Annotated in this window: 51 protein-coding genes (1 of these 51 only partly in view); 17 read left to right on the forward strand and 34 right to left on the reverse strand. The window is 69.6% G+C overall.

Features of this window, described 5'->3' with window-relative positions; genetic code table 11:
• Positions 1-207 precede the first annotated feature (207 nt).
• The 8 genes from VMD91_16820 to VMD91_16855 all read right to left on the reverse strand — a co-directional run bounded on the left by VMD91_16820 (position 208) and on the right by VMD91_16855 (position 6,889).
• Positions 208-438, reverse strand: a complete 231-nt coding sequence (locus tag VMD91_16820) for a type II toxin-antitoxin system HicB family antitoxin (GenBank protein ID HTW85735.1) — start codon at positions 436-438, stop codon at positions 208-210.
• Between the two features lie 71 nt (positions 439-509).
• Positions 510-1,505, reverse strand: coding sequence for a branched-chain amino acid ABC transporter permease (locus VMD91_16825; GenBank protein ID HTW85736.1), 996 nt, complete (start codon positions 1,503-1,505; stop codon positions 510-512).
• 4 nt (positions 1,506-1,509) lie between these two features.
• Positions 1,510-2,382: a branched-chain amino acid ABC transporter permease gene (locus tag VMD91_16830; GenBank protein HTW85737.1), complete on the reverse strand. Its 873-nt coding sequence runs from the start codon at positions 2,380-2,382 to the stop codon at positions 1,510-1,512.
• A 10-nt stretch (positions 2,383-2,392) separates the two neighbouring features.
• On the reverse strand, positions 2,393-3,097 hold the full coding sequence (locus VMD91_16835; protein HTW85738.1) for an ABC transporter ATP-binding protein: 705 nt from the start codon (positions 3,095-3,097) through the stop codon (positions 2,393-2,395).
• A complete protein-coding gene (locus tag VMD91_16840; protein ID HTW85739.1) occupies positions 3,090-3,797 on the reverse strand; it encodes an ABC transporter ATP-binding protein in 708 nt (235 codons plus the stop codon). The genes VMD91_16835 and VMD91_16840 overlap by 8 nt, the downstream gene beginning before the upstream one ends.
• A 19-nt stretch (positions 3,798-3,816) precedes the next feature.
• On the reverse strand, positions 3,817-5,091 hold the full coding sequence (locus VMD91_16845) for an ABC transporter substrate-binding protein (GenBank protein ID HTW85740.1): 1,275 nt from the start codon (positions 5,089-5,091) through the stop codon (positions 3,817-3,819).
• A gap of 99 nt (positions 5,092-5,190) precedes the next feature.
• Positions 5,191-5,922 carry an SDR family oxidoreductase gene (locus VMD91_16850; protein HTW85741.1) on the reverse strand — a complete coding sequence of 244 codons (732 nt, stop codon included), beginning with the start codon at positions 5,920-5,922 and terminating at the stop codon, positions 5,191-5,193.
• A 118-nt stretch (positions 5,923-6,040) separates the two neighbouring features.
• On the reverse strand, positions 6,041-6,889 hold the full coding sequence (locus VMD91_16855) for a GntR family transcriptional regulator (protein HTW85742.1): 849 nt from the start codon (positions 6,887-6,889) through the stop codon (positions 6,041-6,043).
• Between VMD91_16855 and VMD91_16860 the strand changes: the two genes are divergently transcribed.
• Both VMD91_16860 and VMD91_16865 read left to right on the forward strand, forming a co-directional pair.
• Complete coding sequence (locus tag VMD91_16860) at positions 6,879-7,526, forward strand: PIG-L family deacetylase (protein HTW85743.1); 648 nt, start codon at positions 6,879-6,881, stop codon at positions 7,524-7,526. The genes VMD91_16855 and VMD91_16860 overlap by 11 nt on opposite strands.
• Positions 7,523-8,176, forward strand: coding sequence for a 4-carboxy-4-hydroxy-2-oxoadipate aldolase/oxaloacetate decarboxylase (locus tag VMD91_16865; protein ID HTW85744.1), 654 nt, complete (start codon positions 7,523-7,525; stop codon positions 8,174-8,176). The genes VMD91_16860 and VMD91_16865 overlap by 4 nt, the downstream gene beginning before the upstream one ends.
• A 409-nt stretch (positions 8,177-8,585) precedes the next feature.
• Here VMD91_16865 and VMD91_16870 read toward each other — a convergent pair whose 3' ends face one another.
• The 3 genes from VMD91_16870 to VMD91_16880 form a co-directional block, all read right to left on the reverse strand.
• Positions 8,586-10,031, reverse strand: coding sequence for a LuxR C-terminal-related transcriptional regulator (locus VMD91_16870; protein HTW85745.1), 1,446 nt, complete (start codon positions 10,029-10,031; stop codon positions 8,586-8,588).
• 762 nt (positions 10,032-10,793) lie between these two features.
• Complete coding sequence (locus tag VMD91_16875) at positions 10,794-11,579, reverse strand: HD-GYP domain-containing protein (GenBank protein ID HTW85746.1); 786 nt, start codon at positions 11,577-11,579, stop codon at positions 10,794-10,796.
• Positions 11,580-12,408: 829 nt separating this feature from the next.
• Complete coding sequence (locus tag VMD91_16880; protein HTW85747.1) at positions 12,409-13,740, reverse strand: LuxR C-terminal-related transcriptional regulator; 1,332 nt, start codon at positions 13,738-13,740, stop codon at positions 12,409-12,411.
• Between the two features lie 251 nt (positions 13,741-13,991).
• Between VMD91_16880 and VMD91_16885 the strand changes: the two genes are divergently transcribed.
• A complete protein-coding gene (locus VMD91_16885) occupies positions 13,992-15,179 on the forward strand; it encodes a M48 family metalloprotease (GenBank protein ID HTW85748.1) in 1,188 nt (395 codons plus the stop codon).
• 88 nt (positions 15,180-15,267) lie between these two features.
• A complete protein-coding gene (locus VMD91_16890) occupies positions 15,268-16,506 on the forward strand; it encodes an HD-GYP domain-containing protein (protein HTW85749.1) in 1,239 nt (412 codons plus the stop codon).
• Here the strand turns inward: VMD91_16890 and VMD91_16895 are convergent.
• The 15 genes from VMD91_16895 to VMD91_16965 form a co-directional block, all read right to left on the reverse strand.
• Complete coding sequence (locus VMD91_16895) at positions 16,503-17,015, reverse strand: hypothetical protein (protein HTW85750.1); 513 nt, start codon at positions 17,013-17,015, stop codon at positions 16,503-16,505. The genes VMD91_16890 and VMD91_16895 overlap by 4 nt on opposite strands.
• Positions 17,012-17,743 carry a DUF2461 domain-containing protein gene (locus VMD91_16900; GenBank protein HTW85751.1) on the reverse strand — a complete coding sequence of 244 codons (732 nt, stop codon included), beginning with the start codon at positions 17,741-17,743 and terminating at the stop codon, positions 17,012-17,014. Before VMD91_16900 ends, VMD91_16895 begins: the two co-directional genes overlap by 4 nt.
• On the reverse strand, positions 17,724-18,782 hold the full coding sequence (locus tag VMD91_16905; GenBank protein HTW85752.1) for a glycosyltransferase: 1,059 nt from the start codon (positions 18,780-18,782) through the stop codon (positions 17,724-17,726). The genes VMD91_16900 and VMD91_16905 overlap by 20 nt, the downstream gene beginning before the upstream one ends.
• Positions 18,779-20,098, reverse strand: coding sequence for a family 1 glycosylhydrolase (locus VMD91_16910; protein ID HTW85753.1), 1,320 nt, complete (start codon positions 20,096-20,098; stop codon positions 18,779-18,781). The genes VMD91_16905 and VMD91_16910 overlap by 4 nt, the downstream gene beginning before the upstream one ends.
• 3 nt (positions 20,099-20,101) lie before the next feature.
• The gene (mptA, locus tag VMD91_16915) at positions 20,102-21,583 is read right to left on the reverse strand and encodes a GTP cyclohydrolase MptA (GenBank protein ID HTW85754.1); all 1,482 of its coding nucleotides are present in this window, start codon (positions 21,581-21,583) and stop codon (positions 20,102-20,104) included.
• Between the two features lie 2 nt (positions 21,584-21,585).
• The gene (gene folP, locus VMD91_16920; GenBank protein HTW85755.1) at positions 21,586-22,800 is read right to left on the reverse strand and encodes a dihydropteroate synthase; all 1,215 of its coding nucleotides are present in this window, start codon (positions 22,798-22,800) and stop codon (positions 21,586-21,588) included.
• Between the two features lie 5 nt (positions 22,801-22,805).
• Entirely contained in the window at positions 22,806-25,574 is a 2,769-nt protein-coding gene (locus tag VMD91_16925) for a zinc-dependent metalloprotease (GenBank protein ID HTW85756.1), read from the reverse strand.
• A 121-nt stretch (positions 25,575-25,695) separates the two neighbouring features.
• On the reverse strand, positions 25,696-27,276 hold the full coding sequence (locus tag VMD91_16930; GenBank protein HTW85757.1) for an ABC transporter substrate-binding protein: 1,581 nt from the start codon (positions 27,274-27,276) through the stop codon (positions 25,696-25,698).
• 2 nt (positions 27,277-27,278) lie between these two features.
• On the reverse strand, positions 27,279-30,173 hold the full coding sequence (locus VMD91_16935; protein ID HTW85758.1) for a prolyl oligopeptidase family serine peptidase: 2,895 nt from the start codon (positions 30,171-30,173) through the stop codon (positions 27,279-27,281).
• A gap of 25 nt (positions 30,174-30,198) precedes the next feature.
• Positions 30,199-31,119: a branched-chain amino acid transaminase gene (locus tag VMD91_16940; protein HTW85759.1), complete on the reverse strand. Its 921-nt coding sequence runs from the start codon at positions 31,117-31,119 to the stop codon at positions 30,199-30,201.
• Between the two features lie 205 nt (positions 31,120-31,324).
• Positions 31,325-32,194 carry a fumarylacetoacetate hydrolase family protein gene (locus VMD91_16945; protein ID HTW85760.1) on the reverse strand — a complete coding sequence of 290 codons (870 nt, stop codon included), beginning with the start codon at positions 32,192-32,194 and terminating at the stop codon, positions 31,325-31,327.
• A 147-nt stretch (positions 32,195-32,341) separates the two neighbouring features.
• Positions 32,342-32,983, reverse strand: coding sequence for an ATP-binding cassette domain-containing protein (locus VMD91_16950; GenBank protein ID HTW85761.1), 642 nt, complete (start codon positions 32,981-32,983; stop codon positions 32,342-32,344).
• Entirely contained in the window at positions 32,980-33,753 is a 774-nt protein-coding gene (locus tag VMD91_16955) for an ABC transporter permease (protein HTW85762.1), read from the reverse strand. The genes VMD91_16950 and VMD91_16955 overlap by 4 nt, the downstream gene beginning before the upstream one ends.
• 12 nt (positions 33,754-33,765) lie before the next feature.
• On the reverse strand, positions 33,766-36,612 hold the full coding sequence (locus tag VMD91_16960) for a SpoIIE family protein phosphatase (protein HTW85763.1): 2,847 nt from the start codon (positions 36,610-36,612) through the stop codon (positions 33,766-33,768).
• Between the two features lie 113 nt (positions 36,613-36,725).
• On the reverse strand, positions 36,726-37,328 hold the full coding sequence (locus VMD91_16965) for an HU family DNA-binding protein (protein HTW85764.1): 603 nt from the start codon (positions 37,326-37,328) through the stop codon (positions 36,726-36,728).
• Here VMD91_16965 and VMD91_16970 point away from each other — a divergent pair.
• From VMD91_16970 to VMD91_16980, 3 genes are all read left to right on the forward strand, one after another.
• Entirely contained in the window at positions 37,282-38,958 is a 1,677-nt protein-coding gene (locus VMD91_16970) for an alpha/beta hydrolase-fold protein (GenBank protein HTW85765.1), read from the forward strand. The genes VMD91_16965 and VMD91_16970 overlap by 47 nt on opposite strands.
• 183 nt (positions 38,959-39,141) lie before the next feature.
• On the forward strand, positions 39,142-40,800 hold the full coding sequence (locus VMD91_16975) for an NADPH-dependent assimilatory sulfite reductase hemoprotein subunit (protein HTW85766.1): 1,659 nt from the start codon (positions 39,142-39,144) through the stop codon (positions 40,798-40,800).
• Positions 40,797-41,507, forward strand: a complete 711-nt coding sequence (locus VMD91_16980) for a phosphoadenylyl-sulfate reductase (protein HTW85767.1) — start codon at positions 40,797-40,799, stop codon at positions 41,505-41,507. Before VMD91_16975 ends, VMD91_16980 begins: the two co-directional genes overlap by 4 nt.
• Here VMD91_16980 and VMD91_16985 read toward each other — a convergent pair.
• Complete coding sequence (locus VMD91_16985) at positions 41,476-42,093, reverse strand: hypothetical protein (GenBank protein HTW85768.1); 618 nt, start codon at positions 42,091-42,093, stop codon at positions 41,476-41,478. The two genes, VMD91_16980 and VMD91_16985, sit on opposite strands and share 32 nt — an antisense overlap.
• A gap of 36 nt (positions 42,094-42,129) precedes the next feature.
• Between VMD91_16985 and VMD91_16990 the strand changes: the two genes are divergently transcribed.
• The 10 genes from VMD91_16990 (at position 42,130) to VMD91_17035 (ending at position 52,334) form a co-directional block, all read left to right on the forward strand.
• Positions 42,130-43,233, forward strand: a complete 1,104-nt coding sequence (locus tag VMD91_16990; protein ID HTW85769.1) for an NADH:flavin oxidoreductase/NADH oxidase — start codon at positions 42,130-42,132, stop codon at positions 43,231-43,233.
• 14 nt (positions 43,234-43,247) lie between these two features.
• On the forward strand, positions 43,248-43,922 hold the full coding sequence (locus tag VMD91_16995) for a response regulator transcription factor (GenBank protein ID HTW85770.1): 675 nt from the start codon (positions 43,248-43,250) through the stop codon (positions 43,920-43,922).
• Positions 43,919-45,187 carry a HAMP domain-containing sensor histidine kinase gene (locus VMD91_17000; protein ID HTW85771.1) on the forward strand — a complete coding sequence of 423 codons (1,269 nt, stop codon included), beginning with the start codon at positions 43,919-43,921 and terminating at the stop codon, positions 45,185-45,187. The genes VMD91_16995 and VMD91_17000 overlap by 4 nt, the downstream gene beginning before the upstream one ends.
• Positions 45,188-45,222: 35 nt before the next feature.
• Entirely contained in the window at positions 45,223-45,408 is a 186-nt protein-coding gene (locus tag VMD91_17005) for a hypothetical protein (protein HTW85772.1), read from the forward strand.
• A 136-nt stretch (positions 45,409-45,544) separates the two neighbouring features.
• Complete coding sequence (locus VMD91_17010; protein HTW85773.1) at positions 45,545-46,426, forward strand: FAD binding domain-containing protein; 882 nt, start codon at positions 45,545-45,547, stop codon at positions 46,424-46,426.
• Complete coding sequence (locus VMD91_17015) at positions 46,423-46,905, forward strand: (2Fe-2S)-binding protein (GenBank protein ID HTW85774.1); 483 nt, start codon at positions 46,423-46,425, stop codon at positions 46,903-46,905. Before VMD91_17010 ends, VMD91_17015 begins: the two co-directional genes overlap by 4 nt.
• Before the next feature lie 10 nt (positions 46,906-46,915).
• Positions 46,916-49,270: an aerobic carbon-monoxide dehydrogenase large subunit gene (locus VMD91_17020; GenBank protein HTW85775.1), complete on the forward strand. Its 2,355-nt coding sequence runs from the start codon at positions 46,916-46,918 to the stop codon at positions 49,268-49,270.
• An 18-nt stretch (positions 49,271-49,288) separates the two neighbouring features.
• Positions 49,289-50,284 (forward strand): XdhC family protein, encoded by a 996-nt coding sequence (locus VMD91_17025; protein ID HTW85776.1) that lies wholly within the window; start codon positions 49,289-49,291, stop codon positions 50,282-50,284.
• Positions 50,281-51,216 carry a MoxR family ATPase gene (locus VMD91_17030; GenBank protein ID HTW85777.1) on the forward strand — a complete coding sequence of 312 codons (936 nt, stop codon included), beginning with the start codon at positions 50,281-50,283 and terminating at the stop codon, positions 51,214-51,216. Before VMD91_17025 ends, VMD91_17030 begins: the two co-directional genes overlap by 4 nt.
• On the forward strand, positions 51,213-52,334 hold the full coding sequence (locus VMD91_17035; GenBank protein HTW85778.1) for a VWA domain-containing protein: 1,122 nt from the start codon (positions 51,213-51,215) through the stop codon (positions 52,332-52,334). The genes VMD91_17030 and VMD91_17035 overlap by 4 nt, the downstream gene beginning before the upstream one ends.
• A 7-nt stretch (positions 52,335-52,341) precedes the next feature.
• On the opposite strand, the gene pcaB is transcribed toward VMD91_17035, so the two are convergent.
• The 7 genes in view from pcaB to VMD91_17070 are tightly spaced (at most 5 nt apart) and all read right to left on the reverse strand, a layout consistent with a single transcriptional unit that may run on beyond the window.
• Entirely contained in the window at positions 52,342-53,676 is a 1,335-nt protein-coding gene (gene pcaB / locus VMD91_17040) for a 3-carboxy-cis,cis-muconate cycloisomerase (protein ID HTW85779.1), read from the reverse strand.
• A 5-nt stretch (positions 53,677-53,681) separates the two neighbouring features.
• On the reverse strand, positions 53,682-54,260 hold the full coding sequence (pcaG, locus tag VMD91_17045; GenBank protein HTW85780.1) for a protocatechuate 3,4-dioxygenase subunit alpha: 579 nt from the start codon (positions 54,258-54,260) through the stop codon (positions 53,682-53,684).
• A complete protein-coding gene (pcaH, locus tag VMD91_17050) occupies positions 54,260-54,979 on the reverse strand; it encodes a protocatechuate 3,4-dioxygenase subunit beta (protein ID HTW85781.1) in 720 nt (239 codons plus the stop codon). Before pcaH ends, pcaG begins: the two co-directional genes overlap by 1 nt.
• Complete coding sequence (gene pcaC, locus VMD91_17055; GenBank protein ID HTW85782.1) at positions 54,976-55,368, reverse strand: 4-carboxymuconolactone decarboxylase; 393 nt, start codon at positions 55,366-55,368, stop codon at positions 54,976-54,978. The genes pcaH and pcaC overlap by 4 nt, the downstream gene beginning before the upstream one ends.
• Positions 55,365-56,180 (reverse strand): 3-oxoadipate enol-lactonase, encoded by an 816-nt coding sequence (gene pcaD, locus VMD91_17060; GenBank protein HTW85783.1) that lies wholly within the window; start codon positions 56,178-56,180, stop codon positions 55,365-55,367. The genes pcaC and pcaD overlap by 4 nt, the downstream gene beginning before the upstream one ends.
• A complete protein-coding gene (locus VMD91_17065; GenBank protein ID HTW85784.1) occupies positions 56,153-56,884 on the reverse strand; it encodes a GntR family transcriptional regulator in 732 nt (243 codons plus the stop codon). Before VMD91_17065 ends, pcaD begins: the two co-directional genes overlap by 28 nt.
• Positions 56,881-57,671: the 3' portion of an AMP-binding protein gene (locus VMD91_17070; GenBank protein HTW85785.1), read on the reverse strand. The gene runs 718 nt beyond the window's last position; the window shows 791 of its 1,509 coding nt (coding positions 719-1,509); its start codon lies off the right edge, out of view — the gene reads right to left on this strand; the stop codon is at positions 56,881-56,883. Before VMD91_17070 ends, VMD91_17065 begins: the two co-directional genes overlap by 4 nt.

Below are 57,671 nucleotides of genomic sequence, written 5' to 3' on the forward strand. Positions count from 1 at the left end.
GCCGGCACGAGCGAGGATGGCTCGTAGGGTTCCGACCGCAAGGTCACGTCCTGAGTGGACCGGAACGCTTGCGAACCGACCATCAGGGTGTTCGAGAATGACGTGCGAGCCAGTCTGCCGATCGACGCAGAAGCCAGCTCGTTCCAGCGCTCGGACGAGTTCCTTTCCGCGCACTGACGGCAGCTTGGAACTCACCGTGGGGGTCGCTCAGGCCGCGATCGTGATGACCTCGAGCCGCGCGCCTTCAGCGTCGGATATGGGGACGTCGAGTCCCTTCGAGCGACGATACTCGACCGAGAGCGCGATGGCGTCGGCCGCCATTCGCAGCGCCTCTTCGCGGTTCGCGCCGAACGTCGCAATTTCGGGAAACGCGGGCACGATGACCCGCACGGTGTCCTCGTCGGGCTCGAGCACGACGGCGTAACGAAGCTCGGCCATGACGACCTGCTTCGACTCATGCATCATTCACTCCGCCGACCATCTGCGCGCCTTCGGCCTGGCGGCAAGGGCTAACGCGGCGGGCGGTGCGAGACGGGGATCAGGTCGTCGGGGATGACGCGGCGGAGGAGGCCCCACAGGCCGCGCGGTTCGATCAGGATGACGGCGATCGAGACGATGCCGAGCACGATGAAGTGCCAGACGCCCCAGCTCTGCAAGTACTCGCGGATCACGTAGAAGACCAGCGTCCCGATGATCGGGCCCTCGAAGCTGCCGACGCCGCCGATGACGACGATGAAGATGACGTAGACGGTCCAGTCGGTGATGCTGAACGAGGCGGCAGGCGCGATGCGCAGGCTCTGCAGCGTGATCAGCGCACCGGCCAGGCCGAGGAACGGCGCGGTCCACAAGAAGCTGATGATGCGGGCGCGCAGCACGTCGACGCCGGCGGTCGAGGCGCCCTCTTCGTCGTCGCGCATGGCGGTCAGGCCGATGCCGACGCGCGAGCGCATCAGCAGCCAGGTCGCGACGAAGGCCAGCGCCGCCAGCGCGAGCGAGAGCCAGTAGGTCGTCGTCGCGCGCGCGGTCGGCGAGTCGCCGAACGCCTCGGCGACCGAAACCGGCAGACTCGAGCCCAGCCCGGCACCGAAGGCCTCGAGCTTGCCGGCCGCGAGCATCAGCACTTCCGCCAACACCCAGGTGCCGACCGACAGGTATGCCGCCCGCAGGCGGAACACGATCGCCATGCTCGGCACGGCGACGACCAGCGCGATCGCACCGGCCAGCGGGATCGCCAGATACGGGTTGACGTTCTGCAGCACGGCGAAGCCGTAGAACGCGTAGGCGCCGATCCCGACGAACGCCTGTTGACCGATGCTCACGATGTCGGCGTAACCGGCGAGCAGATTCCACATCACGGCCAGCACGAACATCGTCAAGAGGCCGCCGACGATCTGCATCCCGTTGGCGTCGGTGATCCACGGGGTCGCGAGCAGCACGATCGCGCCGAGGATCAGGATCGCGCGTCCGATCAGGACGCTGCGCGGAGTCGAGCCCAGCGATCGCACCGCCTCAGTACCTCGGGAAGAGGCCTTGCGGCCGGATCAGGAAGATGGCGAGAAACACCAGATGGCCGGCGAGCTGCTGCCACTCCGAGCCCAGCAGCTGCGCGCCGAGCAGCTGTGCGACGCCGATGATGATGCCGCCGATCAGCGTTCCCCACAGGCTGCCCAGGCCGCCGAGGACGACCGCTTCGAACGCGGTCAACAAGCGGTCGGGGCCGCTGGTCGGATCGAAGTTGGCGAACACCGACATGAAGGCGGCCGAGATACAGACCGTGACGCCGACCACCCCCATCGCGATCGCGTAGATGCGCGGCGAGGAGAGCCCGACCAGGTTGGCGGTGTCGACGTCGTCGGAGACGGCGCGAATGTGCGCGCCGACGCGCGTCGTGTAGAGCAGCCGGTCGAGCGCGAAGATCAGCAGCACCGCGGCCGCGAAGATCGTCAGCGGCAGGTAGCCCACCCCGATTCCGTTCGTCAGCGGAATGGACGCCGATTCGAAGCCGCTCCCCGAGAGCCGGCGCGTGTCGGCGCCGAAGGTGCCCTGCAAGAAGTTCTGCACGATGATCGAGATGCCGAACGTCACCAGGACGATCTGCAGGATGCCCTTGCCCAGCACCCGCTGCAAGAGGAACCGCTGCAAGACATAGCCGCCCGCGAACGAGATCGGCAGCGAGATCGCGACCGCCAAGAGCAGCGGGACGTGGAAGTACGCCGTCAGCGTGAAGAGCAGGAACGAGACGAGCACGATGAGATCGCCGTGCGCGATGTTGACGAAGCGCATGACGCCGACCGAGATCGAGAGCCCCGAGGCGAACAGCGCGTAGAGCCCGCCCAGCAGGACGCCTTGCAAGATCTGGTTGGCGATGGCGAGCGGGTTCATCGGTGGCGTCTCATAGTCCGAAGTAGTGGCGCATCACGGTCTCGCGGCTGACCTCCGCCGGCCGGCCGGTCAGCGTGACCTTGCCTTCCAGCAGACAGTAGAAACGATCGGCGACGGCCAGCGAACGGGTGATGTCCTGCTCGACGACGAGCACGCCGATGCCGCGCCGGGCCAGCGCCGGAATGATCTCGTAGAGCGAGTTGACGATCACCGGCGCCAACCCCAGGCTGATCTCGTCGCACAGCAGCAGGCGCGGGTTGGTGAGCAGTGCGCGCCCGAGCGCGACCATCTGCTGCTGGCCGCCGGAGAGCTCGCGCGCCAACTGGCGGCGCTTGTCGGCGAGGGCGGGAAAGTACTCGTAGATCGTTGCGAGCGTGATCTCGCCGGGGCGTCCGACGCTGCTGCCGATCTGCAAATTCTCTTCGACCGTCAGCGAGGGGAAGAGCCGCCGGCCTTCGGGGACCAGCGCGATCCCAGCCTTGACGATCTGCGCCGTCGTCTTGCCGGCCAGATCGCTGCCCTCGAAGCAGATCGAGCCCGACGCCAGCCGCGCGTTGCCGACGATCGCCTTGAGCAGCGAGGACTTGCCGGCGCCGTTGGCGCCGATGACCGACACGATCTCGCCCGCGTCGACCGCGAGATCGATGTCGTGCGTGGCGCGGAACTGATCGTAGACGACCGTCAACGCGTCGACGGTGAGCAGCGCCTCAGGCACCGAGGTACACTTCCTGGACGCGCTGGTCGGCCAGCACCTGTTCCGGCGTGCCGCTGACCAGGATACGACCACCGTACAGGACGTCGATGCGCGTCGCCAACCGCCGCAGCGCCAGCACGACGTGCTCGATCCACACAATCGTCGTCCCGGCCGCGTGCTCCCCCCCGACGATCGCGAGCAGCTCCTCGCACTCCGCCTCGGAAAGGCCGCCGGCGATCTCGTCGAGCAGCAGCAGCTTGGGCGCTTGCGCCAACGCCTTGGCCAGCTCGAGCCGCTTGAGGTCGAGCAGCGTGAGTTGTCCGGCTTGCACCGTGCTGCGATGCGCGAGACCGGTGCGTTCGAGCACCTCGGCGGCGCGCGGCGTCGCCTTCGCGACCGACAGCTTCCCGCCGTGCACGGCGGCGGCGAGCACGTTTTCGAACACGCTCATGTGCATGAACGGTTTGGGAATCTGGAAGGTGCGCCCGATGCCCATGCGCGCGCGGTCCCACACGCGCATCCGCGTGATGTCGCGGCCTTCGTAGACGACGTGACCGGCATTGGGCGCGAGGTTGCCGCCGATCAGGTTGAAGAGGGTGCTTTTGCCTGCCCCGTTGGGGCCCAGGATACCGACGATCTCGCCCTGCTGTACGCGCAGCGCGAGATCGTCGATCACCGTGAGGCCCCCGAAGCGGCGGGAGAGTCCCGTCAGTTCGAGCATGGGGCGAGGTTGGACATCCTCAGGTGTAGTGGATCAACTCCGGCTTGTGGTTCGTCGGCACTTGCGGCGTGGTCGAGTTGTCGACGATGAACAGCTCGTAGGGATACTTCGAACCCTTGAACCACTGGCTCACGACCAGCGGCGTCTCGGCGCAGTTCGGGAACGGCCCCTTGTTGAAGTCGATGGGGCCGACGATCGACTCGTAGTGCGTCGACTTCGCCGCGTCGCGAATCGAAGCGGCCTTGTCGATGTCGTGCGTGCGCTTGAGCACATCGAAGACGACTTCCCACAGCGCGTGACGGAACCCCAGCGCCATCGAGTACTGCCGCTTCTCGGCGCTCTCCCAATCGTCGGCCAGTTGGCGCGAGGTCATCGGGAACAAGTGCGAGCTGAACGGGTGGAACTTCGACCACCACGTCTCGGCCGTCAGACCCACGCACCGGTCGTGCAGGACGTACATCGCTTCGGGGAATTCGCACGCCTTCCCGACGTAGACCGACTTGGGCTTGTACCCCTGCTGCGCGGCGCCGTTCCAGAAGGCGGTGAAGTCCGGCGGCGGCAGCACGCCCTGGATGATCTCGGCGTGACCGCTCTGGAAGGCCGCGATCTGGGCGTTGTAGCTCGAGGCCGGCATGTCGAAGCGACCGGGGTCGACGACCTTGTAACCCGACTTGGTGAACTCCTCGGCGAAGACTTTCGACTGCGCGATGCCGTCACCGTCGTTGCCCCACAGGCCGCCCAAGACTTTGTTCGTCGGCAGCTTGTTCCAGTACGCCAGCATCGCTTTCGAGAGCGTTCCGGCGCTGAAGAAGAAGTGGTAGGTCCACTCGAAGCCCTTCTTGGGATCGCCCTTGCGACCGAAGAAATAGGGCTCGAGCGGCGCGTCGTTCGAGATGCACGGCACGCCGTTGAGCTCGCACTGATCGGAGACCGGGTTGACGGTTTCCGGCGTTGCGTAGACGGCCATGATGTCGATCTTGTCTTGCAGGATCAGCTCGCGCGCGACGTCGGAGGCGCGGTTCGGGCTCGACTGGCTGTCCCGGATGATGATCTCGTAGGGGTACTTGGTCCCGCCGATGTTGATCGTGGTGCCGAACCGCGACTTGATCTGCGAGAGCACGAAGGGCATGTGCTCGGTGAAGAACGCGAGCGGGCCGGTGACGGGCTGGACGAGTCCGATCTTGATCGTGCGCGGGGCGGCGGCGAAGGCCACCTGCGGCAGTGCTGCGGCGGCCGCCCCGGCGGCGGCCGCCCCTTTGAGGAAATCAGCGCGATCGATACGGCGGTTGGTCATCGAGGCGACCTCCTGAAGAACGCGAGATGATTGCTCCGTATACGGAATACCTGTATCCCGAATCCGGGTTTGGCAGAATGTTCCACCGCCCCTTCCGGCTCACGCGCTCATCCCGCCGTCGACCATCAGCAGGCTACCGGTGGTGAAGCTGCTCTGCTCCGAGGCCAGGTACAGGGCCGAGCGCGCGATCTCGACCGGGCGGGCGTGGCGTCCCAGCGGGATGATCTCGTCGAAGAACTCGGTCGCGTTGCGGCCCAGGATCGGCGTCAGGCTGGACTCGACGCCACGCTGGAAGCTGTTCTCGACCGGGCCAGGGTGTAGGGTGTTGACCCGGATCCCACGCGGGGCCATCTCCTTGGCCAGGCACCGCATCAGCCCGACCTGGGCGTGCTTGGCGGTGATGTAGCCGTAGACGCCGGCGTCGCCGCGCACGCCCGCGACGCTCGAGGTGATGATCATGCTCCCGCCGTCGCGCATCCGCGGCAGGCCGTACTTCGCGCACAGGAACGCGCCGCGCACGTGCACCGCCAGCGTGTCGTCGAACGCCTCGAGCGGGTACTCGGCGATCGGCGCCATCACGCCCATCGTGCCGGCGTTGCTGAACAGCACGTCGATCGGTCCATAGGTGCGCACCGTCGATTCCATCACCCGCTCGACGTCGCGCGGCTTGCTCACGTCGGCGACTTCCCACGCCGCGAACGCCTCGCCCAACTCGCCGACGACCTCGCGCAAGCGCGCTTCGGCGACGTCGACCAGCATCACGCGTGCGCCTTCGTCGACGAACAGTCGCGCGCTGGCCGCGCCGATGCTCCCGGCGCCGCCGGTGATCACGCAAACCTTTCCCTCGAGTAACCTCATCACGGTCCCCTTTCGGGGGCGGCGATTGGCGTTGGGGGCGCGCGTTCCCGCTCCGGTGCGGCGCGTTCGGGGGTGAAGAGGGGGCCGCTGCTCAGGTCGGCAGTCGCATCAACACAATCGCGCGCACCGCCTCGATGACGCCTGCGACATGCCTGCGCGCCGCGGTTTCGGCCGCTTGCGGGTCGCGCGCGATCAGCGCCTCGAGGATCGCGGCGTGCTCGGCGAGCGATTCGCTCGAGCGGCCGGGCTTGAGCACGGTGCGGAACTGGTAGCGGACGGCCTGCGACTGCAGCAGCGTGAGCAGCTTCTCGCTGGCGGTGTGGCCCGCGATGCCGCGGATCGTGCGGTGAAACCGGGCGTTGAGCTCGGAGTACTCGAGGAGCTCGCCGCTCTTTTGTTTGGCCCGCATCTGAGCGATGAGAGCGGTGAGCGACTCGGCCTGCTCGCCGGTGATTCGCTCCGCCGCACGCCGAGCCACGACGCCCTCGAGCGCCTGACGCGCCTCGAGGATCTCGATCGCTTCCTCCGGGCTGATCGCCCGCACCCGCGCGCCGCGATTGCGCTCGCGGACGACCAGGCCTTCCTGGGTGAGGACGGCCAGCGCGCCGCGGACGACGGCGCGATTCGTCCCGAGGCCGCGGGCCAGCTCTTCCTCGACCAAACGCTCATTGGGCTGGTAGCCGCCTCTGGTGATCGCGTCGCGCAGCGCCGAGACGATCTCGTCGACCGAGCGCCGAGCGGGGGAAGGAGCCCTGTCCGGGTCGGGAAACGATGGCGCCATCATTGGCAGCAATCTTGGCGCCAGAGATGTCCCCAGTCCTTGCCACCCCACGTGAAGAGAGGAGCGCTCCTTGCCCGCTAAGGCAAATCGCACGGTTCTGGCGCTGGTCGCGCACTGCTCGGACTTCGTCTGGCGCGCGACCGGCGCGTTGGCGATCACCAGCGCGGCCGGCGGGCGCGCCATCGTCCTCGCCCTCTCGTACGGCGAGCGCGGCGAGTCCGGTGAACTGTGGAAACAGCCCAACCAGACCGTCGAGAACGTCAAGGCGATCCGGCACGCCGAAGCCTCGCGCGCGGCGCAAGCCGTCGGCGCGGAGTTCACCTGCCTGGACTATAGCGACTATCCGCTGATCATGGACCAGTCGCGGATGGAGCACGTCGTCGAGCTGGTTCGCGAGATCGCGCCGGACGTGCTGATCACGCAAACCGAGCAGGACCCGTTCAATCCCGACCACCCGGTCGCGAACGCCGTGGCGCTGACCGCGCGGCAATTGACGTCGGGCGCCGGCGTGGCCGCCGCCTTCACGATCAACAAGCCGCCCGCAATCTACTATTGCGAGCCGCACCAGACCGAACTGAGCGGCTTCGTCCCCAACTGCTTTCTCGACATCACCGCCGTTGCCGACAAGAAGCGCGAGGCGATGCGGTCGATGGCCTCACAAGAGTACCTGCAGCGCTACTACGCGGAGCGTATGGAGCACCGTGCGAACCACGCGCGGCGCGTGAGCGGCGATCAGTCGGTGAAGTTCGCCGAAGCGTACCACCGCGTGTTCCCCGATCTGGTGCGCGCGCTGTGACGACCAACGAAGAGCTGGCGCGGCTGGGCGTGGCGACGGTCTACGAGGCGGCGGGGCGGCAAGGGCTGATCGACGTCGAGTGGCTGCAGCTGCTCCCGGGCAGCCGCGTCGCCGGCCCGGCGCGCAACGCGCTGTGCGGCCAAGACGACAACCTGATGGTCCATGCGATCGTCGAGCACGTGCAGCCTGGCGAGATCGTCGTGCTGGCGATGCCCGAGCCGCGGCCGGTCGCGCTCATCGGCGAGCTGCTGGTGACGCAGCTGCGCAAACGCGGCGCAGCAGGGATCCTCTGCGACGCATCGGTACGCGACGTCGAGGAGTTGCGCGAAATGGGGCTGCCCATTTGGACTCGCTACGTGCGCGTGCGCGGCGCCACTAAAACGATTCCGGGCTCGCTCAACGTGTCGGTCTCAGTCGGCGGCGCGACGATTCGTCCCGGCGATACGGTCGTGCTCGACGCCGACGGCGCGTGCGTCGTCCCAGCCGAGCGGGTCGGCGAGGTGCTCACCGCTTCGCGTAGCCGGGCCGAGAAAGAACGCGGTTCGCGCGAGCGCTACGAGCGTGGCGAGCTCTCGCTCGACATCAACAACCTGCGCGAAGCGGCGAACGCGACACCACCCGCGCCATCCGACGCCGAGATTCGCACCTAACCGGCGGTGGGGTCGCCGGCAGCCTTCGAGTCGATCCGTCCGTCTCGGCGTAGGCCGAGCGCAAGCGGAGCGGAGGCTGCCGACGACGCACCGTCGTCCCACGGCTACGCAGCGCACAGGTCGGGTGGGCGAACCTGCACGCCCCGAGAGCCTGAGACGACACCCGTGATTCGCCCGCCAGCCGCCCGGTGTGCCTCGGACGGCCTCTGAATCACCGCCAGGTCAACGGAACACCGCCCCCGGCCTAAACTACCTCGCGTCCCATCACCCGAAAGACTTGGAGGCGTTCCCGGCCGAGCCGACCTGGTGTCAAAATCATAAAACAGGCAGCCTAGCCTGCCATCATTCGAATGAATGATATCCGAAGAAAACCCTTGGCGCTCTAAGCAAAGACCGCCAAGAAAAGTTTTTAGGGCATAAGGCCCAGTTCTCTAGCCCGGGTGATGGCTTGGGTACGGTTCGAGGCTCTCAGCTTGCCATAGATCGACGCGACGTGACGCGCCACGGTCGAACGTGACCGATCAAGCTCAACGGCGATTCTAGCGAGGGATGCCCCCTCGGGCAGCATGTGGAGAATCCGAACTTCCGCTGGCGTCAGCGCAAGTGGCAAGCGTCGGCTATGCAGCACCTCGCGGACCGTGTTAATGGCACGAGCATAGCCACGCAACCGAGGGGGTGCGCTATGCTCGTCCAGCGCGCGCGCCGAGAGCTCAACAAAATAACTTCCGGGATCGAATGCGCTAGAAAGAGCCCGTCGTCCGCGCGTAACCTCGCCTACCAAAATACAAGTACATGCGGCGAGTATTCGTGCAAACGTGCGCAAGGTGCGCTGGACAACGGTCTCTGCCGAATCATAACGAGCTGTTCTTCCAATAATAATGTGCGCGATCTTCTTCGCCACTTCTGTATCTCCCGATCCAGCGTAGCAAAGGGCAATTATCGCACTGCAAAGAGAACGCTCGGCTTCGGACAGACGGGGATCATCGGCCAAAGGTAGTACGACTTTGCGAGCAACATCAAAACGCCGCCACCAGATATGTCCTATGGCATCGCTGACAGCGTAGTTAAGTCGCTCCCGATACTGTTCTTTGAGTGGAGTAGCCAGCAGCTGCGCTCGTAGCGAGGCGAATCGTTGCTCATCGGCGTTCTCTGTAATAAGGCCGAGCTGATATATCAAGGCGCAATGTTCTAACGCAATGTCTCCCGATCGATTGGCGCTGCTTGCCATCGACTCCGCATAATGCAGAGCAAGATCCGAATCGTAGAGCCAATCGTGGGCTAGCGCGTAAAGAAGAGAGTAGCCGACAGCGGCATTTCGAGGCGATCCGAGTTGTTCATGAGTCGTTACGGCTTGCAACGCCAATTGGTAGGCGTCGTCAAAGGCTCGCTGATAAAACGCTGCGAGCGCAACGCGATGAAGGACGCGTCCGAGGATTCGAGTGTGGCGTGGTCCCTGAACCTCGCTTAGAGATTGGCTTGCGAGCGCTTTGCTTTTCTCGAAATCACCGCGAAGGGCGGCGATAACGGCCTGGCTGGCGGATAGGGCTGGCCATTGGCTGTCGGCGCGAGTAGGCTCGTTGCTTAAAAGTCTCTCAGCACCGTCAATATCGCCGGCCGTGACCATCAGAGGCACCGCGAGATCGACAAAATAGCGGCGCTCATCTGTAGGCGCGCACAAGATCGCCCTTTCGAGACATGATATGCCGCGTGCCACGTTGCCGCTCAAAGCGACCTGCATACCACGCAAAGCTAACCTGCATGGCGTACGCTCGGGCATGTGGGCTGCCGTGCGCTCGAGTTCAAGGTCGATTTCTGATCGCTGCGCCCGAACACAGATGGCGTATGTGTCCTTCACTGAAATTGCGTTCTTAACGCCCGTACCCGCCAACGTCATACTAGTCAATCAGGCCAAGTGCGCGAGCGCGTTCAATAGCCTGGAGACGATTTGCCACGTCAAGTTTAGCTGCGTCAGAGAAGCGCCCGGCTGTAAACATTAGCGGGACGGCGAGGTCTATGTAGTACCTGGCCTCAGCTCTCGACGCCAGCAAGGCTGCGCGTTGCAGCAGCGAAATCCCCTGCGATATCTCGCCGGTCATAGCATCACGGAGTCCTCTAAGAACAAGGACCTTAGGGCTTTGACTTGGGAGATAATTGGACGCCTGAGGGAGGACGGACTCCAGTTCTAAGAGCTGCGCTCGAACTGCGACGTCGTAGAGGCGGTCCAATGAAGGCGCTTCCGCTGCGCAGATCATCGTTCACCCCGAAAACGGATCGGCTAGCCGATAGGATGGACAGGCGAACTACACTTACCGCAGGCTCGGCAAACTCCTGTCGAAACTGTGCCAGAATGCCTCAAGGGGCGAGCACGAGTACAAATGTGCTGCGATGGAAGGCGTGTGGAGGGGCGGGACCCGCATCGACGGCGCTGCGGTATGCAGCAGCGATATCGATCATGGTCTCTACACTGCCCACGTCCCGTGTGCGCGGGAGCCGAATCGGAACGTCCGCATCTACGCGCGTATGCAAATGCTCTGTAGGCCGAAAGGACGTCGAGTTACGCCGATGCGGTCATGATGCGCACGCACGACGGGACAGCTGGTCCCAGCAAATATCGCTGTTAGCCGGCCAGCGAGCTTGAGGAAGTCCGCAAGGTCCCCTCGTCTCCTGGTACGGGGGCTAATGCAAGGTCAGCGTCGACAGCGCGGCTGCGGTGTACTGCCGCGACGCAGACCATCACATCAACCACGTCCGCATCCCACTGCATTCCTGCACCAGCACGAAGCGTTTCCATAGCCTGACCGACTGTCATCGCTTTCCGATAAGGTCGATCGCTGATCATAGCATGGAAGCCGTCCGCCACCGCTACAACCCGTGCTTCGATGCAGATCTCCTCACCCTGAAGCCCATATGGGTAACCCGTTCCGTCTATTCGCTCGTGGTGTGCTCGCACCACAGGAGCGTACGGAGCGAGCGAGGGAATCTCGCAGAGGATATCGGCGCCGAAGCTCGCGTGGCGCTGCATAATGGACCAGGCAGTCGCGTCGAGTGGCCCTTCTCGCATTAGGATCGAGTCTGGGACGCTGATTTTTCCAACGTCGTGCAGAATTGCGGACTTCGAGATCCGATCGATCGTTGTTGCCGGCAAGTGCATCGCTTCGCCGAGACGCCGCGCCCAAGTCGCCGTAGCTTGTGAATGCGCACAGGTAGCTTCGTCGCGCGCGCGCAGCATGGCAAGAGCGCTTGCGATGGCGACATTCTCATGGGGGTTGCCCGAATCATCGCTGAGCTGCAACTCGACCTGCACCTGCGCGAACTCAAGGAAAAGCAACAGCGCCGCGGGATCGAAATCGTGGCGCTTACCTAGGTCGCCTATTTCTGCGCAAGCGTTGGCTATCGCGCCCACCACTGTCGACCGAGGGTGTGCCCCGCGCGCTATTCGCGCCCAGTGAACGAGTATGGTGGGATCCGATTCTTCAACAGCTCGTGCCAGAGCTGCGACCAGAGTCCGAAGCATCAGGCGCGCGCCACCAAGCTTCGCGTCAGAGGTGCGCTCAGCGATTCGGTCCCCAAGGTCGACGCGATGCTGATTCAGGTACTGAGCAAGATGTACCCGAGCGCTCGCGGAGATCGATGAACTTGGCTGCTCGCTGCGCATCTTAAAGACCTATCGTACGAAGGTAGCGGTGCGCGGCAACACGCTCTGTGCGACTTCGAGCATTCGCCGATAAGAAGAGTGAAGGGCGGCCATAGGTCCGTCCATGAACTCATCCGCAAGGCATTGCTGCGCCGCAGCAAAAGCGTCATGTAGTTCGTGATCGAGGGTCCGGGCGTGACGTACGGTGTCACGGAGCGGTTTGAGATCGTTCGCGTCTAGGGCAATGCGAAGGCCCGCAATAATGCGGTCAACAAGTGCCAATACGGTAGGCGTCGGTGACGTTGTGCTACACGCACTCAAGAATGAGTGCGCAGTACCGTAACTGGCCGAGCAGTCAGGCTCGTATTGCGGGTACATGGCCCTAAGAATACGTCGGACTAGCTTGTGTGTAGATCGTGATGAGGTGGTACACAACCGCATAGAGAATGGCAAGCACGGCCACTTAGCCCTCCTAGGGGGTCAGAAAGAGAGACAAGTCCACTACATGGTACGCGTAGCCGCGGGTTCCATTATGGGTCAAATGACCCAGGTGCGAAGAAAAGCCCTATTCTAGCGGGCTTTGTAGCCGAGTGTATTTTCATGCATTCAGCCCGAGCTCTCTCGCTCGCTGGACCGCCTGCGTTCGATTAGAGACCTCGAGCTTGTCGTAGATTGCCTCAACGTGGCGAGCAATTGTCTTGCGGGAGCGTCCGAAGCTTTGGGCGATTTGCGCCAATGTCGCGCCTTCGGGGAGTAATCGGAGAATTTGAAGTTCCGCTGGTGTGAGGCCTAAAGGAGGTTGATGGCGTAGCGCTGCTTCGCAAGCCGAGTTAATGGCCCGAGCGTATCCGCGCATGGAGGCCGGGACGTTTCGCTCATCAAGCAGCTTAGAGGTGGCAAAATTGGTAAAAATTCGTTGAGGGTCAAATGTTCGTGAGAGCGCGCGTCGACCTCGAACATTTTCACCGACGAGAATGCAAGTGCAAGCAGCAACAATGCGCGCCACTCGCCGAATTTGCCACTCGTGAAGTGGCTCTGGGCCGGATCGATGGGCGGTACGACTTAGAACTAAGTGCGACCTACGTTTTGCATCCGCAACATCGCTTCGCGCGGCATCGCAAAGTGCAATGAGCGCCTCGCAGGTGGAACGTTCGGCAAGCGTCCGCTGCCCATCGCTAGCTAATAACTCGAGAGCTGCTCTCGCGGACTCGAAGCGACCGGACCACATGTGGACCACCGCTTCTGAGACGACATACGGATAGCGTTCGCGATACTGCTCTTGAAGTGGGTTTGCCAGAAGTCTAGCTCGAAGGGATCCGAAACGTCGCTCGTCTGCCATTTCTACTGCAAGACCGAGTTGGCAGATCAGGCCGTAGTTCTGCATCGCGACGTCGCCGGACCGTTCAGAGCTCATCGTGAGCCGCTCAGCATACAAGCGGGCGATTTCGGGATCGTCGAGCCAGCCCTTTGCGATAACGTAAAGTAACGAGTACGCGGTGGCGGCATTTCGAAATGAGCCGAGCTGTTCATATAGCCGAGCAGCTTCGACAGCCCGTTCTTGCGCTTCACCGAACTCCTCGCGGTGAAAGGCGGAAGCCGCACTACGCTGCAAGACTCGTGCGAGTATCGTCGGCTTCTCTTGCGCGCGCGCAATTATGAGAGCTTTCTCGGCGAGTTCACGACTAAGATCATCTCGACCCTGTCTAGCAAGAACAACAGCTCGCAGGGCGTCAATCGCGGGAGAAAGCTCGTCGCGTTCCAAGTACTCGGTGCTCAGAAACACATCGGCTTCATCAAAGCGCCCTGCGCTAAGCATTAGCGGGACCGCGAGGTCGACATAGTAACGAGCCTCTCGGCCCGGCGTGAGCGAAATCGCTCGCCGGAGCAAAGCGATCCCGCCAGCCACGTCGCCGCTCAGCGCGGCCTGCATGCCTCGCAGCGCCAAGGCCCTTGGGTCGCGGAGGCGGATCGAGGGCGAGAGGCGAGCGAGTTCGGCTTCGACCTCGGAGAGGCGAGCGCGGGTCGCCACGTCATAAACGTGCTCCAACGAGGGTGAAGCCGCTGTGGTCGTCTCGCTCACATGCGTGGACCCAAATGCCGCGGAGTTATTTGTATCGAATCGGCAAAGGCAGGCGAAATTCCTGTCTTTCGACGGGACAGCTGTACGGGTAAGGGGGTTCGGTGAAGCGACTCGGAGGACGGATTTTGCTCGGCGTCGCGGCTGGTTTCGGCCTCGGGTACGCGCTCGTACGGACCGCGCAGGCGGGTGCAGATCGCCGGCGACCCGCGCCGACGCTCGCCGATCGCGACCCGGGGCGTTACGCGGCGGCGCGGCGTGCGCTGATGATTGCCGGCTTGGCGCGCGGCGTCGCGTCGCAGGCGACGGTCGCGTTCGTGCTTGCCGATCCCCTAGAGCGAGCACTCGCCCCGGTTCCGCGTGCGTTGCGCGCGCCGGTGTTCGCGCTCGCGGTTCTGTTGCTTGACGATCTGCGCGACGTGGGCACCGAGTACATTGAGGGGCACCAGTTCGAGCGCGTCTACGGCACCTCGGATCAGTCGGCACAGAGCTGGCTCGAGGATCACCTCAAAGGCGCGGCGGTCGCGGCCGTGATCACCGCGCTTCTGGCGCTGCTCGGCGACGCGCTCGTCCGGAGCGCGCCGCGCCGCTGGCCGTGGTTCGCGATCGCCGGGACCCCCCCGCTGCTCGCGCTGGCGACGGTGATCGCGCCGACCTTCATCATGCCGCTCTTCAACCGCTACGAGCCGGTCACGGGCGACCTCGAAGACCGGATCCGGGCGCTGGCCGCCCGCTACGGCGTCGGCGACGCCTCGATTCTGCGCTTCGACATGAGCAAACAGACGAAAAAAGCCAACGCGTTCGTGACCGGCGTGCTCGGCACCGAACGGATCGCGCTGGCCGATACGCTCGTGTCCGCCTTTCCCGCCGACGAGACGCTCTTCGTCGTGGCACACGAGCTCGGACACTACGTGCGGCGTGACCCGTGGACGGGCATCGCGCTCGGCACCGTCGGCGTCGCTGCCGCGCTGCTGGGCGCCGATGGGCTCGTCCGGGCGACGACGGGACGCGGCATCGACGGGCCGGCACAGGGTTCGCGGCTGCTGTTCTGGGCGTCGCTGATCCAGCTCGCCGTCATGCCGGCGGCCAACGCCGCGTCGCGTGCCCTCGAGCGGCGGGCAGATCGGTTCGCCGTCGCGGCGACCGGCGATCCGACCGCCGGGGTGCGGGCCTTCCAGCGTTTGGGCGAGCAGAATCTGGCCGAGTTCGAGCCGCCACGCTGGGCCGAGGTGCTGTTCTCGTCCCATCCCTCGTTGGCTTCACGCATCTGGGCACTGCAGACAATCGTTTAACGCTGGCGGCGATGGAAGCCCGCGTGCCTTGCCGAACCGAACGGTAGGGTGCAGGACTTACCACGGAAGGACGTCGGGACAGGATCGTATGCACGTACGCTCGGTAGCGCACTCACCGAGCTTTCTCGCCCGCTTCGCGATCGTGCTGTTCTTCAGCGCGGCGCTCGCGGCCGTGCTGCTGGCGTTTGCCCTCGAGACCGTCCACCGGCGCTCGGTCGAGTCCGACGAGACCCTCGACGCCCTCTCGCGGGTCGAGCAGGTCCTCACGCCGGTCGTCGACCGCTATAGCCGCGGCCGGGCGCTCGCGGCCGATGTGGCCACGGCGGCGCAGGCCGGCGAGGTCTTCGGCTACGTCACCGAGGTCCGCGTCTACGACGACCGCGGTCGCCCGATCGTCCCGGCCGGCGCGCCGCCCGACGCGGCCGCGGTGACGCAGGCGCTACACGCGGAAGACTGGTTCTCCGTCGACCGCGGCACGATGCGGATCGCGTACGCACCGCTCACCACCACCGACGGGCGCCACACCTACGTCGTCGCGGTCGTGCTCTCGCGCGGCCAAATGGGTGCGCGCGTCAACAGCGAGGGCTGGATCGTCGCCGCGACGACCGGCGGTGCGATCCTCATCGTCTTCGTCTCGCTGTTGGCGCTCGCGATCGAGGCTTCGCGCGAGCTGCACCGGCGCCGGCGCGAGGCGCAGGCGACGTTCGTCGAGGGGCTCGCGACGTTCGCGCGGCTGCTCGACCTGCGCGACCCGTATACCGCGGGACACTCCGAGCGGGTCGCGGTCTACTCGCGCGCCCTGGCGGCGGAGATGCGCCTGCCGGCGGCCCAGGTCGACGTCATCGCCGACGCCGCGCTCTTGCACGACCTGGGCAAGATCGCGGTCCCGGATGCGATCCTCTTCAAACCGGCGCGGCTCACCGACGAGGAGCGCGGCGCGATGGAGCTGCACCCGACGGTCGGCGCCGAGATCCTTTCCGGCATCGGCACCCTCGAAGAAGTGGTGCCGTGCGTGCTGCATCACCACGAGCACGTCGACGGCAGTGGGTACCCGCAGGGGCTGCGCACCGACGAGATCCCGCTGGGCGCCCGCATCATCGCCGTCGCCGACGCATTCGACGCGATGACGACCGACCGGCCGTATCGGCGTGCCCGCACGGCCGAAGAAGCGGTCCAGGAGTTGCACCGCTGCGTCGGCTCGCAGTTCGACGCCGCCTGCGTAACGGCGTTCGCCGCGCTGGCCGCGCGCGGCGCGGTGGTGCCGCCGCCCTCGCGCGACGAGCCGGCGTTCGGCCGCAAGATCGAGCTGCAGCAGCCCTCGGGTTAGCGCACGTCGACGTCGCTGACGTGTTCGCCGCCGTCGGCGGTCCACACGTGCAGCGCATGCCGGCCGGTCCGCACGCCGTGCAGCGTCCACGCGCCGGGCGCGTCGAGGCGCGCGTACGGACCGTCGACGACGATCAGCGTCGCGTGCATGTGCCGGTGAATGTGGCAGCGGATCTCGATGACGCCGGCTTTGGTGAAGTGGACGTCCTTGCCCGGCCCGGGCGCGTAGATGCCCAGATCGAACGGATCGGCCGGCGAGACGCTGTAGACGCTGTGGTCGACGTCGTCGTCGTTGCGGAAGACGACGTCGCTGCCGGCGGTGACGACGGCCAAGGCGGGAATGAACGTGCGGTCGTGTTGGTCGACGGCGACGCCGCTCGTCGGCGCCGGCGCGGAGCCGTCGCTGACCCAAACGACGCCGGGCGCGGTCAACGTCCCCGTCAGCGTACCGGTCGCGGGGCCGGCGGCCAGCAACGCGAGCGTGCCCAATCCCAGCAGCAGCGGCTTCACCACTCCTCATCCTCGGCTTCGAACACGCGCGATCCTTCGTTGGCGCGGGCATCGAGCCAGCGCACGAACGGTGCCGTGGCGCGGATCATGTCGCGCACGACCGCGAAGGCACCGCGCTGCAACAGCTCGTCGTCGGTCAGCTCGCGCTCGATCAGATAGTTGCGGGCGCGAATCAGCCCCAGCCGCGGATGCGCCTTTGGAAAGCCGCGCGGGGTGACGCGCAGCGGGTGCGTTTCGAGCGGTAGGTACGGCGCCAGCGCGCGCGCGCGCAGGATGCGGTCGAACTCGCGCGCGACCTTCCCGTCCTCGGCGAACGCCGAGCGCAGGCCGTGCAGCGCCGGCTTCGTCGGCACGTAGATGCCGGCCGAGACGTGGCTGCGATTGCCCGGCGCCAGGTGCATGTAGTAGCCCGCGTACGCGCCGTTCTTCCCGCCCGGCGACATCCACGCCGACAGCCAGGTCTTGTAGGGTGCCTTCCCGGTATGGAAGCGGGTATCGTTCGCCAGTCGGAACAAGCACGCGCGCGGGTCGACGTGGCGCAGCCGGTCGTCGGCGCGCGCGCCCTCGAGCAGCAGCATGGTGACCAAGTCTTCGAAGCCGTGGCGGACGTGCGCGTCCCAGTCGGCACGGTGCGCGTGGAACCACGTGCGGTCGTTGTTCCGCGCCAGGCCGCGCAGGAAGCGAAAGGCGACCTTGAGGTCGAGCGGATCAGCGTTGCGTGATGACATCCAGCATTCGGTGGGCGATGGCGTCCCACGTTCGCGCGCGCGCGTGCTCCCTGCCGCGCGCCAAACGAACCGGCGAGGGATGGAGTGCTTCGCAGGCCGCGGCGACGAAGCCGGTCGCGTCCTGGGCGAGGTAGACGGTGTCGCCGAACTCGGCGACGACGTCGGCGATCGGCGTCGAGATCACCGGCTTCCCGGCCGCGAAGTACTCGAGCGTCTTGGTCGGCGAGATGAACTCGGTCGCGCGGTTGCGCGCGAACGGGAGCAGCGCGACGTCGAAACCGGCCAGCCACGAGGGCAGTCCGTCGTAGGGGACGCCGCCGGTGAAATGCACGTTCGCGCGGCGCGGCAAGAGGGCGGCGTCGATCTTGACGATCGGACCGACCAGGATGACGTGGCCGCCCGGCACGCCGTCGGCCAACGCTTCGATCAGCGCGACGTCGATCCGCTCGTCGATGACGCCGACGTAGCCGAACACCGGGCCAACGAGCTGCGCGGTCAACGGATGCGGCGTGACGTCGGCGGCGAAGCGCTCCAACTCGACGCCGCTGGGCTCGCAGTGTACCTTCGGGCCGGCCGCGGCGCGCGCCGCGTAGAGCGAGCGGCCACCGGTGAAGACGATGTCGGCACGCTCGACCAGCGCGCGATCGCGCGCGGCGATGCCGTCGGGCGCGAAGTCGAACTGCGCCAGCTCGTCCATCACGTCGTAGATCAGCGGCCGCGCGGCGAAGGCGTCCGCCAGCGCGTCGAGCATCGGCGTGGAGAGCCACACGCCGTGCGGGCCGTCGCCGGCGAACCCGCGTGCCGCCGCGATCGCGGCGTCGTCGACGAACGGCGGTGCCCAGCCGCGCCGGCGCAGGGGACGCACGATCGTCACCGGCCCGTCGTGGATGACCGCGTCGCGATCCTCGTGCGCCGGGAAGGGCTCCTCGACCACCACGACCGGGATGCTGCGCGCGATGCGCGAAAGCAGCTGCTGCGGGCGTTGCCAAACGCCGTCCCAGCGCAGGTGCAGCCCGGCGACGATGGTACGCGGCGTCACTCCGAGCCGATACGCGCGCGGACCAGATGATCCCCCTCGGGCTCGCCGCGGTCGGCGGCCGCCGCGAGCGCGTCGAGCGACAACGCGCGCTCGTCGCGCTCCCACCAGCCGCGCGTACCGTCATCGGCGAGCGTCCCGCCGTGGCCGAGCGTGATCAGCGCGTGCGCGACCGCCGTCGGCCGGGGCGTCTCGCCCGGGCCGGCGAAGGTGAAGATGCCGTCCTCGCGGACCTCGTCGTCGGCGCGCAGCAGCGAGTGCCAGTCGACCATCCCGAACGCCGCCCACGCGCCGACCGCGCGTACCTCGACGCCGTCGGCGCGCAGCGCGTGCGCATCCGCGACGTGCTGCGCCAGCCAGCGGACGCGTTCGCGGTCCGGCGCGTGGACGTGGACCTCGCCCAGTGCCAGCGGCAGCCGCAACCGGTCTGCCGCCGCGCGCAGCAGGGGCGCCGCGCGCGGCGGCGGCTCGCCGGCGACGTACACCGCCGGCACGTCGCCGATGCGACCGCCATCGCGCGTGAACAGATAGCGCTCGGAATGCGGATAGTGGTTCCAGGCGACCAAGCTCGGCACGACGGCGCCGGCACGCGCCGCCTCGAGCTCGGCCGGTGTCAGGCCGCAGCGCTCGACCAGATAGCCCGCCAGCGGGTGCGCGTCGGCGACGCGCCCCGCGAGCAGCTCGACGCTCAGGTACATCCGCTCGCGCAAGAACGCGACGTAGTCGGCCACGGCGCCGTCGGCCGCGGTGAAGCGTTGCAGGTCTTCGGTGAGCACGAGCTGCGCGTCGGGGTTGACGGCGCGGATGCGCGCCATCGCCTGCTGCTGCGCGAGCGTCTGGTGCAGCATCGCGCGGCCGAAGGCGTGCTCGTCGCGCAGGTTCGGATACCACACCCCGTAGAGGGTCGCGAACCGCGCCGTCGTCAGCGGCTCGTTGATCGGCGTCCAGCGGCGGACCCACGGAAACGCGCGCGCCGCCGCTTCCGCGTAGTCGGCGAAGAGCGCGGGGAAGCGCGGGTCGAGCAGGTTGGTATAGGCCGGGCCGCTGCCGTGGTGCAGCAGGGTGACGATCGGCTCGATCTTGGCGTCACGCAGCAGGCGAAGCCGGCGTGCCGCCCACCGCAGATCGATCTGCGCCGGGCTCCGCGGCGCGCTGCGTTCCCATAGCACCGGCGTGCGCGACGCGCCGACGCCCAGGCTCGCCAACCGGTTGACGTCGCTCTCGCGCACGTCGTGGCCCGTGCGCGCCAACTCGTCGACCACGCGGGTTGCGTCGACCCGCGCGATGGTCGGCTCCGGCGACGCCCAGAGCTCGAGCACCGCCTAGAGCGAGACGACGGGTGAGGGGCCGGTGCCCAGCCAGGCGGCGAGGTCGGTCTTGCGGTCGACGTGCGTGCCGTCGCGCAGCTCGCGACGGAACTCGCCGAACAGCCCGAACGCTTCGGCGAACGCGTCGTGCTTGTGGATCGACTCGTAGTTGATCTGACTGGCCGACACGTACGCGTCGTCGGGGAAGTCCGCGTACACGTCGAGCACGCGGGCCAGGATGCCGCGCACGACGTCCTCCACGAACTTCGGGTTGTGGTGCGCCTTGTTGACGACGAAGAACTCGTCGGGCCGCTTGAGCAGATCGTAGGTCTCGCTGGACATCGACGACTCGACGATCTCGACCAGGTCCTCGGCGCGAATCTCGTCGGCGTAGGGCGACGCGGCGCCCAGGTAGACGCCGCCGCGGCCGCGCTGGTTGTGGGTCGCGACCGGGAGCGCATCGAGCGCGCGCGAGGCGTCGGCTTCGCTGAAGCCCGCGTCGAGCAGCTCGCGCAGGCTGTGCTCGCGCACCATCAGCTGCGCGCAGGGGCAGGCCGTCATCCCTTCGGCCTCGACGCCGACGACGCGCCGCGTGCCGTGCGCGTCGGCATGCGCGATCCCGACCAGCGTGTAGGTCTCCTCGGTGCGCTTGCCGCTCACCGGCGTCCAGCGCTCGAGGCCGAACTCGGCGCGCAGCCGCACGTCGGCGCGCAACGCGCCCTGCGTGCGCACGATCTCGCCGGCGATGCGTTCGACCAGGTCTTCGATCCGGGCCGGCTGTTCGTCGCGCGCCAGCACGTCGAGCGTCGCGGCTTCGAGCAGCTCCGAGAAGCGCGACATGTGGACGCCGGCCTTGTCGGGCGCGAGGTCGGCGACCATGGTGAACTCGCCCAGGAACAGCCGCTCGCGGCCGCCGATCTGCAAGCGGATCTGGTGCTTGACCGACGAGACGCCGACCCGGTTGAGCGAGAGCCGCACGTCGGGCGCCTCTTCTTGCCGGTTGGCGACGAAGTGGATGGCGCGCGACTTGCGCGCGATACCGTCCTGCGGCACGGCGGCGGCCAGCTGCGCGATCGTCTTGCCGCTGCGCGGCTCGACCAGCTCGGGCGCGATCTCGGCCAGCGGCACGAGGCTGAAGGCACGCTCGGCCAGATACGGGTGGGGAACCTCGAAGCGGCCGTAGTCGACGACCCGGTCGTCGACGAGCAGGATGTCGACGTCGATCGGGCGCGCGTCGAGCGGCGCGTGCGTTTGGCGACCGATCGCCGTCTCGACGCCGCGCACGAAGCGTTCGAACGCCACCGGGTCGAGCGCCGTCGTCACCCGCGCCGCGACGTTGAGAAAAGCGGGCCCCGCGACGCCGCCGGCCGGCGGCGTCTCGTAGAACGACGAGACGACCTCGACCCGCGCTTCGCGGCGCAGCCGCTGCAGCGCCGCCAGGATCGTCCCTTGGCGGTCGCCCAGGTTCGAACCGAGGCCGACGTAGACCGTGTGCATGCCTAGGGTGAGACCGCCGGCGGCGTGGCCGGGTTGCCCGCCGCCGGGGTGCCGGGCATCGCGTCGGCGATCGCCAGGCTCGCTCGACGGTTGGGCGCGACAGCCGCCATCATGCGCGCCAGCTGCGCCGTCTCGGCGACGTCGTGGACGCGCAGGACGCGCGCGCCGGCCGCGATGCCGAGCGCCGCGGTCGCCAGCGACGGCACCAGCAGCTCCTTGGCCGGCCGACCGAAGATGCGTCCGATGAAGCTCTTGCGTGAGCTGGCGAACAGAATCGGATAGCCGAGCGCGCGCAGCTCGCCGAAGCGCTCGAGGATCTCCAGATCGGTCGCGGGTTCCTTGCCGAACTCGAGGCCCGGATCGATCGCGATCGCCTCGCGCGCGACGCCCGCCGCCACCGCACGTTCGGTGCGCTCGTGGAGAAACGCGACGATCTCGGCCAGTGCGTCGCGATAGACGTAGCGTTCGGGCTCGCGCACGTTCAGCTCGCCGCGCAGGTGCATCACCACCAGGCCCGCGCCGTGCGTGGCGACGACGCCGGGAAGGTCCGGATCGCTCAGGCCGCTGCAATCGTTGATCAGGTGCGCGCCGGCGGCCAGCGCCGCGTCCGCGACGCGGGCCTTGAAGGTGTCGATCGAGATCGCGACGTCGAGCCCGTCGGCGACGATCGCCTCGACTGCCGGCACGACGCGGGCGCGTTCTTCGTCAGCGGAGACGCGGCGGTTCCAATGCGCGTACGACTGGCCGCCGACGTCGACCAGCGCGCCGCCCGCGGCGACGATGCGCCGCGCGCTCGCCACCGCGTCCGCGACGCCGTCGACCCGCTCGTAGAACGAGTCCGGCGTCACGTTGACGATGCCCATCACGCGCGCTTCGTCGCGTAGCGCGAGCGTGCGCCCGCGCAGCCGCCATTCCGCCGGTGTCCCGGCGGCCCGGTCGAACGCCGAGAGCAGCGCGTCGATCGCGGGCGGCGCGGCCGCGCGTGCGGTCGACAGCTGCGTGCGCGTCGCGGCGACCAGCACGGTCGTGCCCTCGTCGGCTATGACGGCACCTGTGGCCTCGAGCGCGGCACGCGCCGCGGGCGCGAGCGCGTCGTCGACGGCCAGCAGGCGCGCTTCCGCCGCGGCGGCGAGCCGGTCGGCGAGCGCGGCGGTGAGCCCGGCGTGACGCGACCGCAACGCGCCCGCGTCCGCCGTCTCGAGAAAGCGGACCCGCACCGGGTTCAGACTTGGCGAACGTTCGTCGCGTGGAGGACGCCGCGCACGCGCACCAGCAGGTCGGCGAGGTGTGCGCGCGTGCTCGGATCGCTCGTCGTGCGCTCACCGGCGGCCAGCTTCGCGGCCAGCTTGACCAGGTTGGCGCGCGCGATCGACTGCGTCTCGCGCGGCAGGTTCAACTGGTCGGCGAACGACGAGGGCAGCGAGACGATCGCCAGCTCCAGATCGGCGAAGCGGCGTTGCAGCTCGCGGTGCGCGGGCGCGATCGACGCTTGCCCGACGTCGTCGTAGATCGCCGCGTTGGTCCAGGCGAACAAGTCGGAGAGCGTCATCGTCTCCCCGGGGTGCGACTGCTTCACCTCCTGGTCGGCGATGCGCGCCATGGTGACCGGCGAGAAGATCTGCTCGATCATGTCGTCTTGGATCTCGGCGACGATCTCGCGGATCGGGAAGTCCGCCCGGCGCACGCCGCCGGAGTCCCAGTGCAGCCCGTAGCGCGAGGGGACGACCGCGTCGAGCAGCTCGGGCGAGAAGTTGAACGCGTGCGAGGAGAAGACCCAGCGGTCGAGCAGCGCGAAGGCGCGGCGTTCCTCGGCGCGCGAGATCGGCGTGAGCGGGAGCGGCGCGCCGGGCTGCAAACGGTGCGCGCGCGAGGTCGCGATCCCGCCGATGTACTTGGAGGCGATCGCGGCCGAGTCGAGCTCGTCGTTGAGCACCGTCACCAGCTGCGCGCGCAGGTCTTGATACGAGCGCGAGTCGCCCGGGTAGGTCCGCAGCAGCTTGCCGGCGACGTCGGCGTCGATGCGGAACTGCTCGTCGGCGTAGCGCAGCGCGTCGTTCGAGAGGTCGAACAGCTGGATGTGCGGGTCGACCGAAAAGACGGTCGCGTCCTCGTCGGTGCCGTAGGCCAAGCCCGGCTCGGTCGAGCGCGCGGCGATGCGCGAGAGCGGGATCGCCTCGTCAGCCGAGGTGTGGACGTTGGGGAAGCTGCGGTAGCCGTACTCGATCGCGAAGTAGTCGTACGGCCCGAGCTGGGTCGGGAAGTAGTCGGCTTGCCGTTCGCCGGGCGCGGCGAGGTTGGCCGGCGTGTAGTCCATCACCGAGCCGGTGGTGCCGTGCACGCGGGTGAACGCCGGATCGTGCAGCTCGTCATACGAGAACGCCTCGGAGCCCTCGAAGTTGTGGCGCAGGCCGAGCGTGTGGCCGACCTCGTGCATGACCGTGCTGTAGAGCCACTCTTGCGCGTAGCGGTCGCGGTCGGACGCGGTCGCCTTCGGGTTGCGCTCGAGCAGCATCGTGCCCAGCGCCGCCTGTGACGCCGACGACTCTTCGAACTCGCAGGTCTCGTCGACGGAGTCGTCGTCTTGCGATGCGCTCGGGAGCGCGTCGACCGGCGGTGGGGGCGTCGTCAGCAGCGCGCGGCTGAGCGTCTCTTCGTTCTGCAGCGCCACCGCGTAGGGATCGCGGCGGGCGCGCAGCGCGGGCAGCACGCGGTCGACGTACCCCGACTTGATCGTGCGCAGCGCTTCGCCGTCGATGACGACTTCGGCGCGGATGATCTGGCCGGTGTCGGGATCGCTCACGTGCGGGCTGTACGCGCTGAAGTCCGGCACGTCCGAGGTGATCCAGCGGACCGTCGTGTAGCGCGCGTCGTCGGGATCCCAGTTGGGGTCGCTGGGCGGATCCTTGACGACGATCGCGTTGGGATGACCGATCTTCGCGAAGGCGGCGTTCCAAGCCAGGATGCCGCGCCGCACCGTGTCGCGGTACTCCGGCGGGATCTCGTTGGTCAGGTAGAACGTGATCGGGCCGTCGTCGAGGTTCCAGCGCTCGATGAAGCGTTCGAACGGCGTCGCCGTGCCGTCGTCACCGAAGCGTTTCCGCGCGGTGATGAAGTACCCGACCCGGTCGTCGGCGTTGCGCGGCACGAAACGCGGATCGCGCTCCGGTTCGGCGACCAGGCTGTAGTGCATGACGATCGGAATGCCGCGGCCGTCGGGGACGGTGGGCAGCGCGTTGGGCGGACCGTTGAACGCCAAGTTGACGGTGATCTCGTCGTTGCGCGGAAACGCCTTGGTGGCGCCGTAGTACGACTTGGTCGCGTCGACGGCGTAGCTCGGCCGGACCATGATGACCAGCAAGCCCGGCAGCGACGGCGGCGTCGTCGCCTTGCCGAGGTCGGCACCGATCCCCTCGAAGTCGGTCATGAAGACCGAGGGGGCGATGACGGTGTGCTCTTTCTTCGGGTCTTCGGCGACGATCGGCGTCGAGAGGATCACCGAGTCGGCGACGCTGATCGCCAGCGAGTTCGCGGCGGCCGTGCCTTTGTCGGCGACGTAGTGACTGTTCGGCGTGATCCACAAGACGCGCTTGCCGACGCGCTTGAAGGTGACCTGGATCGGATCGTAGACGCGGCCGGCGAACGCACCGCTGCCGACGCCGCGCTCGATCGAGGGCATCAGGATGTAGGTGTGGTCGAAGTTCTCCGGGCGCAGATCGAAGTACAGCTCGTCGTCCTTGCGAACGATGTCGATGACGCCGTGCTGGGTGGTCGCGTCCTTGACGAACGCCTCGTACGTCGGCGTCGGCGGCGGGATGACCAGCGGGTGAACCGCGGCGCTGACGGTCGTGATCGGCAGGATCGGCCGCTGCGGGCCCGCCGTCGGCTCGGTCGCCGGAACGGCTGCCGGCGCGGGCGACGCGCTCGGGTTCGGCGCGGCCGCGGCCGGCGAGGGCGCCGGGGACGGGGCGGCCGAGAGGGCGGTCGTTCGCATGGAGGCCAACGAGACGGTCCCCAGCAATGCAGCGACCAGGGCGATACTAACGCGCCGGAACATGCACCGGGATTCGCGAGCCCGTGGCCGACGGCCCGCCGCCGGCACGTGGTTTTACCGACTACCTACGCAGTTGCCAGCGTTGCGCACCGGCGTCTTGGGTCACCAAGGTGGGCGAGAAGCCGGTCAGATCGTCGCGGATGGCCGAGATCGCGACGGGCGAGGCCAAGAACGCGATCGGCACGTCGCGCAGCAGCAGCGCTTCGACGCGCGCGTACGCCGCGCGCCGCGCCGGCTCGTCGTACGAGCGCAGCGCGTCGCGCTGCGCGGCGTCCATCGCGGCGCTGCAGTAGAACGAGTGATCGTAACCGTTGGGCGGCCGCTGGTCGCACATGAACTGGCCGCTGTCGTCGGGATCCATGCCCGCGTACCAGCCGTAGATCGCGATGTCGTAGCGGCCGCGGCTGAGAATGCCGCCGCTCTCCGGCGGCGCGTCGTACTGGTTGCCGACGTACGGATGGATGTGCACCTCGACGCCCAGCGCGTGCAGCTCGCTCTGCAGCGCGACCGCCTCGACCTGGTGGGTGTGGTAGTTGCCGATGATCGCAAGGTCGAGCGCGAGTGGGTGCGACGGCCCGTAGCCTGCAGCCGCAAACAGCCGGCGCGCGTCGGCGGGATCGTGGCGAATCGGCGGCAGCTGCCGATCCGCGGCCCACAGCGCGACCGGCAGGTCGGCGATCGCCGGCGCATAGAGCCCGTGCGTGACGTTGGCGCGAAAGGCGGCGGCGTCCATCGCTTCGGCGATCCCGCGCCGCACCCGCAGGTCGTTCGTCGGGGCGCGGGCGGTGTTCATCATGATCCCGTAGTACGCGTTGAGCGGTGCGGTCGCGACGTGCACGTGCGGGATGTCGGTCGCGCCGGCGGCCGCGTTGGCCGAGATGCCGATGACGGCGTCGAGCTCGCCGGTGCGCAGGCCGACCAGCTGGCTGTTCTCGTCGGGGATGAAGTGCACGCTGATGCGCGGGATCGACGGCGCACCGCCCCAATAGCGCGGGTTCGCGGCCAGCTCGAGCCGGTCGCCGCGCACCCAGCGCACCAGCCGGTACGGTCCGGTGCCGACCGGCGCGCTGCCCAACGTCGAGCGTGTGAGCGGACCGTGCAGCAGCGCGGCCGGCGCGAGGTAGTACGGCGCGTCGCTCTCCGCGAAGACCGTGCCGACGAACGGTGCGAACGGCCGGCGCAGGCGGAACACGACCGTGTAGGGGTCGGGCGTCTCGACGCGGACGACCTGATCGTAGCCGTGCCGCGTCTGCACCGGGTTGCGCGGGTCCATCACCGCGCGGAACGACGCCAGCACGTCGGCGGCCGTGAACGGCCGGCCGTCGCTCCAGCGCACGCCGTGCCGCAAGCGGTAGGTGATGCGCGTGCCGTCGGCCGAGATGCCGCCGTTCTGGCGCGTCGGCACCGCGACCGCGAGCGCCGGGACCGGCCGTCCTTGCGCATCGCACGCGATCAGCGGGTCGAACACCAGACGATCGATCTCGTTGTCCTGGATCGACTCCGCCAGGATCGGATCGAGCGAGTGGGGCTCGGTCGAGATCGCCAGCCGCAGCTCGTCGGGCGGCAACGGCTGCGCGGCGCGCCCGACGCAGCCGGCGAGCGCCGCCAGCAGCATCGCTGCGAGCAGCGCGCGCGTCCGCATCGTCAGTCCGGCTCGCCGTAGAGCGGGTGCACGTCGCGCTCGCCGCGGTGCAGGTAGTCGACGCCGTCGAACCACGCCGGCCGCGGCGCGCCTTGCAGCCAGTAGTCGAACCACTCGTCCAGATGAACGGTCCACCATTTCTGCTGCTCGCGCCCGCGCAAGTTGTGCTCCTCGCCGTCGAACGAGAACAGGTACGCGATCTTGCCCAGGCGGCGCATCGCGGTGACGTACTCGATGCCTTGGAACTGCGGCACCGCCCCGTCCTGGTCGTTGTGGATCGTCAGATAGGGCGTGGTGACGTTGCGGATGCCGAACAGTCCGGAGTTCTCCAGGTAGAGATCGGGGCGGTCCCACGGCGTCGCGCCGATGCGCGACTGCGTGTGCTCGTACTGCGACTCGCGCACGATGCCGCTCTCGAGCCGGATTCCGCCGTAGGCGCTGAACATGTCGTCGACGGCCGCGCCGGCTTCCGCCGCCCGGAACTCGTGCGTCTTGGTGAGCAGGTAGTTGATCTGATAGGCCGCCCACGAATGCCCGGCGATGCCGATGCGCGCCGGGTTCACGTAGCCGGTGCGCACGGCCGCGTCGACCGCCGGCAGCAGCGAGTCGACGGCGCTCTCGCCCGGATGCCCGACCCGGTAGTGGATGTCCGGCAAGAGCACGACGTAGCCGCGCGAGACGTAGCGGGTGAAGTTCGGGCTCGTCCCCGGAGCCGGCGAATAATAGCTGTGGAACATGGCGGCCCACTTCTCGTAGAAGTAGACCAGCATCGGCGCCGCGTGCGTCGGCTGGAGCCCGTCGGGCACGAGCATGACCGCGCGCAGCGGCGTCCCGTCGCGCGCGGTGAAATTGATGAGGCGCTCGGTGCCCCAACGATAGCGTGCTTGTTGCGGGTTCGCGTCGGTCACGCGCACCGGCTGCGTGAAGGCCGCGTCGGTCGCCCACCAGTTGGCCGGCTCGCGGAACGTCGCGCGCGTGAAGAGGTAGCGATCGGCGTGCCGCGCCGTCAGCGGCGGCCGCGCGAGATCGTGCAGCGGCGCCGTGAACGGCAGCCGGAAGCCGTTGACGTTGGCGTCGACCTTTAGCAGCGTCGCCGGTGTGCCGCCGTCCGCCGCCACCCGCGCGTAGCCGCTGGCGAAGCTGCGCTCGTCGAGCAGCGAGAGCAGGATCGGCTTGGCCGGATCGTACGCGGTCGCGTCCGGATCGGGTTGCACGGGGCTGAAGACCGTGTGCGCGCGCGCGCCGGCGCCGCTGGTGAGCGAGCGGACCGCGCCGCTGTCGGGATCGGCGAGCCAGACGTCCTCGCGGTCGTAGAGCAGCACGGCGCGATCGTCGGCGAGCCAGCCGCCCCAGCCGTACGGCTGCGGCGGCAGCGGATGGTCGTCCTCGCGAAACCAGAACGTGACCGGCGAGCGCGCGCCCAGCACGACGCGATGCCCGTCGGCGGTGCGGATCGCGACCCAGTGCCGGGCGTGCTCGTCCCACGTCAGCGCGTAGCGGCCGGCGGGCGAGAGCGCGCTGCCCGGCGCGTCGCGCGCCAACAGGCGCCGCGTCCCGTCGGCGAGCGAAACCGCGTACAGGTCGCGATAGTCCTCGCCCAGCCACGACGATGCGCGCCGGTACGCGCGGTCGTCGACGCCCAGCGCCGTGGTCGGATTCTCGTTGCGCTCGACCTCGCGCAGCGTCGGCGAGGCGAGCTGCGCGAAGCGCCGGCTCGTGAGGTCGTAGACCGCCAGATAGGTGCGCTTGCGCTCGTCGTCCGCGTCGTGCTTCTGCTGCGACTGCAGGACGTCGTCGTTCCAGCTCCACTGGTCGACCTTCATCGGCTCGGGCGTGCCCGAGGGGAGCGGCGTCGGCGCCGGCGCGGTGCCGAAGAAGACGCGGGCGCCGTCCCGCGAGAACGCGACCGTCCCATTCGTGTTGGGGGTCGTGTCGGTGGGCAGGCCCGGCGTCGCGACGTCGACCGCCCTCACCGCGACCAGCTTGGGGGCGCGCAGGTCGACGACGTAGAGCGCGTCGTGGGGGACCGCTTGCGCGTAGCTCGCGACGTCGCTGAGGAACGCGAGCGCGCTGCCGTCGCGCGCGAGCGCGAGGTTGCGGTAGCGGCCGTCGCCGGTCAGGACGTCGGACGTCGTGCCGTGCACGGCGTCGTAGACGTGCACGCCGTCGCCTTTCCCGTCCTTGGTCTGCGTCGCGTAGGCGACGAACCGGTCGTCGTCCGAGAGCGCGACGTCGGTCGCGTTCGGCACGACGACGCGCGTCCCGGCGACCAGGTCGCGGATCGTCAGCGCGGCGCCGGTGTCTTTCGTCTTGTCGGCCTTCGGCGCGGGGAGGGGCGACGGCGTCGGCGCCGGCGAGCCGCTCGCGGGCGCCGCGCTCGGGGCGCTCGCCGGCGATGGGCTGGGCGAGGGGGGCACCTCGGCGCGGTAGGCGATGACCGGACCCTCGTCGCGCGCGACCAGGATCGTCTTGACGTCGTTGACGACCTCGGGATCGCCGGTCGCGCTCAGATCGAGGATGCCCACGCCGTTCTTCGGCTGCTGCGCCGGCGGCTTGTGCGCTTTCTTGGCGGCGTCGACGTCGCGCGCGAGCGCGGTGTGCGTGTAGACGACGAACCGGCCACGCGCGGCGAAGGCCGGCGCCGTCCCGCGCGGCGCGCGCCGTTCGCTGGCGCTCGCCAGATCGCGCACCACCAGCGTCGGGTCGCCGTCCTCCGGCGTGAGCGCGTATGCCAACAGCCGGCCGTCGTCGTCGACGACCGGCGTGCGAATCGCGTTCCAGCCGTCGTAGGCGGTGTAGTCGAGCGGAACCGGGGCGTCGGCGCCGCCGGGCCGCGGCAACGCCGGCAAGAGCGCGCAGACGAGCGCGCACGCGAGAAGAGGACGGGCGCCGAGCATGTCGGCGTCCGTACCCCTCAGTCGTCTAGGAGACCTGCGTCAGCCAAGGCCCGGGCGCTTCGCGCCGGCCCCGCACGACGTCGGTGTAGATCTCGCGCAGCCGCGCGGTGATCGGACCTTCGTCGGCCCACAGCCGCTCGTCGACCGCCGAGATCGAGACCACCTCGGCGGCGGTGCCGGTGAAGAACGCCTCGTCGGCGTCACGCAGATCGTCCATCGTCAGCGGCCGCACCCGCGAGGTGATCCCGGCTTCGCGCGCCAGCGCCAGCACGCTCGCCCGGGTGATGCCCGGCAAGATGTCGGCGTCGGCGTCGTTGGTGATCAGCACGCCGTCGCGAATGACGAAGATGTTCTCGCCCGAGCCCTCGGCGACGTCGCCGCGGTCGTTGCGCAAGATCGTCTCGTCGTAGCCGCGGTGGTGCGCCTCGGCCAGTGCGCGAATCGAGTTCGTGTAGTGCCCGCCGGCCTTCACCGTCGAGGGCAGCGCGCGCGAGGGCGTCTTCATGTGGGGCGAGATGGTCGCGCGCAGGCGCGGCGTCTCGGTGACGCCCGCGAACAGTCCTTCGAACGGCAGCACGGCGATCATGACGTGCACCGGGCACTCGCGGCCGGGGTTCAGGCGCACGGTCTCGCCCCCGAAGAACGCCAGCGGGCGGACGTAGGCCGCGTCGCGCCCGCTGGCCTTGACCGTCTCGACGATCGCCGCCCCGAGCTGGTCGGCGTCATAGCCCAGCTCCATCCCGTAGGCGGCGGCACCGGCGACGAGCCGGTCGACGTGCTCGCGCAGCCGAAAGATCGCCGGTCCGCGCGGCGTCGGGTAGACGCGAATCCCCTCGAAGACCGAGGAGCCGTAGTGAAGCGCGTGGGTGAGCGCGTGCAGGCGGAGCTGTTCGTCGTTGAGCAGGTGGCCGTCGAGCCACACGGTCGTGGCGGTGCGGGTGATCACGGGCGGGTGCTCCTGGGGCGGTCAGACGCGAACGCCCCGGCCGTTTGGGCCGGGGCGTTCGTTCATCTAGCGGGTGCTTGGTGCTGGCTGCTACGCGAACGACGATCCGGCCGACGGGACGTACCCGACGAGAATTTTCGCTACCGGAAGACCGAATCGCGCTGCGATCATGCCGAACGACCGTAGCATGCCGCTCGGGTGACGGTCAAGCGGAAGGCTCGGCGACGGCCGGGTTCTCGAGCGCGCCGATCCGCTCGATCTCGACCCGCACGCGCTCACCGGGCTTGATCCAGCGGCGCGGGTTGCGCGACATGCCGACGCCGGCCGGCGTCCCGGTCGCGACGATGTCGCCCGGCTCGAGCGTCATCACCGCCGACAGCTCGGCCACCAGCCGCGGCACGGAGAAGACCATCTGCGCCGTCGAGGAGTCCTGCAGCACCTCGCCGTCGATCGAGCACGCGATGCGCAGCGCGTTGGGATCGGGGATCTCGTCGGCGGTGACGACGTACGGGCCGCACGGGCCGTGCGTGTCCCAGACCTTGCCCATCGTCCACTGCGAGGTGCGCGCCTGGTAGTCGCGCACGCTGACGTCGTTGAAGCAGGTGTAGCCGCCGATCACCGCCAGCGCGTCGGCTTCGGCGACGTGCCGCGCGCGCGTCCCGACGACGAACGCCAGCTCGGCCTCGTAGTCGACGCGGTGCGAGGCCGCCGGGATGACGATCGGGTCGCCGTCGGCGATCAGCGTGTTCGGCCACTTCGCGAACACCGCGACGAAGCTGGGCAGCTCGAGCTTCACCTCGGCGGCATGATCGCGGTAGTTCAAGCCGATGCAGATGATCTTGGCCGGATTGGGGACCGGCGGCCGCAATTCGATCTCGTCGCGCCGCGAGCGATAGGCGGGCCCGGCGGCATCGGCGGCGCGCGCCGCTCGGGCGAGCACCGCGGGGCCGCCGGCCAGCACGCCCGCGACGCTGTCGGGCAGGTCGGGATCCGCCGCGAGCAGGTCGACGATGCCTCGCTCGGTCCACGCGCCCACCCGGTCCGGGCCGCCGGCGCGAAAAGTGCAAAGTTTCATTCGAACGATCAGCCTCCGGATGATGTTTGAAGGGCGTGGGCGCAGGGTATTCTTCGCGCCGAGGGGCCCGCTGCAACACTCTTCTGCCCGCCCTCACGAGTGACGGCGTCGTCTGCACCGCAACACGGTAGGCGACGCCGTTCTCGTTCACGAGCTCACCCGCCCGCGATCGATGTGGACCGTCGGGGCGCCGGCGAAGGCGGCGGTGTCGTGGGCGTCGTGGGTGACCAGCACGACCGGCACGTCGAGCGTGCTCAGGGTCTCCCGGACCTCGCCGCGGACGCGCGCGCGCGTCGTCGGGTCGAGCGCGGCGAACGGCTCGTCGAGCAGCAGGGCGCGCGGCGTCCAGGCCAGCGCGCGAGCGAGGGCGACGCGTTGGCGTTCGCCGCCCGAGAGCGCGCGCGGCCGCGCCGCGGCCAGCGCCGCGATCCCCAGCCGTTCGAGCCACGTGCGCGCGATCGCGTACCGTTGGCCGCCGCCCACGCCGCGCGCGGCCAAGCCGAACGCGACGTTGTCGAGCACGGTCAAGTGCGGAAAGAGGGCGTACTCCTGAAAGACGTACGCCACGTCGCGGCGATGCGCGGGTACGTGCGCGCGGCCGTCGTCGAGTACGCGGCCGTCCAGCGTGACGCGGCCGGCGTCGGGCCGGACCAGGCCCGCGATCGTGCGCAAGAGCGTCGTCTTGCCGACCCCGCTCGGACCGGTCAGCACGGTGACGCCGCGGTCGAACGCGACGGTGGCCTGCAGCTCGAAGCTGCGCAGCCGTTTGCGGATCGCGAGCTCGATCATACCGCGCGCTTCTCGAACACGCGCGCGGCGACGACGATGATCAGCGCGACGGTGACCAGCACGACCGCCAGCGCGCCGGACAAATCGAGGTCGCCGCTCGAGAGGCCGAGATAGACGGCGATCGGCATCGTCTGCGTGACGCCGGGCAGGTTGCCGGCGAACATGATCGTCGCGCCGAACTCGCCGAGCGCGCGCGCCCAGGCCAACACCGCGCCGCCGGCCAGCGCGGGCAGCGCCAGCGGCACCGTCACCAGCGCGAAGGTGCGCAGCGGCCCGCTGCCCAGGGTCGCCGCCGCGTCCTCGTAGACGCGCTCGACCGACCCGAAGCCCGTGCGCGCGGCGCGAATGTAGAACGGCGCGCCGACGAACAGCTGCGCCAGCACGACCGCCGCGGTGGTGAACGCCAGCCGCACGTGCAGCGCGTCGAGCGCCGGCGCGGCCCAGCCGTGGGTGCCGAACACGAACAGCAGCGCCAAGCCCGCGACGGCGGGCGGCACCACGATCGGCAGGTCGACCGCGGCGTCGGCCAGCGTGCGCCCCGGAAAGCGTCCGCGCGCCAACACGTACGCCAGCGGCGTGCCGAGCAGCAGCGTGAGCGCCAGCGAGGCCAGCGTCGTGAGGAACGAGAGGCGCAGCGCGGCGAGCGCCGGCGGTGAGGTGACCAACGCGACGAAGCGATCCGGGCTCAGGTGCGCGTACAGCGAGCCGAGCGGTACGACGATGAACGCGAGGAAAATCGCCGAGGCGAGCACGACCGCGACTCGAAGCATGCTTCGCGTCCGCTACGACCGCAGCGCGCCGGACCCTGTCGCCTCGAAGGTTACCGTCACCCGTGTGCCGCCCAGCGGCGTCGATTGGATCGCCAGCCCGTCGGCAATGGCGCGCACCAGCGCGAGGCCGCGGCCGCTCTCGGAGTCCGGTGCGGTCGGAGCGCTCGGCGGGGCGAAGCCGGTGCCGCGGTCCTCGACGGTCAGCTGCACGCGCCGCTCGTCGCGCCCGACGATCACGCGCACCGGTCCGGGCGCGTGACGCACGGCGTTCGCGATCAGCTCTCCGAACGCGAGCTCGCTGGAGAAGCGCGTCTCCGGACGTCCGGTCCACTCCGCGACGAGCGCGCCGACCTCGCGGCGCACCATCGTGCCGGTGCGTCCGTCCCCGCTGGTGAACGACCACGCCCGTTCGTCGCCGGCGACCGGTGCGGCCAGCCGGTCGAGCGCCACGGTCAGGATCGCGATGTCGTCGCTCGGCTCGTCGTCGCCGAGCACTTCTTTCATCAGCGCGCCGGCCAAGTGATCGAGGTTCTCGGGCACCAGCTCGCGGATCGCCAGCTCGATGCGGCGTTCGCCTTCCTCGAGGTCGCGCGCGAACTCCATCAGGCCGTCGGTGAACATCACCAGCGTGCTGGGCGCGCTCAGCCGCAACGCGAAGTCGACGCCCTCGTCGTCGCGCAGCCCGAGCGGCAAGCCGGCCGTCGAGAGGCGTCGAACGCCGGTCTCGTCGACGAGCAGCGGCGCCGGATGTCCGGCGCTGGCGTACGCGAAGTCGCCCGTCGCCGGGTCGAGCAGACCGAAGATCGCGGTGACGAAGACGTTGCGGCCGCTGGCGACGAGCAGCTGGCTCGCGCGGTCGAGGATCGCCGCGGGTTCGGCCGACTCGAAGGCGGCGGCGCGCAGCGCTTGACGGATCTCGCCCATGATGACGGCGGCTTCGAGCCCGTGCCCGGTCACGTCGCCGATCGTCACCGCGACGCGCCCGTCGGGGATGGTGAACGCGTCGTAGAAGTCGCCGCCGACGCGCTGCGACTCGGACGCCGCCGAGTACGACGCCGAGAAGCGCACGTCGCGCAGGATCGGCAGCTGCGCGGGCAGCATCGCGCGCTGCAGCGCGTCGGCGGTGGTGCGTTCGCGTTCGTACAGGCGCGCGTGCTCGAGCGAGAGCGCGGCGCGGCGCGCGAACTCGCGTACGACCCCGACGTCGTCGGCGTCGAAGCCGCCTTCGGTGCGCGCCAGCGCCAGCACGCCCAGCGGACCTTCGGAGCCGATCAGCGGAACGATCATCGCGGCGCTCGCGCCGGTCGGATGCAGCCACGGATCCTCGAAGCGCGGCGCCGTGAGCACGACCGGATCGATGCCGGCGACGATGCGTTCGAGCGTCGCGCCGAGCGCCGGCTGGACCGGCGTGCCCAGCCAACGGCGCGCGCCCATCTCGTCGGCGAGGTCGACGCTGCCCAGGCCCGCCAACGCGTAGCGCCCCTCCTGGTTGCGCAGCGCGACCCAGGTGCGATCGGCCAATCGCGGGACGAGCAGCGTCTTGACCGCGCCGACGGTCGCGACCACGTCGAGCGAGGCGCCCAGCCGTTCGCCGGCGCGCGAGAGGAACGCCTCGCGCTCTTCGAGCCGCTTCTGCGCGTCGACGTCGGTGGAGGTGCAGATCCAGGCGACGATCGCGCCGTCGGGATTGCGCACCGGGACCGCGTTGGCGAGGAACCAACGCGCGCGACCGCCCAGCTCGCGCAACCGCACCTCGGCGGCGAACGGTTCACCGCTGCGCACGCTGCGCGACCACTGCTCGCGAATCGCGGGCTCCTGCGGCGGATCGATCGCCGCGCGCCAACCGCCGCCGCGCGCGTTCTCGAGCGGCAGCCCCGTGTACGCGACCCAGCGGTCGTTGACGTACTCGACCTCACCCTGCGCGTTGGCGGTCCAGATCAGCTGCGGGACGACGTTGGCCAGCGAGGTGTAGCGCGCTTGGCCCGCGGCGAGCGCTTCGGCGGTGGTGCGGCCACGCGCGGCCAAGCGCAGCACCAGCTCGTTGAGCTTCACCAGGAACACCGCCAACACGATCAACGTCCCCAGCAGCTCCTCGAAGCGCGCGGCGTACCAGCCGACGGAGAAGCGCGCGCCGCCCAGCTCGCCTGCGCTGATGATCGAGACGGTGCGCGAGAGCAGCACGACGGCGAGCCAGACTTCGGTGACCGTGCGCAGCCGATCGGCTACCACCGCCAGCGCGACGATCGTCAGTACCGCGATCGCCGGCGCGACGGCCAGCGTCCAGAGCGGCTGGTAGGTGTCGCCGGCCGTCAGGTGCGGCAGCGCCGCTCCGCCGCGTATCATCCCGACGGCGGCCGCCACGAAGAGCGCCACGATCGCCAGGCCCAGCGCGCGCACGTTCCGGCGCGAAAGCTGCCAGCGTCGCCGCGCGGCCAATCCCTCGGCGATCATCAGCAGCGCGAAGCAGACGTTGCCGGCCACGTAGCACCAGGACGCGGTCTGCGGTGCCGCGCCCAGCGCGATTCCCGGCACGAACGCGTCGGGAAAGGTCAGCAGGTAGACGATCTGCCAGCCGGTGGCGACGGCGTAGGCCAACGCCGAAAGCGCCAGCTTGAGGTCGCGCGCCGATCGGTACTGCACGTACAGCAGCAGCGTCGTGAGCACGAGTGCGACGATGCCGGCGCCGACGACCGACGGCAAGAAGCCCGGCACCGTGGCGAGCCGCAGCGAGGCCAGCGGGACGCTGCAGGCCAGGAGGATCAGGAACGCGAGCGCGGTGACGATCGCGAAACGCCGGTCGTTGCCGGTCGCCGGCGCGGTCGCCACGTTTTCGATCGCGCGCGTTTCGAACTGCGTCACAGCACGCCGATCATACCCACGGCGGCGACGAAGTCGTCGCCGGAGAGGAGCGAGCCCGACCGTGCGTCCGTGGGGCGAGCGGTCGGGCTACTCGGGCGCCGAAGCGCCGGGGATCAGCGGCCGCGCTTCTTCGCGGCGACCTTGCGCGCCGGCGCCTTCTTGGCGGGGGCGGCCTTGCGCGCCGGCGCCTTCTTCGCCGCGGCCTTCTTGGCGGGAGCCTTCTTCGCGGCCGCCTTCTTCGCCGGAGCCTTGCGACCGCCGCGCGCGCTCCCGACCGCTTCCTTGAGCTCGCGACCCGCGGTGAACTTCAGCACGCGCTTCGCGGGCACGTGCACCGGCTCGCCCGTTTGCGGGTTGCGCGCGATGCGCGCGGCCCGGTCGCGGATGCGGAACACGCCGAACGGGGTCAGCGCGACCTTGTCGCCCGATTTGAGCACGGTCGTGATGCGATCGAAGAGCGCTTCGACCAGCTCGCCGACTTGCTTGCGCGGGAGCTCATGTTCTTCGGCGAGCTCGCGCACGAGTTCGGATTTCGTCAATGTTTCTTCTCGTTTCGATGAGGAGAGTTGCAGCTCGGAGAGCCGTTTGCGCCCTGATACTCCGCACCGGGCGTTCGCCCTGCAAAAAATGCGGAGGACAACGGCAAATTTTGCGCGCAACGACGCCCGGATGCGGCTTTTCCACAGCCTGGCGGCGGCGTTGCTGCTCCTCTCCATGGGGCCGCCGCCGGCGGCGCTCGGCGCGACCGGCGGTGCGGAGCCGGCCGGACCGCGTGTCGTGGTGACGTTGCCGGCCGGCGCGCGCGGACCGCTGACCGGGCGCGTCTACGTCGCGTTCTCCCGTACCGCGTCGCCGGAACCGCGCACGGTGGCCGGCGATCTCGCCGACAGCGTCCCGTTCTTCGCCCGGGACGTGGGCGCGTGGCGAGCGGGCCAGCGCGTCGCGATCGGTGCGGACACGGCCGGCTACCCGGTCCCGGCGCTGCGCGACATGCCGCCGGGCACCTATTACGCGCAAGCGATTTTCAGCGTCTATACGCGCTATCCGCGTGCCGACGGCCACGTGATCTGGGCCCATCAGGATCACTGGGAAGGCCAAGAATTCGGCCTGAGCCCGGGCAATCTCGTCAGCGCGGTGACGCGCGTGCGGATCGGGCCCGGCGCGCCGCCGATCGTGCTGGCGCTGACCCGCGTGCTGCCGCCGGTGCGCGTTCCGGCCGACACGCCGTGGGTCGTCCACGTGCGCATCCGCAGCGCGCTGCTCTCGCACTTCTGGGGCGTACCGCAGTATCTGGGCGCGACGGTGCTGTTGCCGAAAGGCTACGCGCTGCACCCGCAGCGCCGCTATCCGGCCGTCTACCAGCAGACGCACTTCACGCTGCGCGCGCCGTTCGGCTTCGATCCGAGCGCCAAACCGCCGACCGCCGCGGAGCAAAACCGGCTGGCGCGCTTCGGCGGGCGCGCCAGCCGCTACGCGTTCACGCGGGCCTGGATGCGCGGTGACGCGCCTCCGATGGTCGCGGTGACGTTCCTGCACCCGACGCCGTATTACGACGACTCCTACGCCGTCGACTCGGTCAACGACGGACCGTACGGCACCGCGATCATGACCGAGCTGATCCCGTATCTGGAAAAGCGCTTCCATTTGATCGCCGCCGGCGACGCGCGTTTCCTGATCGGCGGTTCGACGGGCGGCTGGGAAGCGCTGGCGCTGCAGATCTACCACCCGAACGACTTCAACGGCGCGTGGGGGCTGTATCCCGATCCGGTCGATTTTCACCGCTTCCAGCTCGGCGATCTCTACACGGACGCCAACGCGTTCTACGAGCCGTATGCCGCGTGGAATCTCGCCGAGATCGGCGCGCAGCGGCGCGCCGACGGCCTCCAGGTCGAGACGATGCGTGGTGAGAGCCGGCTCGAGTACGTGCGCGGCTCACACGGGCGCTCGACGGAGCAGTTCAACGCCTGGGACGCCGCGTGGGGACCGATCGGTGCCGACGGGTATCCGCGCGAGCTGTGGGACAAGCACACCGGCCGTATCGATCGCGGCGCCGTGCTGTGGTCGCGCGCGCACGGTTACGACTTGACCGACTACCTCGTGCGCAATTGGGCGCGCATCGGCCGATCGCTGGTCGGCAAACTGCACGTGGACGTCGGCGACGCCGACGACTACTACCTGAACCTCGCTTGCTACCGCATGCAGCACGCGTTAGCCCACCTGACCCCCGGTCCGCAGGCGGAGTTTCGTTATGGCCGGCCGCTCGCGCCGCACGGATGGCAGAGCACCTCGGATCTGGGATTCTTGCGCGCCATGTGGGCACGCGTGCCGAGCGCGCTGCGCCCTTGACGCTCCCGCGGGCCTGTGATAAGGTCCGTGCACATGTCCTTCACCTGTTGTCTCTCGATGATGCAGTGTTCCACGGGCCTTCGGACCCGGCGGTCGGCAACGTCATGAGGCGATAACGGCATCGCAGCGACGTTTTGAGCCCCCGCCATCCGGCGGGGGCTCTTCGTTTTTCCGGGGAGTACGATGAGCAAGCTCGACGTCGAACGTGCCAAGGCGCAGAGCCGCGGCCTGCGCGGCGATATCGCCGAGGAGTTGGCGCGGCCGACGGCACGTTTCGACGAAGAATCCGCCGCGCTGCTGAAGTTTCACGGTAGCTACCAGCAAGAGAACCGCGATCGGCGCAAGGCGGCGCGCGCGGGCGAGGCGGAGCGCGCCTACGGCTTCATGGTGCGCGTGCGCGCGAGCGGGGGCCGCGTGCCGGCGCGCTTGTGGTGCGCGGTCGACGACCTCGCCGACCGGCACGGCGACGGCACGATTCGGGTGACGACGCGCCAAGGACTGCAGCTCTACGGCGTCCCCAAGCACGACCTGCGCGCGACGATCGGCGAGGTGATCGCGAACCTGGGTACGACGCTGGCGACCTGCGGCGACGTGGTGCGCAACATCGTCGCGCCGCCGTGGCCGTACGCGCACCCGGCGTATGCGCACGTGCGCGAGATCGCCGCATCGATCGCGCGGGCGACGTTGCCGCGCACCGGCGGGTATCTGGAGATTTGGCAGGACGGCGAGCGCGTCCACGCCGAGGGAGACGAGGACGACCCGCTCTACGGCGCCGCCTATCTGCCGCGCAAGTTCAAGATCGCGGTGACGGTGCCGGGCGACAACAGCGTCGACCTCTACACCAACGACCTGGGCATCGTCCCGGTGCTCGACGCCGACGGCGCGACGATCGCCTACGATCTGACCGCGGGCGGCGGCCTCGGGCGCACGCACGGCAAGACGACGACCTTTCCGCGCCTGGCCGACGAGCTGGCGTCGGTGTCGCCCGAGCGGCTGCTCGACGCGGTGTGCGCGATCGTCGCGGTGCAGCGCGACTTCGGCGACCGCACCGACCGGCGCCACGCGCGCCTGAAGTATCTGCTGGCCGAACGCGGCGCGGCGTGGTTCCGCGCCGAAGTCGAGCGGGTGGCGGGCTTCGCGCTCGGGCCGTGGCTGCCGCTGCCGGCGTGGAACGACGTCGCGCGCTTCGGCTGGCACGCGCAAGGCGACGGGCGCTGGTTCTACGGCCTGCACGTCGCCAGCGGCCGCGTCGCGGACACCGGCGCGGCGCAGCTCAAGCGCGCGCTGCGCGCGCTGGCCGAGCGCGGCGTCGACCTCGTCGCGACGCCGGGCCAGCAGCTGCTGCTCGTCGACGTGACGGCCGATCGGCGTGCCGCCGTCGAGGACGTGCTGCGCGCGCACGGCGTGGGCGATCCCGCGGCCGTTTCGCCCGTGCGCCGGCGTGCGCTGGCGTGCCCCGCGCTGCCGACCTGCGGCCTGGCGCTGGCGGAATCGGAGCGCGTGATGCCCGACGTGTTGAGCGCGATCGAGGACGCGCTCGCGCGGGCCGGGCTGCCGCGGGAGGCGATCGCGATTCGCATGACCGGCTGCCCCAACGGGTGCGCGCGCCCGTACCTGGCCGAGATCGGGATCGTCGGGCAGAGCCTCGATCGGTACCAGATCTATCTGGGCGGCACGGCGGCTTCGACGCGGCTGGCGCAACCGTGGCGCGACGGCGTGCGCGCCGCCGAGATCGCCGCGTCGCTCGCGCCGCTGTTCGTCGCGTTCCGCGGCGAGCGCCGCGACGGCGAGACGTTCGGCGACTGGGCGGCGCGCGCGGTGACGGCGCCGGTTCCGGCATGACGCCGGCCGCACGCGCGCGCGCGCTGGTGGCGCGGACGCTGGCCGCCCACCCGGGGCGCGTCGCGCTCGCGTGCTCGTTCGGTGGGCCGGCCGGGATGGTGCTGCTCGACCTCGTCGCGCGGCTCGACCGCAGCGTGCCGGTCTACTATCTCGACACCGGCCTCTTGTTCCCCGAGACCTACGAGCTGGTCGAACGTGCGTCGCGGCGCTACGGCATCGTGCCGCAGGCGGTGCGGCCGCGGCTCTCGCTCGGTGCGCAGGCCGCCCTGCACGGCCAAGCGCTGTGGGAGCGCGATCCCGACCGCTGCTGCGCCCTGCGCAAAGTCGAACCGAACCGTGCCTTCGTCGCGGGCTACGCGGCGTGGCTGACCGGGATTCGGCGCGCGCAGACCGTGCAGCGCGCCGACGTCGTGCCGGTCGCCGACGAGGACGGTGTGCGAAAGATCAGCCCGCTGCACGATTGGAGCGACGCCGAGGTGTGGGCGTACGTCAACGCGCACGACGTGCCGGTCAACGCGCTGCACGCCGACGGCTACCCGAGCATCGGCTGCGTGCCGTGCACGCAGCGGCCGCTCGACCCCGCCGATCCCCGCTCGGGGCGCTGGGCCGGCTTCGGCAAGACCGAGTGCGGGCTGCACCTGCCGCCGGCGGCGGCCGCACCGGCGGGAGAAGCCGTCAGTGCGAGCGCGGCGGGGGCGGCGAGCTGACGGCCGGGACGACGATCGTGTTGGCCGGATCGTTCCAGCCGGTGAAGGCCTCGCTGATGAAGCCGTTGGCGCAGGTACGCGGCAAGTACGTCGCCTTGTCGTAGGTGCAGGTCATCGCCGCCTGGATCGATTGCGGCGTCGTGCCGACCGGCGGTGCGAGCGTGATCTGGTAGACGCCCAGGACCTTGCCGTCCTCGGTCCGGTCGGGCAGCGCGCGGATGTGCGTGGCGTCGAGCATGCTCTGCACCATGCCCGGGTCGGACGAGGCGTCGGGAGCGAGATCGTGGACGCTCCACGCGCCGCCGTTCATGCGCGTGTAGACCTTGCCGTCGGCCGAGATCGACTCGCTGACGACCGTCCCGCCGGCCATGATCAGCCGCATCCGCTTCGTCGGCACCTCGACGGTCATCGTTCCGGCCACCCCGCTGCCGGTCGGACCGCTCATCTCGAGCCGGAACGACTGCACTTTGGCCAGCGCCCCCACGATGCGCGCGCCCAGACCCGAGGGATCGTTGGCCGGCGCGGTCGCCGCGCGGGCCGCTTCCGGACCGGCCGCGAGCGCGCTCGCGGCAGCGAGGGCGGCCACGAAACCGAGCCCGCGTCGGCGCGAGTCACAGCGGGCATGTCCGCGCTGTTCGACCCCTACCAGACGCGCGAGGTTCGCGTGCGCAATCGGATCGTCGTCTCGCCGATGTGCGAGTACTCGTCGACCGACGGTTTCGCCAACGACTGGCACCTCGTGCACCTGGGGAGCCGGGCGGTCGGCGGTGCGGGCCTGGTGCTCACCGAGGCGATCGCGGTGACGGCCGACGGGCGTATCTCGCCGCAGGACCTGGGAATTTGGCAGGACGCGCACGTCGAGAACCTTGCCCGGATCGCCCGCTTTTGCAACGAGCAGGGCGCTGTATGGGGGACACAGTTGGCCCACGCGGGCCGTAAGGGCTCGACCCTGCGCCCGTGGGAGGGGAACGGTGCGGTGCCGCCGGCCGACGGGGGCTGGACCCCGGTGGGCCCCACCGACGCGCCGTTCTCGCCGACCTATCCGATCCCGCACGCGCTCGACGAGAGTGAGATCGCGGAGATCATCGCGGCGTTCGTCGCGGCCGCCCAGCGCACGCTGGCCGCCGGTGGCCAGGTCATCGAGCTGCACGCCGCCCACGGCTACCTGGTCCATCAGTTCCTCTCGCCGCTGGTCAACACGCGCACCGACCGCTGGGGCGGCTCGTTCGAGAACCGCACCCGGCTGGTCCGCGAGATCGCGCGCGCGGTGCGGACCGTCTGGCCCGAGCGCTTTCCGTTGTTCGTGCGCGTCTCCGCCACCGATTGGGTCGCGGGCGGCTGGGACGTCGAACAGACGATCGAGCTGGCGCGCGCCCTGCGCGGCGAGGCGGTCGACCTGATCGACGTCAGCTCGGGCGGCGCGGTTCCGGTCGCGCCCGACGCGATTCCGGTCGGGCCGCTGTACCAGACGCCGTTCGCGCAGCGCGTCCGGCACGAAGCGGGCATCGCGACCGGTACGGTCGGCATGATCGTCGAGCCGGCCGACGCCGACGCGATCGTCGCCGACGGTCGCGCCGACCTCGTGTTCCTGGCGCGCGAGCTGCTGCGCGATCCGTACTGGCCGTTGTTCGCCGCGCGCGCGCTGGGGACCGAAGTAAACTGGCCGCCGCAGTACCAGCGCGCACGTGGAGATCGTGCAAAGATGCGGGTGCCGTCGACCGTCTAGCGGAAAAACAACGCGTGCGGATTCTGATCGTAGAGGATGACGAGCGCATCGCCGGTCCGGTCGCGGACGATCTGCGGCGCCAACGGCACGTCGTCGACGTGGCCGACGACGGGCGCAGCGGCCTGGACTTCGCGCGGTCGGGCGCGTACGACCTCATGCTGCTCGACATCATGGTCCCGGGGACCGACGGCTTGACGATTTGTCGACGATTGCGCGAAGGCGGGGATCACGCCATGATCCTGATGATCACCGCGCGCGACGGCGTCGAAGACAAGGTGGCCGCGCTCGACGCCGGCGCCGACGACTATCTGGTCAAGCCGTTCGACCTGGCCGAGCTCTCGGCGCGCGTACGGGCGGTCTCGCGGCGCTCGCGTGAAGCGCGCCCGCTGCTGCTGCAGCACGGCGACCTGACCATCGACCAGCGCGCCGCGCGCGTCTCGTACGGCGGCAAGACGATCCCGCTCACGCGCACCGAGTACGCGATCCTCGAGACGCTGATGCGCAACACGCGACAGATCTTCACCCGCGCCATGCTGCACGAGCGAGTGACGACGTTCGAGAACGGCGGCGGTCCCGAGTCGATCAAGACGCACGTCGCCAACCTGCGGCGGCGTCTGCGTGAAGCCGGCTGCCCACACGATCCGATCGAAACGGTATACGGGAGCGGCTACCGGCTCGCCGACCCGTGAACGTCGTGCGGGCGGCGGTCCCGCGCCCGCTCGAACGACGCCTGCTGATCGCGTACCTGGGCGCATTCGCGGTCGTCATCGCACTTTTCGCGCTTGCGCTGCGCTTCGTCTTCTTCGAGACGCTGCAGACGCAGATCACGGCCCGGCTCGACACGCTGGCGCGCGCCGGGACCGCATCGGTCACCTTCACGCCGCACGGCTTCATCGTCGACCAGGAGAGCTTGGGCGGCTTCTCGGTCGTGCCGCGCACCGAAGGGCTGCAATGGTATGACGAAACCGAGCACCTCGTCGCGACGCGTGGTCTGGTGCCGCCAGGACCGCTGGCACCGACCGAAGGCCGAGAGACGTTCCACATCGCCGGCGGCACGCTCGACACGTACACGGTCGAGCTCGAAGTGCCCGGCACCGGCCGCTCTCGCGGCTGGGTGCGCGCGAGCGAGTCGGAAGATACGCTGACGGCCTCGAGCAAAGCGCTCGACATCGCGATCGCGTCCGGTGCGCTGTTGGCGATCATCGTCGGCGCGTACGGCGGATCGCGCTTGGCGCGCGTCGCCGTCGAACGCGACGAAGCCAGCATGAGCCGGTTGCGCGAGTTCACCGCCGACGCCGCGCACGAGCTGCGCGCGCCGGTCTCCGCACTGGCCGGCACGGCCGACGTTGCGTTGCGCGAAGAGCCCGATCTGCCGCTGCGCACGCAGCGCCGGCTGCACGCGATCCACGAGATCGCCGACGACATGCGGCGCTTGGTCGACGACTTGCTGATCTTGGCGCGCGCGACGCAGTCGCTCGAGCGCGAGATCTTCGTCATCGATCTGCGCGACATGCTCGATCGATTGCAAGGCCGGTTCACCAAGCCGGCGCGCGAGCGCGACATCGCCTTTCGCATCGCGCCGAGCGATCCGATGCGCATCTACGGCAACCCCGATCAGATCGAGCGCATCGTCGCGAACTTGGTCGACAACGCGATCAAGTATACCGAGCGGGGCGGCAGCGTCGCGATCGCCTGCGCGAGCGACGAGACGCGTTTGTGGATCACTGTGCGCGACTCCGGAATCGGGATCGCGCCCGAGCACCGCGAGCGCGTCTTCGACCGCTTCTGGCGGGCCGATCCGGCCCGCGCGAGCGAGTCTGGGACCGGGCTGGGACTGGCGATCGCGCGAGCGCTCGCACGCAGGCACGGTGGAGACATCGCGGTAGTGAGCGAGCTGGGACGCGGCAGCACGTTCACGCTGACGTTGCCGCGCCGCCCGCCCGCGTTGTCTTGACGATTTCCTGACTGGGACGCGCGAAAATGGCGCAAATGACGCCCCAACCTACCGTCGTCGAAGTCAAGTCGCTCATCGACCAACTCTCGCGCACCGAGCGCACCGAGCTCACCCACTGGTTGCTCCAGCGCTACATCGCCGGCGGTTCGACCGACGCCGAGCGCGAGCAGGCGGCGCGGGCCGAAACCGCGGGCGCCGGAAGCAGTCCGCACCGCGACTGACGCGCTCGTTCGTCCCGGCGTGTACCACGAGCCCCGTTCCGCGCGGAACGGGGCTCGTCGCTTCTCCGGCAGCGGAAGGCTTCTCGGGCGCCGCGCGGTATCGCTTGCTCGTGGGCCCTGCCCGGGGGAGAGAGGCATGATCCCAGCCGCTTTCGAGTACCGCCGCGCGGACTCGGTTCCCGCAGCACTTTCGGCCTTGGCCGAGCTCGGCGACGACGCCCGCGTTCTGGCGGGCGGCCAGAGTCTGATTCCGGCGATGCGCTACCGGTTCGCGCGGCCGGCGGCGCTGATCGACATCAATCCGATCGCCGCGCTCGAGTTCGTGCGCGACAACGAGGACGGCTTGGTGCTCGGCGCGCTCTTGCGCGACGCCGCGCTCGAGCGCGCGCCCGGTCTGCGCAGCCGCTACCCGCTGTTGGCCGACGTCTCCCGCGTGGTCGCCGACCCGGTCGTACGCCAGATGGGGACGATCGTCGGCAGCTTGTGCCACAACGACCCCTCGGGTGATTGGCCGGTCGCGGCGCTCGCGGCGCGTGCGTCGGTCGCGGTGAGCTCGAGGGCGGGCGCGCGCGTCGTGCCGATCGACGAGTTCCTGGTCGACACGTTTGCGACCGCGGTCGCCGCGGGCGAGATGGCGACCGAGGTACGCTTTCCGGCATCGGGCGATCGCACCGCGGGCTCGTACCAGAAGATCGAACGCAAGGTCGGCGACTTCGCCACCGCGTCGGCCGCGGTGCAGCTGCGGCTGACCGCCGACGGGACGATCGCCGAGGCCGGCGTCGCGATCGGCGCGGCCGGACCCACGGCCTTGCGCGTCGGCGCGGCCGAGGCGCTGCTGCGCGGCGCCGCGCCGACCCTGGACGCGATTCGCGCGGCCGCCGCGGAAGCCGAGAAATTGGCCGATCCGGTCGCCGACCAGCGCGGCTCGATCCGCTACAAGAAGGCGATGGCGGGCGTCTTGGTCGCCCGCGCGCTGACCGTCGCGCTCGAACGGCTCGGCGTGGGAGGGCTGCGATGACGATCTCGGTGACGGTCAACGGCACGCGCTACGAGCGCGACGTCGAGCCGCGCACGCTGCTGGCGTACTTCTTGCGCGAGACGCTCGGCCTGACGGGGACGCACGTGGGCTGCGATTCGTCGAGCTGCGGCGTGTGCACGGTCGTGCTCGACGGCGAGAAAGCGGTCAAGTCGTGCACGATGTTCGCCGTGCAGGCCGACGGCCACGACGTCATGACGGTCGAAGGGCTGGCGCAGGGCGGCAAGCTGCACCCGCTGCAGCAAGCGTTCTGGGATTGTCACGGTCTGCAGTGCGGCTATTGCACGCCGGGGATGCTGATGACCTCGTACGCGTTTCTCGCGCGCAACCCCGACCCGAGCGATGCGGAGATCCGCGAAGGTATCTCCGGTAACCTGTGCCGCTGCACCGGGTATCAGAACATCGTCGAAGCCGTCCACCAGGCTGCCGCCGCGCGAAGCGGCGAGCCGGTGAGCGCGTAGGAGCGAAGCGATGAGCGCGACGACCGAACCGCCGACCGAGCGGCACGCCATCGGCCAGTCGATGAAGCGCAAGGAAGATCCGCGCTTCATTCAAGGCAAGGGCCGTTACGTCGACGACATCACGCTGCCGGGGATGCTGTGGCTGGCGCTGACGCACAGCCCGTATCCCCACGCGCGCATCGTCAAGATCGACAAGGCCGCCGCGCTCGCCGTTCCCGGTGTGCTGGCGGTGCTGACGGCCGAAGACCTCGCGGCGCACGGGCTGAGCTGGATTCCGACCTTCCACGGCTACGACAAGCAGATGGTCCTGGCCGACGGCAAGGCGCTCTTCCAGTTCCAGGAAGTCGCCGGGGTGATCGCGACCTCGCGCGAGGCGGCCTTCGACGGTGCCGAGCTGGTCGAGGTCGAGTACGATCAGCTCACGCCGGTCGTCGATCCGTTCGTCTCGAAGACCGACGCGACGCTGGTGCGCGAAGACCGCGAAGCGAAGACCAACCACATCTATCACTGGGAAGTCGGCGACCGCGAGCAGACCGACGCCGCGCTGGCGGCGTCCGACGTCTCGATCGCGCAGCGCATCGTCTTCCAACGCTGTCACCCCGCGCCGCTCGAGCCGTGCGGCATCGTGGCCGACATGAACCCCGCCACCGGCCGCCTGACGCTGTACATGACCTCGCAGGCGCCGCACGCGCATCGCACCGTCGTCTCGCTGGTCACCGGGATCCCCGAAGACAAGATCCACGTCGTTTCGCCCGACATCGGCGGCGGCTTCGGCAACAAGGTCCCGGTCTACGCCGGCTACGTGGTCGCGGCGGCGGCGTCGGTCGTGCTCGGCGTCCCGGTCAAGTGGATCGAGACGCGCACCGAGAATCTGACCACCACCGGGTTCGCGCGCGACTACCACATGGACGTCTCGATCGGCGCGACCAAGGACGGCCGGGTGACGGCGCTGCGCGTCGCGACCGTCGCCGACCACGGCGCGTTCGACGCCGCCGCCGACCCGACGAAGTATCCGGCCGGCTTGTTCGGGATCGTGACCGGCTCGTACGACTTCCCGGTCGCGTTCACCGAGCTGGACGCGTACTTCACCAACAAGGCTCCGGGCGGGGTCGCCTACCGCTGCTCGTTCCGCGTCACCGAGGCGTCGTACGCGATCGAGCGCGGGATGGATGTGCTGGCCTCCAAGCTCGGCATGGACCCCGCGCAGCTGCGGCTGAAGAACTTCGTGCGCAAGGACCAGTTCCCGTATCCCTCGCCGCTGGGCTTCGTCTACGACTCGGGCGACTATCACACGACGCTGCAGAAAGCGCTCGACACGGTCGGCTATCAGGCGCTGCGCCGGGAACAAGCCGAAAAGCGCGCGCGCGGCGAGCTGATGGGGATCGGCATCTCGACCTTCACCGAAGTCGTCGGCGCCGGACCCAGCAAGCTGTTCGACATCATGGGGATCAAGATGTTCGACAGCGCCGAGATCCGCGTCCATCCGACCGGCTCGGCGATCCTGCGCGCGGGAACGAAGTCGCAGGGCCAAGGGCACGAGACGACCTGGGCGCAGATCGCCGCCGAAGAGCTCGGACTCGATCCACAGAACATCCTGGTGGAAGAAGGCGACACCGACACCGCGCCTTACGGTCTGGGGACCTACGCCAGCCGCAGCACGCCGGTGGCCGGCGGCGCGATCGCGATGGCCGCGCGCCGCATCCGCGAGAAAGCGCGCGCGATCGCCGCGCACCTGCTCGAAGCACCGCTCGACGACGTCGAGTGGGAGAACCACGCCTTCCACGTCAAGGGGTTGCCGGACAGCAAGGTGACGATGCAGGAAGTCGCCTTCGCCGCCTACACCAATCCCGCGCCCGACAGCGAGCCCGGCCTCGAGGCGACGTTCTACTACGATCCGCCGAACATGACGTTCCCCTACGGCGCATACCTGGCCGTCGTCGACGTGGACAAGGACACCGGCGCGGTCAACGTGCGGCGTTTCTTGGCGATCGACGACTGCGGCACGATCATCAACCCGATGATCGTCGAAGGACAGATCCACGGCGGCCTGACCGAGGGCTTCGCGATCGCCTTCATGCAGGAGATCCCCTACGACGCCGACGGTAATCACCTGGCGACGAACTTCACCGACTACCTCGTGCCGACGGCGCTCGAAACGCCCACATGGGAGACCGACAAGACGGTCACGCCGAGCCCGCACCACCCGATCGGGGCCAAGGGCGTCGGGGAGAGCCCGAACGTCGGGTCGCCGGCCGCGTTCGTCAACGCGGTCATGGACGCGCTCGCCCCGCTGGGCGTGACGCACATCGACATGCCGCTCACGCGCGACAAGGTGTGGAGCGCGATCCAGGCGGCGAACGGATGAGGAGTCGCTGAGGGGCCGATGGCGTTCTTCGCCCGGCTCGCCGAGCTCGAGCGCGCGCACGTCGCCTTCGCGATCGCGACCGTCGTCGGCCGGCGCGCGCCGGTCAGCGCGCACCTGGGCGATCGCGCGTTGGTGCTGGCCGACGGGACGATGCACGGCTTCGTCGGCGGCTCGTGCTCGCGCGACCTGGTGCGGCGCGAGGCGCTGCGGGCGATTCGCGACGGGCGGCCGCGGCTGGTGCGCATCGTGCCCGACGAAGACGAGTTCGCCGGCGCCGGCGTGGAGGAACGCGAGGTCTCGGTGGTGCGCATGGGGTGCGCCTCCGAGGGGGCCGTCGAGGTCTTCGTCGAGCCGCACGTCCCGCTACGCGCGCTGGTCGTCGTCGGCGACGGTCCCGTCGCCGACGCCTTGTCGCGCTTGGCCGTGCAGGTGCGCTACGACGTGCTGCGCGTGGTGGCCGCCGACGAGTACGACGACCTCGACGCGACGCCGGGGGTGCGCGCGGTGCGGCTGGGCGATCTGGCCGACGAGCTGGCGCGCCGGGGCGCGAGCGCCTGCGCGCGGCTGACCGCCGTCGTCGCCTCGCAGGGCCACTACGACGAAGAGGCGCTGGCGACGCTGTTGGCCGTCGATCCGGCCTTCGTCGGCTTGTTGGCGAGCCGCAAGCGCGCGGCGTCCGTCGGCGCGTCGCTCGCGCTGCGCGGCGTGGCGCCCGACCGCGTGGCGCGCGTCCAGGCGCCGGTCGGTCTCGACCTGGGCGCGCGCAGCGCCGGCGACGTCGCGATCGCGATCCTCGCGCAACTGGTCGGCGTCGACCCGGGCGACGCGCCCGGCTACGAGGCGGCGTGCGCGCCCGCGCTGCGCGATCCCGTCTGCGGGATGGAGGTGGCGTTCGACGACCGGCACCCGCGCCACGAGCACGCCGGTCAGGTCTACGCGTTCTGCTGCGAGGGTTGCCGCACGGCGTTCGCCGCCGAGCCGGAGGCGTATCTCGTCGCCGGCGGCGCGACGTGACCGCCGACCGCATCGCCGAACGGTTCGCCGAACGGGGCTACGTCGCCACCGACGCGGTCGCGACCGCGCTCGAGCTGGCGCTGGTGCTCGAAAAGCCGCTGCTGATCGAAGGGCCGGCCGGCGTCGGCAAGACCGAGAGCGCGAAGGTGCTCGCCGAGGTGCTCGGCACCGAGCTGATCCGGCTGCAATGCTACGAGGGGATCGATGCGGCCAGCGCGCTCTACGAGTGGAACTACCCCAAGCAGCTGCTGCGCATCCGGCTGACCGACGGAACGCACGAGTCGGCGCGCGAGCGCGAGGCGGAGATCTTCGCCCGCGACTTCTTGCTCGAACGCCCGCTCTTGCAGGCGATCACGCGCGAACGCGCGCCGGTGCTGCTGGTCGACGAGATCGACCGGGCCGACGAGGCGTTCGAGGCGTTCTTGCTCGAGCTGCTCGGCGAGTTCCAAGTCACCATCCCGGAGCTGGGCACGATTCGCGCGCGCGCCAAGCCGGCGGTGATCGTCACCTCGAACCGCACCCGCGAGCTGTCCGACGCGCTGCGCCGGCGCTGTCTGTACCTGTGGATCGACTATCCCAGCGCCGAGCACGAGCTGGCGATCTTGCGAGTTCGGCTGCCGGGCATCGACGAGCGGCTCGCCGAGCAGATCGTCGCGTTCGTCGGCTGGCTGCGCGAGCAGCCGTTCCAAAAAGTGCCGGGCGTCGCCGAGAGCCTGGACTGGGCGCTGGCGCTCACCAAGCTGCACCGCGACGCGCTCGACGAAGCGACGCTCGAACGCACGCTGGGCTGCGTGCTCAAGGTGCGCGAGGACTGGGAGCTGTTTCGCGCGCAGCAGGCCCGTTGGATGCCGCTGCTGCGGCCCGATGCCGTGCCGGTACCGGTCGCGAAATCCGACTACGGGATCGGCAGCGTGCGCGCGAACCGCGCGTGAGCGCTCCCGCCGCGCTCAGCCGCGCCGTCGCCGAGTTCACCGCGCTGCTGCGCGGCGAGTACGGATTCGCCGTCGGGCAACTGGAGACGCACGAGGCGCTGCGCGCCGCGGAGCTGCTCGGGATCGGCGACGAGGTGCGCTTGCGGCACGCGTGGCGGCTGGTCTACAGCACGACGCGCGACGAGGCGGCGCGCTTCGACGAGGCGTTCGCCGCGTTCTTCCACGCGCCGCGCGGCGTGCGCCAACCGGCGCCGCGCGCGCGCCGGCCGCGCTCGCAGCCCGGCGAGAGCCGTGAGGGACGGCGGCAAACCGACGAAGGCGGTGACGCGGCCACCCGCTGGACCGAGCTGCGCGCGCGCTTCAGCCCGGGGATCGGACGCACGCCGCCGCCACGTCTGGACGCCGAGGGGATCGAGCGGATGTTGACGGTCGCTGAACGGCTCGTCGCTCGAGCGCGGCTGGTGCAAGCACGCCGCTGGCGCGCGGACCCGCGCGGGCCGCGCGTCGACGTGCGGCGGACCGTGCGCGCCAGCCTCGCGACCGGTGGCGAACCGCTCGCGCTGCGGCGCGCGGCGCACCCGTTGCGGCAGGCGCGCTTCGTCGTGCTGATCGACGGCAGCCGCTCGATGGCCGCGTACGCCGCGCCGATGCTGCGCTTCGCGCACGCGCTGGCGCGCCGTACCCGTCGCGCGCACGCGTTCGTGTTCTCGACCGCGCTGCGCGAGATCACCGAGCTGCTGCGCGACCCGCACCTGCCGCAGACCGGTTTGCCGATGTTGGACGACGCGTGGGGCGGCGGCACGCGCATCGGCGCGAACCTCGCCGCGTTCGCGCGCGGTCCGCACGCGCGCCGCGTGCGCGCCGACACCGTCGTGCTGATCTTCAGCGACGGGCTCGACGTCGGCAACCTCGACGCGCTCGAACGCGCGCTGCGCGCGCTGCGCGGGCGTGCGGCCGCCGTGCTGTGGCTCAACCCGCACGCCGGCGCGCCGGGCTTCGAGCCGGCTGCCGGCGGAATGCGCCGCGCGCTGCCGTACGTCGACGCGCTGCTGCCGGCGGCGAGCGACGCGGACTTCGCGGCCCTCCCGGCGGCCGTGGGGAAGCTGCTCTCGGCTTGACGGGCGGTTACGGTCGCGAGCGCGTCACCCGGTCCACGACGGCGCCGGCTTCGCCGAGATAGCCGGCCGGATCCAACAGCCGCTCCAACGATGCGCGATCGAGGACGGCGGCGATCGTCGCGTCGGCGGCGAGCGCGTCGAGAAACGCGACCTGCTCGTCGAGCGCGCGGGCGGCGGCCGCCTCGACCGCCGTGTGCGCCGGGCCGGCGCCGATCTTCTCGGCGAGCGCCATGGCGACGGCTTCGCTCACGATGAGGCCGCCGGTAAGATCCAGGTTGCGCCGCATGCGCGCGGTGTCGACCGTCATGCCCTCGGTCAGCGCGCGCGCTTGCGCGAAAGCCGCCGACGCGAGCACGACCAGCTCCGGCAGCGCGATCTCCTCGCTCTGCCAGGGACCGGTCGAGCGCTGGTGGTCGCCCGGCATGGCGGCGAGAAGCGTCGGCAAGAGCGCGTCGACGCCGCGCGCCGCCGCCAGCACGTACTCGCACGCGATCGGGTTGCGTTTGTGGGGCATCGCGCTCGATCCGCCGCGGCCGGGCGCTTGGGGCTCGAAGACCTCGGCGACCTCCGTTTGCATCAGCAGCATGACGTCGGTCGCGATCGTCGCGAGGCTGCCGCACACCAGCGCGATCGCGGCGGCGAGGTCGACGATGCGGCTGCGGTCGACGTGCCACGGCGCGTCGGGCGCCGCCAGGTCGAGCTCGCGCGCCAGCGCCAGCGTCACGTCGCGGCCGCGCGTGCCCAGCGATGCCAGGGTGCCGACCGCGCCGCCGAACTGCACGACCCGCGCGCGCTCGGCTGCGGCGCGCAGTCGTTCGCGGCCGGAGAGCAGCGGCGCGAGCCAGGTCGCGCAGACGTAGCCGAACGTCACCGGCAGCGCGTGCTGGAGGTGCGTGCGCCCCACCATCAGGTCGTCGCGATGCGTCTGCGCGCGCGCGGTGAGCGCCGCGACGACGGCGCTCAGGTCGGCCTCCAGCAGCGTGACGGCGTCGCGCAGCTGCAGCACGGTCGCGGTGTCGAGCACGTCCTGCGTCGTCGCGCCCCAGTGGACGTATCCGCCCGCGTCCGTGCCCGTCAGCGCGGCGAGCTGCTTCGTCAGCGGGACGACCGGATAGCCGACGTTCTGCGCCGACGCCGCCAGCGCCGTCAGGTCGATGCGTTCCGGATCGGCGGCCGCCGCGATCGCGTCCGCCGCCGCGCCGGGAATGACCCCGGCCGCGCCCTCCGCGCGCGCCAAGGCGACCTCGAACGCGAGCATCTTCGCGACGCGGTTGCGCGCCGAAAAGATCGCGCGCATCGCCGCCGTCCCGTAGAGCTCGCCGAAGAGCTCGTCTTGGCGCACGCGGATCAGACCGCGAGGAAGGCCGTCTCGCCCTCGCCTTGCAGCACGACGTCGAAGCGATACGTCGCCACGCCGCCGGCATCGGCGACGCGCTCGGCGATCAGCGTCGCGCGCACGCTCTCGTCGGCGATCGAGCGCAGCAGCGGGTCCGCCGCGTTGGCCTCGGCCAGGTCGCTGAAGTAGACGCGCGTCGTCAGCCGCTTGAGCAAACCGCGCGCGAACACCGAGAGGTTGACGTGCGGCGCTTGCTGCACCGCGCCCTCGCCCGGCAACGCGCCGGGCAGCACGGTGCGGAACGCGAAGCTTCCGTCGGGGCTCGTGCAGCAGCGGCCGAAGCCGCGGAAGTGCGGATCGCGCGCGCCGTTGCGATCGTCCTGCGGATCCGGATAGAAGCCGTTCGCATCGGCTTGCCACACCTCGAGCACGCCGTCCGGAACGATCTCGTGGTCGCCGTCGTAGAGGGTGCCCTCGATGCGGATCGGCGTCCCCGCCGCGCCTTCGCGCGTGAGGTCGGCCCAGGTCGGATGGTTGAGGCCTTCGCGGAAGAACGGCCCGACGGTCTGCGAGCTGGTGGGAATCGGCACTACCGGTTCTCCATCGGCGTCTCGTCGCGCCCGCGCATCACGATGTCCCACCGATAGCCCATCGAGTACTCGGCTTGGCTGAGATCGGGGACGTAGGTCGAGATCATCCGTTCGCGTGCCGCTTGATCGGCCACGCTGTGGTAGACCGGATCCCATGCCATCAGCGGATCGCCCGGGAAGTACATCTGGGTGATGAGGCGCGAGGCGAAGCCGGCGCCGAACACCGAGAAGTGGATGTGCGCGGCACGCCACGCGTTGTAGGTGTTGCGCCAAGGATATGCGCCCGGCCGAATCGTCATGAACCGCCAGCGACCCTCGTCGTCGGTGTAGGTGTGACCGACCCCGGTGAAGTTCGGATCGAGCGGCGCGTCGTGCTGATCTTCGCTGTGGTGGTAGCGGCCGGCGGCGTTGGCCTGCCAGAACTCGATCAGCGTGTTGCGCAGCGGACGGCCGTCCTCGTCGAGGACGCGGCCCTCGACGGTGATGCGCTGCCCCATCGCCTCCGGAGCGCCTTCGCGCACGCGCGTCAGGTCGACGAGCGGCGCGCCGGGCCACTGCTCGGCGAACGAGGGACCGGTGATCTCCGAGAGCGTGTGGGGAACGGCGATCAGCTCCCGCTTCGGATGCCGTTTGATCGTGCTCGTGTAGTCCGGCCAGTCGTACGGCGGCTGCGTTCCCGGCGGTTCGGGGGCGAACCGCCGGCGTGCGGGTGCGATCACGAGGGATTCTCCTTGTCCATTTCGGCGTAGACCTCGGCGGCGTGGTGGAACGCCGAGTTGGCGGCGGGGAAGCCGGCGTAGACCGCGACCTGCATCAGCGTCTCCTTGACCTGCTCCTTGGTCGCGCCGGTGTTGCGCGTGGCCCGCAAATGCAGGCGGAACTCTTCCCAACGCCCGAGCGCGGCGGTCATCGCCAGCACCAGCAGGCTGCGCACCGGGCGGTCGAGTCCGGGTCGCGTCCAGATGTCGGCCCACGCATGCTCGGTGACCAGCGTCTGGTAGTCGCGGTTGAAGTCGGTGGCGTTTTGCAGCGAACGGTCGACGTGCGTCGTGCCGAGCACCTCGCGCCGGACTTCGAGACCGCGCTCGAACTTGTCGCTCGTGCTCAACGCGCGGCCTCCACCGCGCGCGTCGGCTCGGCGAGGAAGGCGTTGAGCAGCCGGTTGACCCGATCGGGCTGCTCGACGTTGAGCAAGTGACCGGCGTCGTCCACCACCACGAACTGCGAGCTGGCGATCGCGGCGTGCAGCGTCTGGCCGCGTTCGACGGGTGCGGCTTGGTCCTGCGCGCCCGAGATGATCAGCGTCGGCGTCGTGATACGCGCGTCGTCGGCGCGCAGGTCGGCGTCGCGCACGGTCTTGCAGCCGTCGATATACCCGGGCTGCGGCGTGCGCACGAGCATGTTGCGGAAGCCGGCGATCGTGTCGGCGCGGTCGCGGTGGGTCGAGGGGGCGAACCAGCGCTGCATCGTGCCGTCGGCGATCGCTTCGATGCCGCCCGCCTCGACGCTGGCGATGCGCGCGTTCCAGATCTCCGGCGTGCTGAGCTGGTTGCCGGTCGCGCACAGGACGAGCGCTTCGAGGCGCTCCGGGTGCGTCGCGGCCAGCCGTTGGCCGATCATGCCGCCGATCGACAGCCCGACGTAACGGACGCGACCGATGCTCAGCGCTTCGAGCAGCTCGACGACGTCCTGCGTGACCGCGTCGATCGTCGGCCGCGGCGTGCCGGGCGTGATCGAGGTGAGGCCGTGCCCGCGCATGTCCAGCCGCAGGACCCGATAGCGGTCGCAGAGTGCGCCGACGTTGTCGTCCCACAGGTCGTACGACGTGCCCAGCGAGTTGCCGAACACGATGACCGGCGCGTCGGCCGGCCCGGTGAGATCGTAGTGAACGACTAGATCGTCGACTCGAACGAAGGGCATCCGTCGGGCTCCTCTCCTCGTAGCCAGTGGTCGGTCGCGTTGCGGACGTGTTCGCGGGCCAGCCGCTCGGCGGCCGCGGCGTCGCCGGAACGGATCGCGTCGAGGATGCGCGTGTGCTCGCTCGCGGAGACCGACAGGCGCCGTCCCTGATCTTGCATGCGCATGTAGACGACCTCGGACGACATGCGCACCAGCGGGATGAAGCCCTGCAGCCGCAGATGTCCCGTCGCCTCGACGATCTTGGTGTGGAAATCGGCGTTCGCGACCAGGTAGCTGTGCTTGTCGCGCGGCGCGATCGCCCGCATCTGCTTGGCCAGCGCCTGCAGCTCGCGGTCGACCGCGGGCGGGAGGCCGCGCTCGGCGGCCAGCCGGGCCGCGAGCCCGTCGACCATCTCGCGCACGTCCATGATCTCGCGCGCGTCGCGGTCGTCGAGCGCGACCACCGAGGCGGCGCCGCTGGCGGCGATGGTGACGAAGCCCTCTTGCTCGAGCGCCAGCAGCGCTTCGCGCAGCGGCGTCCGGCTGACGCTGAGTTGGCGAGCGAGGTGCTCTTGGCGCAGCACGGTCCCGGGCGCCAGCTTGCCTTCGAGGATCAGGCGGCGCAGTTGGTCGACGATCCCCTCCTTCATGCGCGGCGCGCGGCTGACGGCGATCGGCGTGACGACGTCGAGCGTGCGATCGTCGTCGCTGGTCAGACGTTTCACGTCGGTGCTCCTTGGGCGAGCAACGGCAAGATCTCGGCCCGCAGACGGTCTTTCGCCACCCGCATCGTCGGGGTGAGCGGGAACGCGTCGCGAAACACGACGCGCAGCGGAACTTTGAAGGGCGCCAGCCGCTCGGCGCACCAGGCGCGCAACGTCTCCTCGTCGGCCGTGCCGTCGGGCTCGAGGATCACGCAGGCCACGACGTCCTCCTCCGAGAGACTCGAGGGCACGCCGATCACGGCGGCTTCGCGCACCGCCGGGTGCAGCTCCAACACGTCTTCGACCTCCCGCGGTGCGATGTTTTCGCCGCGGCGGCGGATCATCTCCTTATAGCGGCCGACCAGGATGACGTCGCCGTCCGGGTCGACGAAACCGGCATCCCCGGTGTGCAGCCAGCCGTCGGCCAGCGTGCGGGCGCTGATCTCGGGAGCGTTCCAATAGCCCGGCGTCATGGCGGGATTGCGGAACTGCAGCTCGCCGACCTCGCCGTTGCGCGCGACGGCTCCGGCGGGCGTCACGATGCGCAGCTCGTTCTCGATCACGCCGGTGGGATGCTGCCGCGCGCGGCCGATGCTGCCGGCTTTGTCGCGCGACGTCGCGCTCTCGATCGTGCCGAAAGTCGTCTCCGACATCCCGAAGCCGGTCACGATGCGCACGCCGAAGCGCGCCTCGAAGGCGCGGTTGGCCGGCGGCTCCAGCGCGGGCGCGGCGTAGATCGTGCGCAGCGAGCCCGGCACGAACAGATCGTCCGGCTGTTTGGCGAGGATCGCGAGCATGGCGCCGATCA

The sequence above is a fragment of the Candidatus Sulfotelmatobacter sp. genome (genome assembly GCA_035504415.1).
Taxonomy (GTDB): domain Bacteria; phylum Vulcanimicrobiota; class Vulcanimicrobiia; order Vulcanimicrobiales; family Vulcanimicrobiaceae; genus Vulcanimicrobium.

What these genes read in the sequence shown, in the direction of transcription:
- mptA (HTW85754.1), bottom strand. Translation starts at nt 21,583, where the DNA reads ATGCACACGGTCTACGTCGGCCTCGGTTCGAACCTGGGCGACCGCCAA.
- VMD91_16970 (HTW85765.1), top strand. Translation starts at nt 37,282, where the DNA reads ATGCGGCTTTTCCACAGCCTGGCGGCGGCGTTGCTGCTCCTCTCCATG.
- VMD91_16930 (HTW85757.1), bottom strand. Translation starts at nt 27,276, where the DNA reads ATGCGGACGCGCGCGCTGCTCGCAGCGATGCTGCTGGCGGCGCTCGCC.
- pcaD (HTW85783.1), bottom strand. Translation starts at nt 56,180, where the DNA reads ATGCCCTTCGTTCGAGTCGACGATCTAGTCGTTCACTACGATCTCACC.
- VMD91_16955 (HTW85762.1), bottom strand. Translation starts at nt 33,753, where the DNA reads ATGCTTCGAGTCGCGGTCGTGCTCGCCTCGGCGATTTTCCTCGCGTTC.
- VMD91_16980 (HTW85767.1), top strand. Translation starts at nt 40,797, where the DNA reads ATGACGCCGGCCGCACGCGCGCGCGCGCTGGTGGCGCGGACGCTGGCC.
- VMD91_17015 (HTW85774.1), top strand. Translation starts at nt 46,423, where the DNA reads ATGACGATCTCGGTGACGGTCAACGGCACGCGCTACGAGCGCGACGTC.
- VMD91_17005 (HTW85772.1), top strand. Translation starts at nt 45,223, where the DNA reads ATGACGCCCCAACCTACCGTCGTCGAAGTCAAGTCGCTCATCGACCAA.
- VMD91_16975 (HTW85766.1), top strand. Translation starts at nt 39,142, where the DNA reads ATGAGCAAGCTCGACGTCGAACGTGCCAAGGCGCAGAGCCGCGGCCTG.
- VMD91_16880 (HTW85747.1), bottom strand. Translation starts at nt 13,740, where the DNA reads ATGCAGGCCGCGCTGAGCGGCGACGTGGCTGGCGGGATCGCTTTGCTC.
- VMD91_16945 (HTW85760.1), bottom strand. Translation starts at nt 32,194, where the DNA reads ATGAAACTTTGCACTTTTCGCGCCGGCGGCCCGGACCGGGTGGGCGCG.
- VMD91_16890 (HTW85749.1), top strand. Translation starts at nt 15,268, where the DNA reads ATGCACGTACGCTCGGTAGCGCACTCACCGAGCTTTCTCGCCCGCTTC.
- VMD91_16900 (HTW85751.1), bottom strand. Translation starts at nt 17,743, where the DNA reads ATGTCATCACGCAACGCTGATCCGCTCGACCTCAAGGTCGCCTTTCGC.
- VMD91_16990 (HTW85769.1), top strand. Translation starts at nt 42,130, where the DNA reads ATGTCCGCGCTGTTCGACCCCTACCAGACGCGCGAGGTTCGCGTGCGC.
- VMD91_16965 (HTW85764.1), bottom strand. Translation starts at nt 37,328, where the DNA reads ATGGAGAGGAGCAGCAACGCCGCCGCCAGGCTGTGGAAAAGCCGCATC.
- VMD91_16830 (HTW85737.1), bottom strand. Translation starts at nt 2,382, where the DNA reads ATGAACCCGCTCGCCATCGCCAACCAGATCTTGCAAGGCGTCCTGCTG.
- VMD91_16845 (HTW85740.1), bottom strand. Translation starts at nt 5,091, where the DNA reads ATGACCAACCGCCGTATCGATCGCGCTGATTTCCTCAAAGGGGCGGCC.
- VMD91_17020 (HTW85775.1), top strand. Translation starts at nt 46,916, where the DNA reads ATGAGCGCGACGACCGAACCGCCGACCGAGCGGCACGCCATCGGCCAG.
- VMD91_16820 (HTW85735.1), bottom strand. Translation starts at nt 438, where the DNA reads ATGGCCGAGCTTCGTTACGCCGTCGTGCTCGAGCCCGACGAGGACACC.
- VMD91_16950 (HTW85761.1), bottom strand. Translation starts at nt 32,983, where the DNA reads ATGATCGAGCTCGCGATCCGCAAACGGCTGCGCAGCTTCGAGCTGCAG.
- VMD91_16935 (HTW85758.1), bottom strand. Translation starts at nt 30,173, where the DNA reads ATGCTCGGCGCCCGTCCTCTTCTCGCGTGCGCGCTCGTCTGCGCGCTC.
- VMD91_16925 (HTW85756.1), bottom strand. Translation starts at nt 25,574, where the DNA reads ATGCGAACGACCGCCCTCTCGGCCGCCCCGTCCCCGGCGCCCTCGCCG.
- VMD91_17025 (HTW85776.1), top strand. Translation starts at nt 49,289, where the DNA reads ATGGCGTTCTTCGCCCGGCTCGCCGAGCTCGAGCGCGCGCACGTCGCC.
- VMD91_17010 (HTW85773.1), top strand. Translation starts at nt 45,545, where the DNA reads ATGATCCCAGCCGCTTTCGAGTACCGCCGCGCGGACTCGGTTCCCGCA.
- VMD91_16840 (HTW85739.1), bottom strand. Translation starts at nt 3,797, where the DNA reads ATGCTCGAACTGACGGGACTCTCCCGCCGCTTCGGGGGCCTCACGGTG.